This window comes from Nostoc sp. DedVER02 (assembly GCF_034530675.2).
Lineage (GTDB): Bacteria > Cyanobacteriota > Cyanobacteriia > Cyanobacteriales > Nostocaceae > Nostoc.
This window is the reverse complement of record NZ_JAVRCP020000044.1, coordinates 1-50,636: the sequence shown is the minus strand read 5'-3', so window position 1 is coordinate 50,636 and position 50,636 is coordinate 1. Positions and strand designations below refer to the sequence as shown.

The 50,636-nt window shown below is 40.6% G+C and carries 36 protein-coding genes and 1 tRNA gene; 19 read left to right on the top strand and 18 right to left on the bottom strand.

The genetic code is table 11. The annotated features are described in order from the left end of the window. Window positions 1-275 precede the first annotated feature (275 nt). From hemJ to pheS, 3 genes are all read right to left on the bottom strand, one after another. A complete protein-coding gene (gene hemJ, locus RMZ41_RS27820) occupies window positions 276-860 on the bottom strand; it encodes a protoporphyrinogen oxidase HemJ (RefSeq protein ID WP_322644113.1) in 585 nt (194 codons plus the stop codon). 269 nt (window positions 861-1,129) lie between these two features. Next, window positions 1,130-1,981, bottom strand: a complete 852-nt coding sequence (locus RMZ41_RS27815) for an alpha/beta fold hydrolase (protein ID WP_322644112.1) — start codon at window positions 1,979-1,981, stop codon at window positions 1,130-1,132. 306 nt (window positions 1,982-2,287) lie between these two features. Beyond that, entirely contained in the window at window positions 2,288-3,280 is a 993-nt protein-coding gene (gene pheS, locus RMZ41_RS27810) for a phenylalanine--tRNA ligase subunit alpha (RefSeq protein WP_322644111.1), read from the bottom strand. A gap of 208 nt (window positions 3,281-3,488) precedes the next feature. On the opposite strand from pheS, the gene surE reads away from it, so the two are divergent. The 6 genes from surE to secA all read left to right on the top strand — a co-directional run bounded on the left by surE (window position 3,489) and on the right by secA (window position 11,999). Next, window positions 3,489-4,286 (top strand): 5'/3'-nucleotidase SurE, encoded by a 798-nt coding sequence (gene surE / locus RMZ41_RS27805; protein ID WP_322644116.1) that lies wholly within the window; start codon window positions 3,489-3,491, stop codon window positions 4,284-4,286. Between the two features lie 287 nt (window positions 4,287-4,573). Beyond that, window positions 4,574-5,470 (top strand): MBL fold metallo-hydrolase, encoded by an 897-nt coding sequence (locus RMZ41_RS27800; RefSeq protein WP_322644110.1) that lies wholly within the window; start codon window positions 4,574-4,576, stop codon window positions 5,468-5,470. Between the two features lie 402 nt (window positions 5,471-5,872). Continuing rightward, window positions 5,873-6,949 carry a bifunctional riboflavin kinase/FAD synthetase gene (locus tag RMZ41_RS27795; RefSeq protein WP_322644109.1) on the top strand — a complete coding sequence of 359 codons (1,077 nt, stop codon included), beginning with the start codon at window positions 5,873-5,875 and terminating at the stop codon, window positions 6,947-6,949. Between the two features lie 122 nt (window positions 6,950-7,071). Beyond that, entirely contained in the window at window positions 7,072-7,980 is a 909-nt protein-coding gene (locus RMZ41_RS27790; RefSeq protein WP_322644108.1) for a MoxR family ATPase, read from the top strand. Between the two features lie 272 nt (window positions 7,981-8,252). Next, window positions 8,253-8,825 (top strand): cytochrome C, encoded by a 573-nt coding sequence (locus tag RMZ41_RS27785; protein WP_322644107.1) that lies wholly within the window; start codon window positions 8,253-8,255, stop codon window positions 8,823-8,825. A gap of 381 nt (window positions 8,826-9,206) precedes the next feature. Beyond that, a complete protein-coding gene (secA, locus tag RMZ41_RS27780) occupies window positions 9,207-11,999 on the top strand; it encodes a preprotein translocase subunit SecA (RefSeq protein ID WP_322644106.1) in 2,793 nt (930 codons plus the stop codon). Between the two features lie 261 nt (window positions 12,000-12,260). Here secA and RMZ41_RS27775 read toward each other — a convergent pair whose 3' ends face one another. The 4 genes from RMZ41_RS27775 to RMZ41_RS27760 all read right to left on the bottom strand — a co-directional run bounded on the left by RMZ41_RS27775 (window position 12,261) and on the right by RMZ41_RS27760 (window position 17,721). After that, window positions 12,261-13,841 (bottom strand): DHA2 family efflux MFS transporter permease subunit, encoded by a 1,581-nt coding sequence (locus tag RMZ41_RS27775; protein WP_322644105.1) that lies wholly within the window; start codon window positions 13,839-13,841, stop codon window positions 12,261-12,263. 135 nt (window positions 13,842-13,976) lie between these two features. Then, complete coding sequence (locus RMZ41_RS27770; protein WP_322644104.1) at window positions 13,977-15,236, bottom strand: MFS transporter; 1,260 nt, start codon at window positions 15,234-15,236, stop codon at window positions 13,977-13,979. Window positions 15,237-15,646: 410 nt separating this feature from the next. After that, window positions 15,647-17,095 carry an HlyD family secretion protein gene (locus tag RMZ41_RS27765; RefSeq protein WP_322644103.1) on the bottom strand — a complete coding sequence of 483 codons (1,449 nt, stop codon included), beginning with the start codon at window positions 17,093-17,095 and terminating at the stop codon, window positions 15,647-15,649. A gap of 158 nt (window positions 17,096-17,253) precedes the next feature. Further along, window positions 17,254-17,721: a MarR family transcriptional regulator gene (locus RMZ41_RS27760; protein ID WP_322644102.1), complete on the bottom strand. Its 468-nt coding sequence runs from the start codon at window positions 17,719-17,721 to the stop codon at window positions 17,254-17,256. A 443-nt stretch (window positions 17,722-18,164) separates the two neighbouring features. Between RMZ41_RS27760 and RMZ41_RS27755 the strand changes: the two genes are divergently transcribed. Next, on the top strand, window positions 18,165-19,895 hold the full coding sequence (locus RMZ41_RS27755; RefSeq protein WP_322644101.1) for a hypothetical protein: 1,731 nt from the start codon (window positions 18,165-18,167) through the stop codon (window positions 19,893-19,895). Window positions 19,896-19,974: 79 nt separating this feature from the next. On the opposite strand, the gene RMZ41_RS27750 is transcribed toward RMZ41_RS27755, so the two are convergent. After that, window positions 19,975-21,633 carry a glycosyltransferase family 39 protein gene (locus tag RMZ41_RS27750; RefSeq protein WP_322644100.1) on the bottom strand — a complete coding sequence of 553 codons (1,659 nt, stop codon included), beginning with the start codon at window positions 21,631-21,633 and terminating at the stop codon, window positions 19,975-19,977. 381 nt (window positions 21,634-22,014) lie between these two features. On the opposite strand from RMZ41_RS27750, the gene RMZ41_RS27745 reads away from it, so the two are divergent. After that, window positions 22,015-22,659: a class I SAM-dependent methyltransferase gene (locus RMZ41_RS27745; RefSeq protein ID WP_322644099.1), complete on the top strand. Its 645-nt coding sequence runs from the start codon at window positions 22,015-22,017 to the stop codon at window positions 22,657-22,659. 111 nt (window positions 22,660-22,770) lie between these two features. Next, the gene (locus tag RMZ41_RS27740; RefSeq protein ID WP_322644098.1) at window positions 22,771-23,226 is read left to right on the top strand and encodes an EVE domain-containing protein; all 456 of its coding nucleotides are present in this window, start codon (window positions 22,771-22,773) and stop codon (window positions 23,224-23,226) included. A 255-nt stretch (window positions 23,227-23,481) separates the two neighbouring features. On the opposite strand, the gene RMZ41_RS27735 is transcribed toward RMZ41_RS27740, so the two are convergent. Next, window positions 23,482-24,306 (bottom strand): M90 family metallopeptidase, encoded by an 825-nt coding sequence (locus RMZ41_RS27735; protein ID WP_322644097.1) that lies wholly within the window; start codon window positions 24,304-24,306, stop codon window positions 23,482-23,484. 449 nt (window positions 24,307-24,755) lie between these two features. Further along, entirely contained in the window at window positions 24,756-26,354 is a 1,599-nt protein-coding gene (locus RMZ41_RS27730; RefSeq protein WP_322644096.1) for an alkaline phosphatase, read from the bottom strand. A 381-nt stretch (window positions 26,355-26,735) separates the two neighbouring features. Here RMZ41_RS27730 and RMZ41_RS27725 point away from each other — a divergent pair, with 381 nt between their 5' ends. Next, window positions 26,736-27,182, top strand: a complete 447-nt coding sequence (locus RMZ41_RS27725; RefSeq protein ID WP_322644095.1) for a cyclic nucleotide-binding domain-containing protein — start codon at window positions 26,736-26,738, stop codon at window positions 27,180-27,182. A 52-nt stretch (window positions 27,183-27,234) separates the two neighbouring features. On the opposite strand, the gene RMZ41_RS27720 is transcribed toward RMZ41_RS27725, so the two are convergent. The 5 genes from RMZ41_RS27720 to fbp form a co-directional block, all read right to left on the bottom strand. After that, window positions 27,235-28,650 (bottom strand): cobyrinate a,c-diamide synthase, encoded by a 1,416-nt coding sequence (locus RMZ41_RS27720; RefSeq protein ID WP_322644115.1) that lies wholly within the window; start codon window positions 28,648-28,650, stop codon window positions 27,235-27,237. A gap of 136 nt (window positions 28,651-28,786) precedes the next feature. Further along, window positions 28,787-30,136 (bottom strand): glucose-6-phosphate dehydrogenase assembly protein OpcA, encoded by a 1,350-nt coding sequence (gene opcA, locus RMZ41_RS27715; RefSeq protein ID WP_322644094.1) that lies wholly within the window; start codon window positions 30,134-30,136, stop codon window positions 28,787-28,789. A gap of 181 nt (window positions 30,137-30,317) precedes the next feature. Beyond that, window positions 30,318-31,847: a glucose-6-phosphate dehydrogenase gene (gene zwf, locus RMZ41_RS27710; protein WP_322644093.1), complete on the bottom strand. Its 1,530-nt coding sequence runs from the start codon at window positions 31,845-31,847 to the stop codon at window positions 30,318-30,320. A gap of 132 nt (window positions 31,848-31,979) precedes the next feature. Next, on the bottom strand, window positions 31,980-33,125 hold the full coding sequence (gene tal, locus RMZ41_RS27705) for a transaldolase (protein ID WP_322644092.1): 1,146 nt from the start codon (window positions 33,123-33,125) through the stop codon (window positions 31,980-31,982). Window positions 33,126-33,407: 282 nt separating this feature from the next. Then, entirely contained in the window at window positions 33,408-34,457 is a 1,050-nt protein-coding gene (gene fbp, locus RMZ41_RS27700; protein ID WP_322644091.1) for a class 1 fructose-bisphosphatase, read from the bottom strand. Between the two features lie 465 nt (window positions 34,458-34,922). Here fbp and RMZ41_RS27695 point away from each other — a divergent pair, with 465 nt between their 5' ends. Continuing rightward, a complete protein-coding gene (locus RMZ41_RS27695; RefSeq protein ID WP_322644090.1) occupies window positions 34,923-35,627 on the top strand; it encodes a Uma2 family endonuclease in 705 nt (234 codons plus the stop codon). A 73-nt stretch (window positions 35,628-35,700) separates the two neighbouring features. After that, window positions 35,701-35,772: transfer RNA gene (locus RMZ41_RS27690), tRNA-Val, on the top strand. 1,012 nt (window positions 35,773-36,784) lie between these two features. Here RMZ41_RS27690 and RMZ41_RS27685 read toward each other — a convergent pair. Next, window positions 36,785-38,854, bottom strand: coding sequence for an ATP-binding protein (locus RMZ41_RS27685; protein WP_322644089.1), 2,070 nt, complete (start codon window positions 38,852-38,854; stop codon window positions 36,785-36,787). Between the two features lie 1,466 nt (window positions 38,855-40,320). On the opposite strand from RMZ41_RS27685, the gene RMZ41_RS27680 reads away from it, so the two are divergent. Beyond that, window positions 40,321-40,620, top strand: a complete 300-nt coding sequence (locus RMZ41_RS27680) for a hypothetical protein (protein ID WP_322644088.1) — start codon at window positions 40,321-40,323, stop codon at window positions 40,618-40,620. Window positions 40,621-41,831: 1,211 nt separating this feature from the next. Here the strand turns inward: RMZ41_RS27680 and RMZ41_RS27675 are convergent. Then, on the bottom strand, window positions 41,832-42,062 hold the full coding sequence (locus tag RMZ41_RS27675; protein ID WP_322734445.1) for a hypothetical protein: 231 nt from the start codon (window positions 42,060-42,062) through the stop codon (window positions 41,832-41,834). 260 nt (window positions 42,063-42,322) lie between these two features. Between RMZ41_RS27675 and RMZ41_RS27670 the strand changes: the two genes are divergently transcribed. The 6 genes from RMZ41_RS27670 (at window position 42,323) to RMZ41_RS27645 (ending at window position 49,676) form a co-directional block, all read left to right on the top strand. Further along, window positions 42,323-43,873, top strand: a complete 1,551-nt coding sequence (locus tag RMZ41_RS27670; protein WP_322644114.1) for a Cas10/Cmr2 second palm domain-containing protein — start codon at window positions 42,323-42,325, stop codon at window positions 43,871-43,873. A gap of 231 nt (window positions 43,874-44,104) precedes the next feature. After that, window positions 44,105-45,091 carry a CRISPR-associated protein gene (locus RMZ41_RS27665; protein ID WP_322644086.1) on the top strand — a complete coding sequence of 329 codons (987 nt, stop codon included), beginning with the start codon at window positions 44,105-44,107 and terminating at the stop codon, window positions 45,089-45,091. A 1-nt stretch (window position 45,092) separates the two neighbouring features. After that, a complete protein-coding gene (gene cmr4 / locus RMZ41_RS27660) occupies window positions 45,093-45,929 on the top strand; it encodes a type III-B CRISPR module RAMP protein Cmr4 (protein WP_322644085.1) in 837 nt (278 codons plus the stop codon). 182 nt (window positions 45,930-46,111) lie between these two features. After that, window positions 46,112-46,525, top strand: a complete 414-nt coding sequence (locus RMZ41_RS27655) for a hypothetical protein (protein WP_322644084.1) — start codon at window positions 46,112-46,114, stop codon at window positions 46,523-46,525. After that, window positions 46,515-48,125 (top strand): hypothetical protein, encoded by a 1,611-nt coding sequence (locus RMZ41_RS27650; RefSeq protein WP_322644083.1) that lies wholly within the window; start codon window positions 46,515-46,517, stop codon window positions 48,123-48,125. The genes RMZ41_RS27655 and RMZ41_RS27650 overlap by 11 nt, the downstream gene beginning before the upstream one ends. A gap of 3 nt (window positions 48,126-48,128) precedes the next feature. Then, window positions 48,129-49,676, top strand: coding sequence for a hypothetical protein (locus RMZ41_RS27645; RefSeq protein ID WP_322644082.1), 1,548 nt, complete (start codon window positions 48,129-48,131; stop codon window positions 49,674-49,676). A gap of 202 nt (window positions 49,677-49,878) precedes the next feature. Here RMZ41_RS27645 and RMZ41_RS27640 read toward each other — a convergent pair whose 3' ends face one another. Then, window positions 49,879-50,589, bottom strand: coding sequence for a response regulator (locus RMZ41_RS27640; RefSeq protein ID WP_322644081.1), 711 nt, complete (start codon window positions 50,587-50,589; stop codon window positions 49,879-49,881). Between the last annotated feature and the right edge of the window lie 47 nt (window positions 50,590-50,636).

Below are 50,636 nucleotides of genomic sequence, written 5' to 3'. Positions count from 1 at the left end.
GGATTTTCCACTCTCTCTTGCACCCTCAAATCCCTTCCCCTAGTAGTTTACTTCGACTTGTGTGTACACCGTAGCCCGAAAAGCGGGGAGGGGAGACAAAGCGTAGCTTTGGCGGGGTGGGGTTCTTCGGGTTTAATAAGTAATCAAGCGAACATGATATAAGTCGCTTATAAAAAGTTAAATCCCCGACTTATTTGAAAAGTCGGAGATGCTGCAAATCGTGAATTTCCAATAATTTTGCATCCATGCATAGCTTCTGTAGACAGCAATTTTGTCTAACTTTGTTCTTGTGGAACTTGCCCTATCTGTGCAGTCAGCTTTTCTTTATCCTGCCTACGTTTTTTGGCATAAAGTTGAATAGTGACTGCCATCAAAATAATCATGGCGAAAATAGCCCAGGCAGCGATATCTGTAGGTAAATTATTCTTAAATACAGCCAGCAATACGATCGCTACTAACATAACTGTAGGTGCTTCATTTAAAGCACGCAATTGCTGACTATTCCAGCCACATTCATCTACTGCTAACTTCTTCATAAGTCGAGCGCAGTAATGATGATAGCCAATTAAAATAGCAACAAACAGTAGTTTAAAATGTAACCAACCCTCTTTTAAAACATCCGGCTCAGTGGTTAATAAACCGATAGCCATTGCGATCGTCACAAACATTCCTGGGTTAGTGATGATGCGGTAGAGGCGCTTTTCCATAATTTGATACTGATTTTTCAGTATCGTTCTCGCTGGTTCCGGTTCTTCATTAGCTTCAACGTGATAGATGAAAAGGCGTACTAGGTAGAACAAACCAGCAAACCAAACTACAAATCCAATAATATGAAATGCTTTAAACCATGAATAAGCCATGAATACTAATTCCTTTACTTGTGGTTGTAAGCCATTTTTAATGGTAATAAAAAGTAGTCAGGAGCCAGAACTCAGAATTCTGAATATTCCACCCATTAAAGGATGGACTTTTAACAAGAAATAAATTTTAATTCTGCCACTCAGTCTTCTATTTAGTGGACTACAGTGATGATTTTGCACCATCTACTAATTGATTCTGATTCCTGAATTCTGACTCCTGAATTCTGACATTCATTTTTATAATATCGATTTTTGCCAAAAGTATATTGTCAATGAGTATCTTTACGACGCACAAAAGGTAAAAGGTCTTCCAAAATTGCTTCGTGGTAGTGTTCTTGAGGATAATGTCCGACGTTATTAAGTTTGATTAATTCAGAATTTGGTGTAGAATTCGTAAAATTTTGGGCGATGTCTACAGATAACCAGGGGTCAATCACTCCCCATTGAATCAGAATTGGCTGTTGCCATTCTTTAAAGCCAGATTCAATTTCTGTCATTGCTGAATCAAGCTGTAAATTACGAATACTTGATAAAAGGCTCCGCCCAGATGACGAAGTTTGCAAAAATGGTTTTCGATAAATGTCTAAATCCTTGTCTTCTATGCGATAACGGCTACCACCCTCTAGCGTCCGGTCAACTAATAGGGGGTCTTGGGTCATGACTTCACCTGCCAAAGGTAGACCCATTTGTTTAATTTTCCAAGGTAATTTGGCAGCAGTTGATATTGGTGTATTTAGAATAACTAAATTGGCAATCTGTTCTGGATGACGCAGGGCATATTGTAACCCTACAGACCCTAAAAAGCCTTGAACAACTAAAGAAAAATGTTCAAGTTCTAGTGCTTTGATAAATCCTTCTAAAGCTGTGATAAAAGCATCAGGTGTGTAAGCAAAATCTCGTTTTTCTGGTTTTGCAGAAAAGCCGTAACCAATCCAATCTGGAGCGATCGCTCTTGTCCCTTGATTTGCTAAAGCAGGTATAATATTACGCCAACTATAACTTTGTGAAACTAAGCCGTGTAGCAACAACACAGGCGCTAAATCAGTTCTGCCGATTGGTAAAGATTCTCGATAAAACCATTCCAGTGAATCTACACTGATTTTATGTTCTGTTATTGACACGCTATATTCCTATGGATTCGGCCATGGGGCATTGTTTATTGAGGAAACTTAAAGTCAAGACTTAGGCAAAAAATAGCCCAAATCTAGATTTTACGGTAGGGTCAATTTATGAATTGCCCCTTCCGCCTGTAGTTCTGCGTAAGTCCTAAAAGTAAAACTATTTTCAGACTTTTTTGATCTAGCAAAGATTAAGTTTTAATAATCTTTACAAATTACACCAAATGTTAACTAATTTGGCTCCTATTTATACTGAATTCTGGCTTCTGAATTCTGTTTTGAGCAAATTGATTTTTGCAAGAGATTTGATTAAAATTGCTGCAAAAACCGCAAATCACTAGCATACAACCGACGAATATCATCGATTTGATGTAACACCATTGCAAAGCGTTCTACACCAAAACCGGCAGCAAACCCAGTATAAATTTCTGGGTCATAACCCACAGACTTAAGTACATTCGGATCGACCATACCGCAGCCCATCACCTCTAGCCAGCGCCCATTCCACCGCAAATCCACCTCAGCCGATGGTTCGGTAAAGGGGAAATAACTAGCGCGGAAGCGAATAGGTAAATCACCAAATACTGCTTGTAAAAATACTTTAATTGTGCCCTTGAGGTCTGTAAAAGTTAGTCCTTCATCAATGGCTAAAAGTTCTATTTGATGGAAAACAGCCGAGTGAGTAGCATCTACATTATCTCGCCGATAAACTCGCCCTGGAGACACAATCCGAATAGGTGGTTCTTCTCTTTCCATGTAACGAATTTGCACTGATGAGGTTTGAGTGCGGAGAAGATTGCCATCTGGAAGGTAGAAGGTGTCCTGCATATCACGGGCGGGATGATCGGGTGGAGTATTGAGAGCTTCAAAATTATAATAATCTGTTTCCATCTCTGGCCCTTGAGCCACGGTATAGCCCATACCAACGAAGATATCCAGCGCCCGGTCAATAATTCCGTTGAGGGGATGAATGCGACCTTGGGGGCTATAAATTCCCGGCATAGTTACATCGAGAGTTTCCGCCTCTAGCTGTACCTGAATTTGCGCGGCTTCCAGGGCGGTGCGTTGCTGGTCTAGACTAGTTTGCAGAGATTCTTTGACTGTATTGGCGATCGCTCCAATTTTCGGCCGTTCCTCTGCACTCATTTGCCCCATACTTCGCAACAGTGCCCCCAGTTCCCCTTTCTTACCCAGATAATTAACTCTGAGTTCTTCTAAGCGTTCTAGGGTGTCGGCGGCTGCGATCGCTTTTTCTCCTTCCTGCCGCAGCGCTAAAAGTTGAGCTTCTAAATTGCTAGTCATTAGTTATTAGTCATTGGTCATTAGTCATTAGTCTATAGTCAAAAGCTGTGAACTGCTCGACAAATCAACTTACACATAAGGCGCAAACTTTCGCTGCACTGTACTAGCGAGTATAAATGTTTTTTTGCTGCTTGTGACCTCAGACATTGACAAATGGCTAATAACAAATAACTAATAACTAATGACAAATGACCAATGACCAATGACTATGAAATTACTAATTAGTAACGACGACGGCGTTTCTGCCTTGGGGATTCGCACCCTAGCCAACTACTTGGCAGAGGCAGGTCATGATGTTAGTGTAGTTTGCCCAGATCGAGAGCGATCGGCAACTGGACATGGATTAACTCTTCACCAACCCATTCGCGCTGAAATTGTCGAGTCAATTTTTCATCCTGCTATCAAAGCTTGGGCTTGCGATGGTACGCCTTCAGATTGCGTCAAATTGGCGCTGTGGGCTTTGCTAGATACTCCTCCTGATTTGGTTCTCTCTGGCATTAATCAAGGCGCAAATTTGGGGACTGAAATCTTGTATTCCGGCACTGTTTCGGCAGCAATGGAAGGTCTAATTGAAGGCATTCCCAGCGTCGCCTTAAGTCTTATGAGTCACACATCTAAAGATTTTCAACCTGCTGCTAAGTTTGCCAAAATTCTCGTAGACCAGTTAGCTCAAAAACCACTGCCAGATTTAATGTTGCTCAACGTCAATATTCCTGCTGTGAAGTGGGAAGAAATTGCCGGTGTTACTCTTACCCGCCAAGGAATACGGCGTTACATTGATGTGTTTGATAAACGAGTTGATCCTCGTGGAAAGACGTACTACTGGTTAACCGGAGAGGTAATTGAGGATGTGGAACCCCCAACTGGATTAAATCTGCCTCAAAATGTACCGACAGATGTACAAGTTGTACGTAAAAACCACATAAGTATTACACCGTTACAATACAATCTCACTTACGCAACTGGATTAGATAAATTATCTGAGTGGGAATTCAATTTTCAATGAATGATTTGATTTATCAGGACAAAATTGGGGTTATATAAATGCATCAGAGAAAAATGTAGGCTATAACGTAGGGGCAGTCTTGAAATAACCGATACACATCCACCCCAAAACCTCGAAAATTCTACCTGATAGTATTTCATTCACAATTACACAATTAGCCAGAAACAGGGTATGCTGTTTTACCAAGAAATCCTCCCTCTACCAATACCGGTGAGACAGCATAAACTTAGACAAAATAAGTAACATTTTTTCCAATTATCGCCCGCTCAGTCCAGCAAGCAACACCTATGTCTAGGATAGAGAACCAGTTTACCGTACAATTTTGGGGCGTTCGCGGCAGCATCCCCAGTCCAGGGCCACACACTGTTCGTTACGGCGGTAATACCCCTTGCATATCAATGCAAGCGGGCGATAAACGCTTAATTTTCGATGCTGGCACGGGACTACATGTTTTGGGCCAATCTTTGTTGCGCCAAATGCCGTTGGAAGCTCACATATTTTTTACCCACTCTCACTGGGATCACATGCAGGGTTTTCCCTTCTTTACCCCAGGATTTGTCAAGGGGAATGACTTTCATATCTACGGCGCGATCGCACCTGATGGTTCTACCATAGAACAGCGCCTCAACGATCAAATGTTACACCCGAATTTCCCCGTACCCTTGCAGATTATGCAAGCCAATTTAAATTTCTACGACATTCGACCGGGGCAACCAATAAACATTGATGAAGTTACTGTAGAAACAGCGCCTTTAAACCATCCAGGTGAAGCCATAGGATACCGTGTCAACTGGCGTGGTGGCGCTGCTGCTTATATCACCGATACCGAACATTTTCCCGACCGACTTGATGACAATGTGCTGTGGTTAGCTCGTAATGCCGATATCTTAATTTACGATTCTACCTACACAGACGAAGAATATCATTCGCCAAAATCCCCAAGAATTGGCTGGGGACATTCTACCTGGCAAGAAGCTGTGAAATTGGCACAAGCCGCTAATGTCAAAACTCTGGTGATTTATCACCATGACCCCGCACATGATGACGACTTTTTGGATCTTGTCGGGAAACAAGCAGCTGCAAAATTTCCAGGGGCAATTATGGCACGGGAAGGATTGATACTTCAGATTCCTACCTCAGTAGCCTTATCAGAATCTTTTCCTGTTAGTAAGTTTTCTACCTAAAGATTGCGATCGCAGGAATTGGAGATTTTAGATTAGATTGGTGATCAGAAGCTTTCAGCAGTCATTGGTCATTAGTCATTGGTCATTGGTCACTTGTACTGAGCGAACGCGAGTGCGTCTTGTAGAGAAGCCATAAAGCCTGCGGCATAGCAACTCTTGGAGACGCTACGCGAACGCTTGGGGCGCAGCCTCTCGTAGAGAAGTATTGGTCATTAGTCATTAGTCATTGCTTATTTACAAATGACATAGACGCTTCTGCGGCTTCCCGCAGGGTAGGACAAATGACAAAAGACAAATGGCAAAAGACAAGTTGGTACTAGAAAAGCTGTCCTTGTCAAGGCGGTTTACCATAAGGTAGCTTCCTGCTGATAGCTAAAATAAACCTAAAATCTCAGAATCCACGTGCTAAATTTGTCTCAAAATGGGTGTTCTGTGTGGGTTGCTTCTTCTAGCATTGGGCTACTAACGCCGACTGCTGTTGCCCTTGGCAAGTTTGATGGTGTTCATCTCGGCCATCAAAGGGTAATTCAACCAGTTTTGCACCGTGGCGATCGCTTGTCAGTAGCCAATAGTCCCCAGCCAAAGGAAAATCAACAACTGACAAATCAAGAAGAATACACTTATTCAACAGTTGTCACCTTTGACCCCCATCCACAGGAGTTTTTCACGGGGCAACCCCGGACTTTGTTAACACCACTTGATGAAAAAGTTCAACAATTGCGATCGCTTGGGGTAGAGCAACTGGTATTACTACCCTTTGACAAAGAATTATCTGCTTTGACCCCCGAAGAATTCGTCCAAAAAATTCTCGTGCAGCAACTGCGATGCCAGCAAATTAGCATTGGGCAGGATTTTTGTTTTGGTGAAAAGCGTAGTGGCACTGCCAAAGATTTGCAATTAATCGCCGCCAAACATAATATCCCTGTTACCATCGTTCCCTTACAAACTTATACAGGTGACTCGCCCACAGAAAGTAGCTGCGTCAGTACTACTCAAACTCAAGATGCCCGCATTAGCACTTCATTGATCCGTCAAACCCTTGAGCAAGGCGACATCGAAAACGCAAATCTACTACTAGGTCGCCCTTACAGCCTCCTTGGTGTTGTCGTTCAAGGTCAACAATTAGGCAGAACGATTGGCTTCCCCACCGCCAACCTTCAATTACCAAAAGAAAAGTTTTTGCCTCGCCAAGGAGTTTACGCCGTCCGTGTTTATACCTTCAGTGAAACATCAGATGCTACTTCCGGCGAAAGCTTAGGTGTAATGAACATAGGCAATCGCCCAACTGTAAATGGTACTTATTCATCTGCGGAAGTACATTTATTCGATTGGTCTGGTGATTTGTATGGCAAAAAACTGACCGTGGAACTAGTTAAATTTTTGCGCCCTGAACAAAAATTTCCTTCTCTAGAAGCCCTGAAAACACAAATTCAACTTGACTGCGTTGTTGCTAAAAAAGTTTTGAGTGTTGAGTGCTGAGTGCTGAGTGGGAACAATGTATTTAGGGAAATTGGGCATTGGGCATTGGGAATTGGTTATTTCCCCCTGCTCCCTGCTCCCTGCTCCTCTGCTTCTTCCCCATTCCCCATTCCCCGCGCTGCATGAGAGAAAAAATTGACGCTTTAACACAAAATCTGGCTCTTACCATCGTTGGCAAAACTGAGGCAATACGCTTAGTGCTAGTAGCCTTGCTAGGTGGTGGTCATGCCCTTTTAGAAGATGTCCCTGGTGTTGGTAAAACCCTGCTCGCTAAATCTTTAGCTCGTTCGCTGGATGGCAAGTTTCAACGGCTACAATGTACCCCCGATTTATTACCAACTGACATCACTGGTACTAATATCTGGAACCCAAAAAGCGGCGAATTTACTTTTCTTCCTGGGCCAGTCTTTGCCAATATCCTCCTAGCTGACGAAATTAATCGCGCTACACCCCGCACTCAATCAGCTTTGCTGGAAGTAATGGAAGAACATCAGGTAACAGTCGATGGTGTCTCTCGTCCAGTTCCCCAACCGTTTTTTGTCATTGCCACTCAAAACCCTATCGAGTATCAAGGTACTTTTCCTCTGCCAGAAGCGCAAATGGATCGGTTCATGTTGTCGCTGAGTTTGGGCTATCCTTCCGAGGTAGAAGAACTCCTTATGCTGCAAAATCTCCAAAATGGTGTAAAGGTTGCTGATTTGCAACCTTGTATTACCTTGGCAGAAGTACAGGAATTGCGTTACCTCTGTTCTCAAGTAAAAGTGGCAACTTCCTTGCAACAGTACATCCTCGAATTAGTACGAGTAACACGGCAAGATGAGGAAATCGCCCTTGGTGTCAGTCCGCGTGGCACATTAGCATTACAACGGGCTGCCCAAGCGTTAGCTTTTCTATTAGGGCGTGATTATGTCATTCCCGATGATGTGAAGTTTCTCGTTCCTCACGTTCTTTGCCATCGCCTTATTCCTAGAGGAGGACGCAACGCTAGAACTGTTGTTGAGCGATTATTGCGATCGGTTTCTATTCCTTGAGGTAAAAAAGGTAGATAAAGGTTGTTTTTCAATTTTGGTCTAATTGCTTTCTCTTGAAATGCTACTAACAGAATCTGAAATCCAATGCAACCCTGTACTCAAGTCAGGGATAAACTTAAATTCCCCGATCTTGCTTGGATTTTAGAGATACTTAGACACAGAGCGGCTTGCTATTACTAAAACTACTTACACAAAATTTGAAACACTGCCAATACTGCGTAAGTCTTATGATTAGCACAAGCGCCACTTCTAAATATCTGGGAATGTGAGGAATGTCAATTTTTGTTAAACGCAAAATCCGCGATCGCGATCGCCAAGCGTTACAGCAAAGTGCCGAACGCGAGTTCAAACGCCAATTTTTCGGTTTACTTCTGGTAATTGTAACGTGGAGCCTCGCTATGGGTTGGCTTCTAGCTTTGGCAACTAACGCCCACAGTGCCACCCCCCCCGTCGAAATTGGCACTGTTGACGTAGTGCCTGCACAGTATCAACTGGGGCAATACCTGTACTTAGAAAACTGCTCTACCTGCCACATTGCTTTACCACCAGCCGTTTTACCCACCCAAACTTGGAAAAATCTCCTGCAAGACTCGCAGCATTATGGCGCACAATTAAAGCCTTTAGTCGATCCGCAGCGCATCTTGGTGTGGAAATATCTTTTGACTTTTTCCCGTGTCCAGTTAGACGACGAGGAAACACCCTATCGCCTCAATAACTCGCGTTATTTCAAAGCTTTGCATCCAGGAGTTAAGTTACCACGTCCCGTCCAGCTTGGCAGCTGTGTCAGTTGTCATCCCAGCGCTAGCGATTACAATTTCCGTCGTCTGACAGCAGAATGGAAGTGAGAGTTGGGAATTGGGAATGGGGAATGGGGAATTGGGAATGGGGAACTTGTACTGAGCGATCGCCAACAGCGTCCCGTAGAGAAGTATTGGGAATTGGGAATTTAAAAATTCATAACTCCTAACTCCTAACTCCTAACTCATAACTCTATTCCTTCTCTGACCCTATCTGGGGGCAAAATGATACTATGAAGAAAGAGTAAATATAAGATAAGAGTTAAAACCAATTAGTTTACTAAATAATTGGCTAGTTTTTCTCCTGTTTTTGAGGTAATTCTCATTTGACACCCATCCACAACCAAGAGGGTTGGGCTGGGTTAAGTGTTTATAATCAATGCCGAACCTTTAATTGCCATCCCCTTTGATTCAGTTCTATAATCTGCCATGCTAAAACTTTTGTTGGGCGACCCCAACGCTCGTAAGCTTAAAAAATATCAGCCTTCTGTTACTGAAATTAACCTTTTAGAGGAAGAAATTAAGGTTCTTTCCGATGAGGAGCTAAAAGGTAAAACTGTCGAATTTAAACAAAGGCTTGCCAAAGGTGAAGCCTTGGATGACCTTTTGCCAGAAGCTTACGCTGTTGTTCGGGAAGCAGGACGGCGTGTGTTAGGCTTACGGCACTTTGATGTCCAACTACTTGGCGGTATCATTTTACACGTAGGGCAAATTGCCGAAATGAAAACTGGTGAGGGTAAAACGCTGGTAGCAACCTTACCGAGTTATTTGAATGCCCTGACTGGTAAAGGTGTACACGTGATCACCGTCAACGATTACCTGGCTCGTCGGGATGCTGAATGGATGGGACAGGTGCATCGCTTCTTAGGGCTGAGTGTAGGGTTAATCCAGTCAAGCATGACTCCTAGTGAACGCCAGAAAAACTACGATTGCGATATCACTTATGTCACCAACAGCGAAGTCGGCTTCGACTACCTGCGGGATAACATGGCGACATCTATGGCAGATGTAGTGCAACGCCCGTTCAATTATTGCGTAATTGATGAGGTAGATTCGATTTTAATTGATGAAGCGCGGACACCTCTGATTATTTCTGGGCAGGTGGAAAGACCTACAGAAAAGTATCTGCAAGCGGCTGAAATCGCATCCACGCTTAAAAAAGACGAGCATTATGATGTAGATGAAAAAGCTCGGAACGTGTTATTGACAGATGAAGGCTTTGCGGAAGCTGAGAATCTTTTGGGAGTCACAGATTTATTTGATCCGGAAGATCCTTGGGCGCATTTCATTTTCAATGCAATTAAAGCCAAAGAACTTTTCCTTAAGGATGTAAATTACATCGTCCGCAATGGGGAAGTGGTAATTGTGGATGAATTTACCGGTCGGGTGCTACCTGGACGGCGTTGGAGTGATGGACTACACCAGGCTATTGAAGCCAAAGAACACGAAGAGATTCAGCCAGAAACTCAAACTCTAGCGACAATTACTTATCAAAATCTGTTCTTGCTGTATCCAAAATTGGGCGGAATGACGGGAACAGCAAAAACAGAAGAACCAGAATTTGAAAAAATTTACAAACTGGAAGTTGCGGTAATTCCTACCAACCAAACCAGAAAACGCGAAGACTTATCTGATATGGTCTTTAAGACAGAATCAGGTAAGTGGGGTGCGATCGCTAGAGAATGTGCCGAAATGCACGAACTCGGCAGACCTGTATTAGTAGGAACCACTAGTGTAGAAAAATCTGAACTTCTCAGCCGACTGCTGAAGCAGCTAGAGGTTCCCCACGAATTACTCAACGCGCGGCCAGAGAACGTTGAGCGAGAGGCGGAAATCGTCGCCCAAGCCGGACGCAAAGGTGCTGTCACCATTGCTACTAACATGGCGGGTAGAGGTACAGACATCATCTTGGGTGGTAACTCCGAATACATGGCACGTTTGAAACTGCGGGAATACTTTATGCCCCGCATCGTCATGCCAGAAGATGAAGATAGCTTTGGGGTTCAAAAAGCAGCCGGATTGCCAACAGGACACGGTGGTGGTCAAGGCTTTGTCCCTGGCAAAAAAGTCAAAACTTGGCGGGCTTCACCAGAAATTTTCCCCACCCAGTTGACAAAAGAGACAGAGAAACTACTTAAAGATGCAGTAGAAATTGCAGTCCGTGAGTATGGCGATCGCAGTTTACCGGAACTCGAAGCAGAAGACAAGGTGGCTGTAGCCGCAGAAAAAGCTCCCATAGACGACCCAGTGATTCTGAAATTGCGGGAAGCTTACAAGCGGATTAAGCAAGAATACGAACAATTTACTACCCGCGAACATGATGAAGTGGTGGGAATTGGTGGTTTGCACGTAATTGGTACAGAACGCCACGAATCGCGGCGGATTGATAACCAGTTACGGGGACGTGCAGGAAGACAAGGCGACCCTGGAAGCACGAGATTCTTCCTCAGTTTAGAGGATAACCTACTGCGAATTTTTGGTGGCGATCGCGTTGCTGGGTTAATGCAAGCCTTCAACGTCGAAGAAGATATGCCTATCGAATCGGGGATGCTTACCCGCAGTTTGGAAGGCGCACAGAAAAAAGTTGAAACCTACTATTACGACATTCGGAAGCAGGTGTTTGAGTATGACGAGGTGATGAATAATCAACGTCGTGCTATTTACGCCGAACGCCGCCGGGTTTTAGAAGGTCAAGATTTGAAAGAACAGGTAATCAAGTACGCTGAAAAAACGATGGATGACATCGTTGACTACTATATCAACATAGACTTACCCTCCGAAGAGTGGGAGTTAGAAAAGTTGGTTGAGAAAGTCAAAGAATTCGTCTATCTGCTAGCAGACTTGCAGCCAAATCAATTAGAAGATATGACAGTCGGTGAGATTAAAGCCTTCCTCCACGAACAGGTGCGAATTGCTTATGACCTCAAAGAAGCCCAAATTGACCAAGTTCAACCCGGACTAATGCGCCAAGCTGAACGCTTCTTTATTTTGCAACGCATTGATACGTTGTGGCGAGAACACCTGCAACAAATGGATGCATTGCGCGAATCGGTAGGATTGCGTGGTTACGGTCAAAAAGACCCGTTGATTGAGTACAAGAGTGAGGGTTACGAACTCTTCTTGGATATGATGGTCAACATCCGCCGAGATGTAGTCTATTCGTTGTTTATGTTCCAACCGCAGCCACAGCAGATGATGCAAACATCATCTGAGATGGTGTAGGAAGTTAGAAAAATATTTCATACAAAGGCGCTAAGAGGCAAAGCTTTCTTAGCGCTTTCGCATTTTGATGTATCGTTAGAAAAACCACATCCGTCGTAGGGGCAATTCATGAATTGCCCCTACGCCGAGGGTTTATTTAACATCAATAAATGATTAATAAAAACCTGAAATTACGTATTTAACTTAATGTACAACATGATTTTTTGTACAGTGCATCAGTCCTAGCTTTATCAAAAATTCTAACCCATAGATAGAACAAATCTAATGAGCGACAGCGCCACCAGTTGCTTTCACCTTTTTGAAGAATAAAATAGCCAGACCACTGACTAATAAAGCAATGCCAATAAAATAGAAACAATCGTTAAAAGCCATTACATAAGCTTCCTGGCGGACTATGTTAGATATGGATGCGATCGCTTGATTTTGAGCAGTACTTAAATCTGCTCCTCGATTGACAAAATACTGCGTCATTTGGTCAATTCGCTGTTGAGTTTCTGGATTATATAAAGATACTGTATCACCTAATCTATTCGAGTGAAATTGCTCTCTATTACTTAATAAAGTTGCTAAAGATGCAATTCCTATAGAACCGCCCAGATTCCGCATCATATTAAATAAACCACTCGCCGATCCTGCTTCTTTTGGACTCAATCCAGCAGTGGCGATAGACGTTAACGGCACCATAATTAAGGGTTGTCCCATTGCACGCACAAATTGCGACCATCGTAACTGATCTAATCCAGTTTGATTAGTCATTCCAGAGTTCATAAATGCACTGATGGAAAACAAAGTTACACCAACAGCCACCATTAAACGCACATCAATGCGTTGCATTAATTTGGGGATGAGGGGAATAATAAACAGTTGGGGAATACCAGCCCAAATCAAGACTTCACCAATTTGTAGCGCATTATATTTTTGAATTTGGGTGAGATACAACGGTAAAATATAAATTGAACCATACAACCCTATCCCCAGCGACACATTGACAATACTCGCTAAACCAAAGTTACGCCGAGACACAAGTCGTAAATTAATAAATGGTTGCTTACGAGTTAATTCAATATAGAAAAATATTGCCAAAAAAATTACTGCAACCACACTTAAGCGGACAATCAATGCAGAACTAAACCAATCTTTACGGCTACCTTCTTCTAAAACAACTTGTAGAGAAGCTAATCCAATAGCCATTGTAATAATTCCCCACCAATCACCTTGTTTCAGTAAATTAATTTGGGGTTTTTCTTCCTTAATTCCGTACCAAACACCAGCTAGCATTAATGCCCCTGGAATTACATTTATATAAAAGTTGTATTCCCAACCAAAATTTTCTGTTAACCAACCTCCCAATGTCGGGCCAATTGAAGGTGCAAAAACTGCACTAAAGCCAAATGCAGCCAGTCCAATCGATTGCTTAGATTGGGGTAAAGTCGTTAATACAACTGTCATAGCGGTAGGAATTAATACTCCTCCACTAAAACCTTGTAAAGCACGAAATAAAATCATGGAATTGAGATCCCACGACCAAGCACAGCATATAGAAAAGAAAATAAATAGTGCAGTATTTACTATCAAATAACGCCGTAGAGAAAACACCCGTGATAACCATCCTGTGAGAGGAATTACCACAATTTCTGCTACGAGATACGCTGTAGAAATCCAAGAACCTTCTTCTAGGGTTGCTCCTAAACTTGCTTGAATATCTTGCAGTGAAGCATTAGTTATTTGAATATCTAATACTGCCATGAATGCACCAAGCATACTGGCTAATACACCAATCCAGGTTTTTAGCGGTACACGTTCTGGTGGTGCTTGCTGACGAATTACACCTGTATTAGCCATAGTGTTGTTCCAGTTTCAAGGTTAAGCAATAAAATTTTTATTGAACAGAATTCAGGAGTCAGGAGTCAGAATTCAGAATGGTTTTTGTGCGAAAATCTTCAATAAATTTGATACTTTCTGGTTACATTTTTTATTCTATGCTTTATTACTCATTAAAATGCCCTTTTTCTCATAAATTGGGCGCATTATTGTCCTTAAAGCAGGTAACTGTCTGCTAAATATGATAGAACCTAAAATGCAAATTATACCATCAAGAATTAAAGTGTTGGGTGCGCCAATACGACTGGCTAAGATACCTCCTAACAAATTGCCAACGGGAATCATCCCCAAAAATGACATTGTGTATAAGCTCATCAATCGCCCACGCTTGTCATCTTCAACTATTGTTTGTAAAAAGGTGTTGCTAGCAGCAATTTGAAGAATTGTACCTAAGCCAACAAATAACATTGTAAATAAAGAAAATGGTAAAAATCGAGATAAAGAAAAGGCAATTAGACCAGTTCCTAAAATTGCTGGAGCTAAGGCAATCAAGTTACCAATTCCTAAGATTGTTTGACGTGTAGCTAGATAAATACCACCAGTTAAAGCTCCAACTCCAGAAGCCGCCATCAAAAAACCTAAACTTTCTGCGCCACCTTTGAGAACTTCTTCTGCAATAACTGGTACTAAAATAGTATTTTGCAGTCCCATAAGACTAACTAAAGCTGATAGTAATAAGATGGCTCGAATGGGTGGAAAGCTAAAGGCATATACAAATCCCTCTTTTACTTTTTCTAAGGGATTCCCGTCTGTCACCACATTTTTCCAGGGTTTAACTTTCATTGCCAATAACGCAGCAATTACAGCAATGTAGCTTAAACCATCAAATAAGAAACAATAGGCAGTTCCAACCCTGGCAATTAATAAACCTCCGATCGCAGGGCCAATTAATCGCGCCCCGTTGATCATGGTAGAGTTAATGGCGATCGCATTGGCTAAATCTTCTCGGCGTTCAACCAATTCCGGCACAAATGCTTGACGGGCTGGGGCATCTAAGGCGTTAATAAATCCTTGGAACAAGCTTAAAGCGATGATGTGCCATACCTGAATCACGCCAGTCAGCGCCAGTGCTGCTAATGTTAACGATTGAATCATCGCCAAGACTTGCGTACTAATTAAGGTACGATAACGAGAGAACCGGTCTACAAATACTCCGCCAAAGGGAGCTAAAAAAAAGCTAGGAATTTGACTCGAAAATCCCACAACTCCAAGCATTAATGGGGAATTTGTCATGTCATAAACTAGCCAAACCGTCGCAAGTTGTGTCATCCATGTCCCAATTAGGGAAATACCTTGTCCGGCAAAAAATAGTTGATAATTTCTTGACCTTAAAGCAGGTAGTAACGGTTTTTTCATATTAGGTTTGTTTTATACCAATCTGCTTTCATAAATATCATTTCACCTCCTCTCTATACGCCTGTCTTTAGATGTAGGAAAATGTCATAAACAGAAAGAGGTTTTTCGTCTGTTTGCAGGCAATTTGCTATTTTTGGGTTTCTCGTTTGATTACTTATTAAATCTGGAGAACCCCACCCCGCCAAAGCTGTGCTTTCTCTCCCTGCCCCTAATCCCCAGAGGGGGCCCCGAGTTCCCCGCCTGCAAGGAGAGGTTGGGGGTGGGGTTCTTTGGTTATGGGTCAATACGCTTGGGTTAAGGGCTATTGGTCAAAAATTTTGGTTTTCGAGACGCGATAAATCGCCGTCTCTACAAGTGCTTTGGTCTTATCTGAACTGTATTGGGTTATGGGTAACTTGGTGGACATGATATTACTTGACTTCTACAGCAACTTCCGCAGACATCCCCGGAGTAATCCGCGATTCATACCCTTGAATGCTCTTTTGGTCAAAAACTACTTTGACTGGGATGCGTTGGACAACTTTGGTAAAGTTGCCTGTAGCGTTATCCGGTGGCAATAAGGCAAACTGAGCGCCGGAAGCTGGCGAAAGACTTTCAACCCGACCAACAAAGTTGTGATGAGGAAAGGCATCCAGCTTGATTTCTGCTGTCTCTCCTGGGCGCATCTTTTCTAATTGGGTTTCCTTGAAGTTCGCAATTACCCAATACTCGTTATCAACGATCGCCATTAATGGTGTTCCGGCTGCAACTCGGTTGCCAACTTCCACGTTTTTCCTACCGATCCGTCCGGCACTGGGAGCGGTAACGTTGACGTAGGATAGTTGTAATTGCGCGTCTTTTAGCGATGCTTCCGATTGGGCGATCGCAGCTTTTGCCGCTTCGTATTGACTACGTTTTACTGCTGTATCTTGTCCGCCTGCTGTCGCTTGTTGCAATCCTCCCCTGGATGCTGCCAATTTAGCTTGGGCGTTGGTGACATTTTCTTGCGCCTGTGCTAACTGAGACTGGGCTTTGGCGACACCAACATTGGCGGAGGCTAATCTAGCTCGGGCTTGTTCTACTCCCTGAACGGCGGCGTTTCTTTGGGCTGTAGCCACGTTAAAAGCTGCCCTCGCTGTGTCTAATTGTTGACGAGCGATCGCGCCGTTTTGATACAACTGGTTGTAGCGATTGTAATCTGCTTGGGCATTTTCCAAATTCGCATTTGCTTGCGCTACCTGGGCTTGGGCGGCAGGAATCCCTGCTTGGGCTAGTCTGACTTCAGCTTGCGCTGCTGGTATCCCAGCTTGGGCTTCTTGTACTGCTGCTTGGGCTGTAGAAATTGCTGCTACCGCACTGCTAACATCTCCCTGCGCTTGAGTTGTCTTACCAGTGGTGGTTTGTGAAGTCAAAGCAATATTTGCTTGAGCGGCTTGTGCCTGTCCACGAGCATTTTCTAAGGCTGCTGATGCTTGCTGTACCTTACTTTCATAGTCTCGTGGATCTAATTTCACTAATAACTGTCCTGGTTGCACTAGTTGGTTATCATTCACAAGCACCTGACTTACAGTTCCGGGAATCCGGCTACTAACTTGGTGAATGTTTCCTGCAACGGTGGCGTTGTCTGTTTCTTGGTGGGTAGAGGCGTATTGCCAATAGTGATAACCAAAAGTACCTGCGGCGATCGCACCTACGCCTAATCCTGCCAAAATCAAACCAGTCGGTTTTTTCCGCTTTGCTGGAACTTCTTTCTCGATCTCAGGAGTTACAACAGGTGCTTCTGTGGTTACAGCTTCTAAAGTCTCTGAATTAGGAATCAATTCTTTCTCTATAACTATGGTTTTGTTTTGGTTGCGTCCGTTAAAAGTGTTAGCTTTCATGATCCTTAACTCGCTCGTTCAATAATTTTGATTGATAGTCGTTTATTTAGAATGCGTAATATTTCCTGAAAAAAATCTTATTTCCTTAGTATGCGTAATATTATCTCAAAACAAATCTCGATGTCACTTCCCCCGGTCGGGTGATTGTAGGACTATCTTTAGGAGAGGTTAGCGATCGCCCGATTCAAGATTTGGGAAAACACTTCGCGATCGGCAAAAGAAACGCCATCCATCGCTTCATCACGGACTGCGGCGGCGATCGGCGGTAAGATAGTTTCTAGTTCCTTACCTGCATCTGTTAGCCAGATTCGCCAAATGCGGCGATCGTGAGTGTCGCGTTCTCGACGCACTAAACCGCGTTCTTCCATGCGATCTAGTACACCTGTTAAAGTCCCTCCCACTTGTTTGAGTTTGTCTCCAATGCTAGAAGTCGGTAAACCATCTTCTTCCCACAAACAGCACAACACCAGCCAATGGAATGGCGTAAGTCCAAAGGGTTCTAGCCTTTCAGTAAACTTGCGACTGAGCAGTTGTGAGACTAATTTGATTCTGTAGCCCAAATTGTATGGTGCCAGATTTTGCTGCCACGAATCTAAAGCTGGGGAATTACTAGATGTAGAAACCATTTAGCATAATACTTAGCGTACGTACTATTATCATAACTAACTTAATCTTTTTTAGCAATAGTTTCTTTGCATCTGTCTTAGGGAAGAAATTGAATTGAGAATTTTTGACAGTGCCGAGAATTTGGTAACAGTAAGCACTAATAATCAATCAGCTATAGTAATCCGCTTTAATTTACGAATTTCTTGGCGTAAATAGGTAACAGGAAATAAAGCTTATTGAATTATACCTAGTTTTGCAAAAATAAAAAATAGGATTACTATTTTGTGTTTGAAAAAACTTAATTAAATATAAGATCAAACCTCACCCTCAATCCCTCTCCGATACTTTGGAGAGGGAAGCCGCAGGCAGGGTGAGGTTTGATATTTAATTTGACCCACTTACTTATATGATAAACTGCAAGGTTAAATTTTCTCATTAATTTATTCAGGACTAAATCTGCCCAATGCTAATTCCACAATTACAAAAACTTTTAACAACACCTATTACTCAAACAAACAGACGGAAGCAATCTAGATTGAGTGTCATATTTTGGTACAGTCTAAGTCTAACTTTTGCTGTTGGTTATATTCTTCTGGGGCTACGAAAAGCTTTCAGCAGTCAATATATCGTCAGCGACGATGCACGAGAATATATTTCTTGGATGTATCGTTACATTAACCCAGATTTATTTCCAGGGGATTTAATTGCAGATTATTTCCAGTCGGTAACACCAATTGGATATGGAATTTTTTATAAAATAATTGCGGCTTTAAATATCGATTTAATTTTATTCAGCAAAATTTTTCCAATAGTACTGGGACTAATTACAACTAGCTATTGCTTTGTAGTCTGTATGGAACTATTGCCAGTACCAATGGTGGGGTTTATCGCCTCTTTACTTTTAAATCAAAGTCTTTGCCTACAGGATGATTTATTTTCTGCGACCCCTAGAGATTTTATTTATCCTATATTTTTAGCTTTTTTATATTATTTAATCCGGTCTTCTGTGTTTGGTATATTAATTGTCCTTGCGCTCCAAGCTTTAATATACCCTTTAATAGCTTTTATCGAATTATTAATTTTATTTATGAGATTATTTAGTTGGCAGAATGGGCAGATAAATATTTCTCATAACCGAAAAGATTTTATTTTATTCGCAGCTAGCATAATGATTACTGGGATTATAATTTCAATTTATGCTATTCAATCATCACAATTTGGCCCAACAATTACTGCTGCTGTTGCGAGAACTATGCCAGAGTACTGGGATGGAGGAAGGTTTAGATATTTTAGTCATAATATTATTAATTATTGGTTTGATGGTAGAGATAGCGGTTTTTTTGCTTTAATTTCGCCTCCGCAATTATTACTTGGTTTATTATTACCAATTATTCTGAAATTCCAGTCTCCTTTTCCCCTAATAAAACAATTAAATAATGAAATAAAATTATTATTACAGGTAACGATAGCTAGCTTAATAATGTTTATTGCTGCCCATGCTTTAGCTTTTAAATTGCACTGGCCTAGCCGTTATACTCATCATACTTTTAAGATGGTACTTGCTCTTACAGCAGCGATTTCTATTACTTTGATTTTAGATGCTATATTACGAAATTCAAGACAAAATGAGAGACAAATTTTTACCTTGGCTACTATTGTTATCTTTAGTGCAGGACTAGTTTTTTACCCTAGTAGCTTAAAAGTTTTTCCCAAAACCCCTTATGTAGTAGGTCAAGTCCCAGCATTATATGATTTTTTGAAAAAGCAACCGCAAAATATTGTCATAGCGTCTACTTCCAAAGAAGCAGATAACATACCTATCTTTGCTCAAAGAACAATTTTGGTGGGTAAAGAATATGCCTTACCAATCCATACAAAATATTATGCCCAATTTAGTAAGCGGATGCTTGACCTTATTAATGCCCAATATAGTGAAGATATTAACCAGATTAAAGACTTTATCCAAAAATACCACGTAAGTTTTTGGTTATTAGAACGTTCTGCATTCACTCCAGAATATATAACTAAAAACACTTGGCTACAACAATATCAGCCAGCAGCAAAACAAGCGAACGTTAAGTTACAGAATTCTCTACCTGTTATAGCGACATTAATTAATTCTTGTACAGTTTTTGAAACTGATAATTTAGTCCTTCTCAAAACAGAATGTATAAAACTTGCAAATAAGGCTTGAACACAATGTCTAATTACAGCAGTTTTTTTGTATGAACTGCAAAGGTGATTGTTTTGAGGCAAAAAGTAGAAACTCTTTATTAGGAAAGGATTTGAATAAACAAATACTCTTTGACTGTAGCGATAATCCGGTAAGGTCGAGATAATGTAGAGGATTGGTCAGCATAGATTAAAGCATAGCTCAAAGGTGATAACTGGGAGATAGAAGCTACCTGGTGGGGGCGGGTGAAAAGATAGAAATTAAGCAGTACCTTGGTTTTAGCGTCTATTTCTACAAAGTAAACAGGATTAGTTTGGATAATTGAAGCGATCGTAGGTTGTTGTAAAAAAGTTCTCAAAACAGGATTATAATCGCTCAACAGACCTATACTACCCATCGCCGCTAAAGCTAGCCAACAGGAAATTAACCAACCTGCAATCCAGTAACGAGTTGTAAGAAACTTTTTGCCAAAGTGGTAACGGCCAATCCACACCACAGGCAAAATTAACCAACCTAAACCCATAGCCAAGCCAATAGTTGCATACTTGCGGATGTCAGAACCACCCCAACTCAGAACGACAATACTTGCTATTACAAGTAAAACGCCTAATCCCCCAAAACTATAGCTCAAATTCCGAGGAAGATTCTCCTTGGCAAAAATATTTAATAGATTTATTTTATCCTTTTTAAGAGGTAATTGTAAGTGCGTTTGGGTTTGATAAATATTGCTTAACCAGTTCAAACCTACAGATGCAAAAAAAGCTATGAATGGGTAAAGACAAAGACTGTAGTGAGATAAACGAGTAGTAAAAAAACTAAGTTCTACAAATAAGACAACTGGAAAGCCAACTAATATCAAATGGTAACGCTCAATAGGACGCTGAACAGTCAAAAATAAACCTAAAATTCCGAAGAAAGCCCAAGGAAATGCTTTTAAAATAATATTCCATACATAGAAAAACGGCCCATTATCATAATGGTCATTAGAACCTTGCTGCACAACAAACTTTAACAACTCCTCAAAACTTTGATTTCCATAGTGCAACCAGCTTAACCACAGCCAAATACAGGTAGGTATTAAACCTACAAAAAAACCTAAATACAAAAATGGGTTAGTAAGATGACGATGACGGCGATGTTCCCAAATTAAATAAGGTAATAAAGCTATAGTTGGCAAAAAAATCATAAAGCTTCTGATTAAAAAGCCTAAACCTAAACTTAAACCAGCTATAAAACTCCAAAAATAGTTATATTTAGGATGTAGTTCCGTTTTTATCAAAGACCAAATAGCTAAAAGAATTAAGAAAACCATCGGGACATCAGGCGTGCTTAAGCGGCAATATTGTAACCAGAGAAATTCCAAACTTAAAATTACAGTAGCTAGCCAAGCTAATTTTTTGTCTAGCATAATTTTGCCGATTTCATATACAAGCAATAAGCTAAAAATGCCAGCAATCATACTAGGAAGACGTGCGGTAACATCACTGATACCAAAAAGCTTGTAGAAACTGGCAATTAACCAATAGGGGCCGGGGGTTTTATGATGTGCTTTGTCCCAAGGTGCTATCCAATTGCCAGAATCAAACATCAGACGTGCGCGTGATGCGTAAAGCCCTTCATCATGTGCTATCAAACTATTGTGCCCAGAAGTAAATAATAATAAGGGCAGTATCAAAACTAACAAACTCAAATAGGGTAATAATCCGACTAGGCGGATTTGTCGCCAAATATGCTGCAATAAGCTTAATTTATAGAACATTTACTAATTCGTAATTCGTAATGACGTGGTGTTGAACTTATTTATCTACAGAAGTACGCGAACTGGTTAACGGGATGAAAAAGTTAGTAAGAATAAAAAACCTCTCTTTATAATTCGCTCCATTATGGATAGAGATTTAGATCCTCATGCATAATATAATTACGAATTACAAATTGTTAAGTAAGTGGATCAAATTAAATATAAAACCTCACCCTACCTCCGGCTTCCCTCTCCTTACTAAGGAGAGGGATTGAGGGTGAGGTTTAATCTTATATTTCTAGTTATGTGTCTTATTGTTATTAAAATATCTTACATAGGGATTGTTGAAAAATATCTACAATTGCCGTATTTTTCCGAAGAAGTTCTCCAAAACAGAGATTTATGCAGTTAAGACCGAATCAACGCCTGAAGTTAGATGACAAAGACGATAAGCTATTTTACGCCTATCCCCGCTTTGTTACCCATGTCGATGAAGGATTTATTCAACAGCTAACGGATTTATATAGCGATCGCCTCAAACCCAACACCCGCATTTTTGATATGATGAGCAGTTGGGTGTCCCATCTTCCACAAGAGATGCAATTTGAGCATGTGGAAGGACACGGACTCAACGCTGAGGAATTGGCACGAAATCCCCGCCTAAATCATTACTTTGTGCAAAACCTCAACGAAAATCCGCAGCTACCTTTACCAGATGAAGATTTTGATGCTGTTCTCAATTGCGTATCTGTGCAATATGTGCAATATCCAGAAGCAATATTTTCTGAAATTTACCGCATTTTGAAACCCGGTGGTGTCGCAATTATCAGCTTTTCTAACCGCATGTTTTTTGAAAAAGCAATTCAAGCTTGGCGGGAAGCTTCTGAAGCACAGCGAGTCGAATTAGTCAAAGCTTACTTTGCCTCAGTTCCAGGATTTACAACTCCAGAAGTTATAGTTCATAAGTCAACATTACCCAATTTATTACAGTGGTTAGGTGCAGCTGGAGGAGATCCATTTTATGCCGTTATAGCTTACCGCAGTTAAACCAAATAGTCACTATTACAACTTGACACAAATCCAGCTATTATTTCAGACAAGGGGCTTAATACCCTTGTTTGAAACCCATTGTTATTTGTATATTCATAACGTGTATAGATGAATTATTGGCTAATGAAATCAGAACCAGAAGCTTATAGTATTGCTGACCTTCAACAGCAAAATCAGACTATCTGGGATGGTGTTCGCAATTATCAAGCTCGCAATTTTTTACGTCAAATGCATGAAGGAGATTTAGTTTTTTTCTATCATTCAAATACCAATTCACCGGGCATTGCTGGATTAATGCGTGTGGTGAAAAAAGATATTGCCGATCCGACACAGTTTGAGCCAGAAAGTAAATACTACGATCCAAAATCCACTTTTGAATCTCCTCGATGGCAAACAGTTGTAGTAGAATTTGTTGAAACTTTTTCTAACCCAATATTGCTATCAATACTCAAGGAAAAGTTTAGCGCTGAAGAGTTAATGTTAGTAAGGCAAGGAAATCGGTTATCAGTAATGCCTGTCTCTGAAGCAGTGGCTTTGAAGATTTTGGCGATGAAAACCTCCTAAATAAGTAAGCGTGAATCATTCAAAGTTTATATAGGATTACTCTTGATTTTTGAACGAAATTAGGTATTATAGAGTGTATTAGAACGGAGTTATTAACGCACTATTATTAAGGTTTGATGCGTTACGCTGTCGCTAACACATCCTACGTATATTTTCTTCAAATCAAACTGGATTCCTATAGTAAAGGCTTTAGTCGTTAAAATAGAACTAAATGCTTTAATAAAAACCAGTTTAATCTTGCTTTCTTACTTAAATTCACAACCATTGCACAGGATCTAATTGATAATAACGTTGCAGTTGCTCATAAAGTGCTGGATGTTTGGACAATAATTGCTGCGGTTTCTCAAAGAATGTTTCAGTCGCTACAGCAAAAAATTCTGCGGGATTTGTTGCACCATAACTATCCATTACCGTTTTTGCATCTTGTAGAACATCATTACAAAGTTGCTGATATGCTTCTGTCATCACCTTTGCCCAAATAGGATAATCTGAGTTATGTTGCAGTATAGGAACCCCCTCAGCTTTACCATCTTCTTGATCTAATTGATGGGCAAATTCATGAAGCACAACATTACGCCCATCTCTCCAATTAGTAGTGTCTTGTTTCACCTGTTCCCAAGACACTACTAATTGGTCAGTTGTCCATGATTCACCCAGTCTTGCCACGCGCTTTTCTTCAACAACATAATTTCCGATGGCAGTCGTTTCTTTAACAAAATAAGTGTTCGGATAAACCAGAATTGAACGAAGTTTGGGAAAGTACTGTCCACGTTCATTTAGCAGGAGTAAACAGGCGACAGCAGCCAGAGTAATTTTCATTTCCTCTGTTACCTGTAATCCTCTACAGCCAATAAATTGTTTTTCTGCTAAGAATACTTGAATATGTCCCTTAAGTCGTCTGATTTCATCGGGAGAAAGACAAGTATAAATGGGAAGATTATTCTCAATAATTGCATTCCAAAGTGGGTGAAAAGGACGATGTTTGAGACGGTTTCTTCGCCTTTTGACTAAAATGGGATTGAATAAAATCCCAGCGATAATCAGCCCAATAATAAGAAAAGCAATTATTGTTTTAATCATTGACGTTTACTTAAAATACTTACTATTAAAAATGGTTAATAGTCAGGATTTTATTTTTGAAATATACGTAGGGTATGTTAGCAATAGTGTAACGTAATATTCCAAACTTGTGCAGCGTTACCGAAAAGGGGTAAAGGGTAAAGGGTAAAGGGAAAGGGGTAAAGGAAAAAAAGAGTAAAACTTTTCCCACACCGTATAGGGCAAGTATTTTTAAACATGGAAAATCTTAAAAGAAGATTTTTAAGACACGTAGTGCAATAAAAATCAGTGCAGATCCGGAGCCTCTCCGCCTCCGCTCCATATTTGAAACCCCTGCTTTTAAATATGGGGTTCCCTTTCCCCTTTCCCCTTTCCCCCTTTCCCTTTCTTCATGGTTTGCCAAGATACCCTACAATACTACTGAAATTTTTTCAAAAGCAATTTACAACTTGAGGCTCAAGTATTATTGCTCATTTTTCTGGCGGTAAATCTACACTATAAATAGTTTCCCCAGCCAAGTTACGCAGTGTTACTGTCATCACTTTTGTATTTTTATCAATTTTAACTCCTCCAAAGAATTGCAAGCCTTCACTTGGAGGCCGATTTGCTTTCGTACCTGGAGGAAGACTTTGAAATATCAATTGTGGCCCAAAAGTGTTTTCCAATTGGTTTGGCCCAAATGTGCCAGAATTTAGAGGGCCAGCGACAAACTCCCAAAAAGGCTTAAAGTCTTTAAATTGTGCTTTAGCGGGGTCATAATAGTGGCCTGCGGCATAATGCACATCAGCAGTTAACCAAACGACATTCTGGATATTCTTATTTTTGATAAATCGGAGTAAATCTGCAAGTTCTAGTTCTCTTCCTAAAGCTGGGCCATCTCCGTTAGCCCATGCTTCAAAGTCTGTGCTACCATCTCTAACTATCAGTCCTAGAGGCATATCACTAGCAATCACTTTCCATGTTGCTTTTGATGATAGTAATTGCCTTTTTAACCATTGTATTTGTGTTCTGCCTGCAAATTCTGTTTCTTTATTTGGTACTGGCTGATTATTAGGGCTATTTGGCCCCCGATAGGTGCGTTCATCCAGCATGAAAATATCTAATAATGGGCCATGATTAAAGGAGCGATAAATTCTCGTTTTGTCTGGTTGATTATTTGTATAACCAATAGGCAGATATTCTAAAAATGCTTGCCTTGCTCTTTGTGCTAGCAAGTTAACATCCTTGACTGTGTAGCGGTCATCGTTGAGAATAGTTTGTCCAGGATACCAATTGTTCCTTGTCTCGTGGTCGTCCCACTGTGCCAAGATGGGAACTTCAGCATTGAAACGCTTAATGTTTTCATCCAGTAAATTGTAAATATAGTTGCCACGAAATTCTGTAAGAGTTTCTGCTACTTTTGATTTTTCTAGTGTGGTGATGTTTTTCCAGATTGTGCCATCGTCTAACTTAACTTCTGATTGAATTGGCCCATCTGCATAAATATTATCGCCGGAGTGGATGAAAAAATCGGGGTTAAGTTTACGCATAGTTTCGTAGATTTTCATGCCACCAAAATCAGGATTAATACCCCATCCTTGCCCAGCAGTATCGCCACCCCAAACAAAGAATATATCTCGCCCAAATTTGGGAGGAGTTCGGAAAGTACCATTTACAGGAGCGCTGTTATTTTTATAATCTAAATCTTGAAAAATTACCCGATAAAATATTTGTTGGTCTGGTGGTAGATTATTCAAATAAAGTCGTGCTGTAAAGTCGCTATTTTTAAGAGCATTGGGGCCTACAAATCGCTGCACATTCCGAAAAGACTCGCTGGTAGAATATTCTACAATCATTTTGGCGGGGCGATCGCTACGGCTCCAAATAATAACGCTATCGTTGCAGATATCTCCGCTAGCTACGCCATAAGGTATAGCAGGACGCATTTTATCAGAGGTGATAATGCCAGGTGCTTGAGCAAAAACTTGTGATTTAGAGACAAGGTTTGTGGCTATAATTCCGCCTGCTGTGATACTTGAACGGAGCAAAAACTGACGGCGGTTTAGCTTCAATGAGTGATTAGATTCCATAATAAGTAACTTGCAAGCTGAAGACGTATTACAGGATAAGTGTTTAGCACATCATGTTATGGCAACGAGTAAAGCTTGAGTTATCTAATGGTTAATAAAATATCTCTAACTAATTATTATCGAAACAGGATTCAGAATTCAGAAGTCAGAATTCAGAATAAATTCTATAGGACTGAAGGATGGGGACACGAGAAAGTACTTACATCTTTCGCAATCCTTTTTCAAATTGGGATTACTATATATGGAATGTTTTATTTTTTGGAAGCCCCTGATGTCGTCAAAGTCTGCGATCTTCTTTGCATCTAGCGATCGTCATCGGTTAATATGACTAATTGCACTCTGGCTTCAGTTTCAGTAATATTTGACTTGTAAGTTGTAATTATGCTAACCAGTGTTGACCGTTTATTATTTGTCCGGCGAGTCCCAATTTTTAAGGAATTGCGGGATGATTTTATTGTGCGGCTCACTTCAGTAATGAACGAATTGTCATTTCCAGCTAATTACACGATCTTTCGCCAGGGGGAAGAGGGGCGATCGCTGTATATTGTAGTATCAGGTAGGGTTAAAGTTCACATCGGCAATAAACAACTTGCAGAGGTGGAACAAGGTAAGTACTTTGGTGAGATGGCAGTATTTGATACTCAACCTCGTTCTGCTAGTGCAACGACCTTGGAACCTTGCGAATTTTTGGAACTGACCCAAGAGCAATTATATGACGCGATCGAAGAAACCCCTGAAATTGCGGTAAATATCATTCGGGAGTTATCCCGTCTGATTCGCAAGTTGAATGACGATATGAATATAAGTGCATCAGGTCGTAATTCGTAGTTCGTAATTCGTAATTCGTAATTCGTAATTCGTAATTCGTAATTCATAAATTTTAATTATTAAACTTAAGACATTTATAGATAAACTGTTGGGGAATTTCTTTACTTTTTCCCCAGTGCAGATGCACATAAGAGGCGTGAACATTTGCAGGTAAACCCCATCCCTCGCATCCCATATTTTCGTCACAATCGTAGCGAGAAGTTTCAAATAGGGGCTGAGTAGGAGTTAAGGTTAAATGGGAACGATGAAACTCGTGTCCGTAAACGGTTGTTCCTGCCTTCACTAACAGATTGTCTTGCAAAGCGACTGCACGACGATAGCCCAAAGTTAAACGTCCGCCCATGACAGCAGATGTTGGTAAAACTCCTGCCATTGACCAAGATTTACCCTCAAAATCGATAATTTGCTCGCATAAATACATTAATCCACCGCATTCAGCGATCGCAGGCATACCTTTCAAAATGGCTGTTTTCACTCCATCCCGAACGCTGGTATTTTCTGCTAGTTGCTGGGCAAAAACTTCTGGGAAACCTCCGCCAAAATACATTCCCTGTACATCTTTTGGTATTGCAGCATCTTCTAAGGGACTCCAGAAAACCAGTTCTGCACCAAGCTGTTGCAGCAAATCGAGATTGTCTTGGTAGTAAAAATTAAAAGCGCGATCGCGGGCTACTGCAATTCTAATGGAGGAAGGGGGATGAGGGGGATAAGATGGATGCGGGAAAGATTCTGATTTTAACAGAGGTAATAAATGTTGCCAATCGAAGCAGTTATCTCCTAAATCGGCGAGGCGATCGATTAAAGCGTTGAGTTCGGGGAGTTCTGCTGTGGGAACTAAACCCAAATGGCGATCGGGAATTGTGATGTTATCTTGACGGCGCAGTACGCCGAGAATCGGTAATTGTAAGGGTTCTAGGGAATCTTTGAGGAGAGAAAGATGGCGATCGCTTCCCACACGATTTAATACTACCCCAGCTATTTTAATTCTTGGATCAAAAGATTGGTAGCCGTGAGCGATCGCAGCCACAGAACCAGACAAGCGACTGCAATCAATTACCAACACCACTGGTAAATCTAAAAGCCGCGCGATATGTGCTGTACTGGCAAAATCAGTCATTTGTCTTTTGTCATTTGTCCTTTGTCCTTTGTCTTTTGCAAATGACAAATGACTAATGACTAATGACGAAATTCCATCAAATAATCCCATTACCCCTTCTACTAGGGCATATTCACTTAGTTGACTATGACGGGCAAAACATTGCTGAATGTAGGCTTCAGAAGTTAGTACTGGATCTAAATTGCGACAAGGAAGACCAGTTACGTGTTGATGAAACATCGGATCGATGTAGTCTGGGCCTACCTTGAAAGATTGTACCGAGCGATCGCGACGACGTAAAGATGCTAAAAGGGTGAGCGTGACTGTTGTCTTGCCCACCCCACTACGTTCTCCAGCAATGATTACAGACATAAAAAAGTTAGGAGTTAAGAGTGAGAAGTTATGAATTATAACTCCTAACTCCTGTACAGACGCGATGAATCGCGTCTCTACTCCCACTTTTGTACAGACGCGATTCATCGCGTCTCTCTTATTCATCGCATCTCTGTTAATTCGCCAATTTGAAGATATTCGCTGTCACTCCCAGACTTTCTTCAAACAGTGACTCACGACCCCAGCGTTGTACCTGCTGACTTAGCAATGCTTCCGCCTTTTGTTCTGAAAGTGAAGTCACCTGTTGAAACAAACCGGCAGATTGGGCACCACCATGTGTTTCCATCCGCATACAACCACCAGTTTCTGAACAAATCACTGTACCACAGTCTGCTTGGGGATTGGTCGAACTGAGGCGCAAGGCAATCAAGTCGCCCATAATATCGCCCACATCAGCAACCGGAACTCCTGCTAATTCGGCTTCTACTTGTCGCTGATCTTGAGCAATAAAATGGATGCGAGTGATGTCATAATCACCGCTTTCCTTTTGATAAGAAACTGGTTGCCATTGCAGGCGACTTGCCAGCCAACCCAAAAACAGCAAAGCTTGGGCAGGATTACCTTTTTCGTAATCAATCGTAACGCGGTCAACTTCTTTGAGGGCAGCGCGACGGTTAGGTGAATCATAAGCTTCAGCTGTCAATTCCTGCCATGATGCGAGGCGACGCCAGTTCAAATCAGCTAAAGGTACACCCGTTTCTACTAACTCTTCTAAGTGGAGTAAATCACCTTCAGGGTCGTTAAAGTTGCAAGAATCTACAATCACATTATTGCAGACTGCTGCTAGGCGCTTGAATAGACCGTTGTTAGGGTCTGGGGTTGCCTTCCACCAGAGAAACTTCGGTAAGCCACCAATCAACAATGCTGGAATCATACCACCGATGCGTTCTAAGGCAGCAGCAGTTCCACTGAGAGTAATGTATTCGCAGCAAATAAGTGTGCTTGACGATTGCTTTTGGATGGGGCAATAGGCAGAAACTTGAGCCTTAACTCCTTCATCTTCGCCAGCAATGGGAAACAGCGCAATAATGCGGCAGGGGTTGCGGAGAGCGATTTCATCGGCAATTCTGGGGCTACCACCACTTAACCCAGTAGAATGTTCTCCGCCTCGCTGACCTTTAGCGAATTCTTCTCGTAATACAGTTAGAGTTTCTGGTGTTGCTGTTCCGGTTTCTGGCAGACCATGTTTCTTTTGCACTTCCCGCAATGCTGCTGTCATCTGTGGCCCTAAAATTCCATCAATTGGGCCGTTGTAAAATCCTAAAGCAGCCAACAAATATTGAGTTTCTTCTGGTTCGTAGACCACTAAAGTAAATGTTGTGGCCCTAGTAGCGCTAGGAAGCCCACCGTCCTCGCCAGTTATGCCGTAGCTTTGCCAAATTTGATTGAGTTCGGCATCTATTTCGTTAAGCGAAATATCTTTCGGTGCCTGGAGTGAAAAAATTGTAGAAGTTTGGGGAGCCATAATACTTTTGAGTTGTCAGCTTTGTTTGTTGAATAATTTAAAAGTTAGGAGTTAGGAGTTAGGAATTAAAAGTTAGGAGTTAGGAGTTAAGAGTTAGAAGAACTGAAATTATTAACTCAAAAACTCATAATTTATAACCCATTACTCAATTTATCCCTGATAACTCATCACTCCTAACTTTCTACAGTCTGCGCCAGCGACGGCCATCTTGGTTAATTAAGAGTTCTGCTTGTTCTGGTTCCCAAGTACCGGCTTCGTACTGGGGAATAGTATTTGGATCGGTGGGTGCATCCCAAACGGAAAGGGCTGGTGTTACTACCTGCCAAGCTGCTTCTACTTCGTCTGCCCGTGTGAATAATGTTTGATCGCCCATCATACAATCAAGGAATAAGCGATCGTAGGCATCGGATGTTGCTTGGATGCCAAAGGAACCATAACTAAAGTCCATATCAACGGAACGGGTGCGGAATTCTGCTCCTGGCATTTTGACATCAAAACGCAGGGAAATACCTTCATTTGGTTGAATCCGCATCGTTAAAATATTGGCGTTTGTCTGTTGGGCAGCAGATTGGAACATCCGAGATGGAACTTCGCGGAAGTGAATGGCAATCTCACTGACTTTTTTCGGCATCCGCTTTCCGGTACGCAAGTAGAAAGGAACACCTTTCCAGCGCCAGTTATCCACCAAAAACTTCATCGCTACATAAGTGGGTGTGGTGGAGTTGGGGTTAACACCTGGTTCTGTCCGATACCCTGGCACTGCTTCACCCTTCATCCAGCCGGCACTGTATTGACCACGCACTGCTGACCGCGACAGATTGTGAACATCAGCTAAACGAGTAGCTCTGAGTATCTTCACTTTTTCTGTACGGATGCTGTCGGCATCCATTGCGTTTGGCGCTTCCATCGCCGTTAAGCAGTAAAGTTGCATGAGGTGATTTTGCAACATATCCCGCAGTGCGCCAGCGCTTTCATAGTAACCAGCCCGGTCTTCTACGCCTACGGTTTCTGCTACGGTAATTTGCACGTGGTCAACAAATTGACGATTCCACAAGGGTTCAAAAATCGCATTGGCAAAGCGAAACACCAACAAATTTTGGACTGTTTCTTTACCCAAGTAATGGTCAATCCGGTATACTTGGTTTTCTTTGCAATATTTCTGTACTACTTGGTTAAGACTTTGAGCAGAAGCCAAGTCCCGACCAAAGGGTTTTTCAATTACTAGACGATGTTTGTAGGGATCTTCTAGCATCCCGCCGCTTCCTAGCTGCTTAATTGCTTCGGGAAAGAATGAGGGGGCAACGGAGAGGTAGAACATGCGATTCCCTCGCGTGCCCCGTTTTTCGTCTAATTCACTCAGTAAGGTTTTTAGTTTCTGATAACCTTCGGGGTTGTCTATATCTCCAGGGCTGTAAAACAGACCTTGAGAGAAGTCTTGCCATAGTTCCCCTAAATCCACATCAGGATGTGCCTCTGCCATGCCCTTCTGCATTTGTTCGCGGAAGTATTCATGGCTCCATTCTCTTCTTGCTACGCCAACAATGGTAGTTTCTGGGGGAATGCGCCGTTCTCGCCGCAATTTATAAAGGGCTGGCACTAATTTGCGCCAGGTGAGATCGCCAGAAGCGCCAAAGATAACTATAATTTGGGGTTCAGCCATCCCTTGTTGTTGCAGGCCAACGCGCAAGGGATTTTCTAGCAGACTAACCATAACAATTTTGGGTTTTGGATTTTAGATTGGGTACTAGGATTGGGGAAAGGGAAAGGGGGAAAGGGGAAGGGGGAAAGGGGAAGAACTATATCTTTACCCTTTACCCTTTAACCTTTTCCCCTTTTCTGTTCCCTACACTGGTGACAATACCTTGATCTTGTCTTCTAAAGAGTTCATCAAGGACTGGAAGGGCTGGATGAACTTGTCGATACCTTCATCTAATAGTTCATCCATGACGGCATCAAGTTCGATGTTGATGTCGGGATCTTTGAGGTTTTCGATCAGAGTGTAAGCTTTATCTACATCTGTTTCTAAGCGATCGCTCACGTTACAATGATCGGCACAAGCTTTAATGGTCGCTGGTGGTACGGTGTTAACGGTATCTTGGCCAACTAACTCTTCGATATACATCACGTCGTTGTAGTTGGGGTCTTTGGTGCTGGTACTAGCCCAAAGTAGCCGTTGTACTGTGGCTCCTTTTGCTGCCAACTCTTGCCAACGCTCACTTCTAATGATTTTCTTGTATTCTTGGTAAGCTATCTTAGCGTTAGCGATCGCTACTTTCCCTTTCACAGCTTTTAGCTTTGCTTCCACTGAAATATCATCAACGCCTTTTTTCAACTTAGCATCTATTTTGGCATCAATGTTGCTATCGATCCGGCTGAGGAAGAAGCTAGCGACTGAAGCAATTCGACTGATGTCTTTACCTTCAGCTAACCGTTTTTCTAAGCCCCGAACATAAGCCCATGCTGTGTTTACGTAGCTTTCTACAGAAAATAGCAAGGTAATATTAACATTCATCCCTTCGGATATTACCTGCTCTACTGCTGGTAAACCAGGTTCTGTACCGGGAATTTTAATCATCAGATTTTCCCGACCAATTTCTTGGAAATAGCGCCGAGCTTCGGTTATTGTTGCTTCAGTATCATGGGCGATAGTTGGCGGTACTTCAATACTCACATAACCATCTAGTCTATTCGAGGCTTCATAAACTGGGCGTAAAATATCACAAGCATTACGGATATCTGCAAAAACTAGGGATTCGTAAATTTTATCTATCGGTAAGCCAGCACGAACTCCGGCTTCTATATCGGCATCATAAATGACATTACCTGCGATCGCTTTTTCAAAGATAGCTGGGTTAGAAGTAATCCCAGATATACCTTGATTTTCAACCATCTCTTTGAGTTCACCTGATTGAATAATGTCACGGGTCAAATTATCCATCCAGATACTTTGACCGTATTGCTTAATTTCTAGTAGATGATTGGTAGACATAGGTAGTTTTTTCACTCCTGTATAGTGATGTTTCTAAGTAAAGTTGGCAAAACGCATTTATGCTTACTTTTGAATTGTGGCGTTGCCAATCACTTATTGCATCGGCCAGCTGAGATAATCCTTAATTGATCTTCAAAAAGCGCTATTTTGCATCCCCAATCCTAAATCACCATGATTAACGTTTAATTAATGGCAGATGAGAGTACAGCACCACAGAAATAAAACGTCTAAAACCCTTATGTAACAGTAATTACGAATTACGAATTACGAATTACGAATTATCTAGTGTCCGTTCTGAATAAAAGACTCCACCTTTGCTACATCTTCTTTGCTACCAATAATTAAAGGTGTGCGCTGATGCAGTTTTTTCGGCACTACATCTAAGATATTTACCAATCCTGTAGTAGCACGGCCGCCTGCTTGCTCAATCAAAAAGGCGAGAGGAGCGGTTTCATAAAGCAAACGCAATTTACCTTCAGGGTTTTGAATTGTACCTGGGTAGAGAAATACACCGCCTTGAACCAAAATTCGATGGATATCGCTCACCATTGCGCCGCTATAACGAGCGCTGTAGCCTTCTGTGCGATGAACGTAGCGGATGTATTCTCGAATCGATTCTTCCCACTGCCAGAAGTTACCCTCATTTACGCTATAAACGGAACCGTGGTTAGGAATCCGAATATTTTCTTCTGTGAGAATAAATTCTCCTAAGCTGGGATCGAGGACAAAGGAATGAACGCCCTTACCTATAGTATAAACCAGCATTGTGCTAGGCCCATACAAGATGTATCCGGCAGCGAGTTGCTTCCGTCCATTGGTGAGAAGATCGGTTGCTTTGCCATCGCTATCATTTCCTTCTTGTTGGCGAATGGCGAAAATGGAACCCAAACTGAGATTATTATCTGTGTTGGATGAGCCATCAATTGGGTCATACAGCAAGGTATAGCGACCAATGGGGCAATTTTCGGGGATATAATAAGGATTTTCCATTTCCTCAGAAGCGAGGCGACAAACTAAGCCGCTTTGCTTAAACACTGAGATAAATACCTCATTGGCGTAGACATCCATCTTTTTGACGGATTCTCCTTGGACATTAACTTCGCCAGTAAAACCGAGAACGCCTTCCATTAAACCAGCGCGACTCATGCGGCGTGCAACTAGTTTACCTGCCAAGGCGATGCGATTCATCAGCGCACTTAAATCTTGTGCATCTGCGGAAAAACTCTGAAGTTGCTGTAAAACGTGACGGGATAAGGTTGTACAATCACGATCTAAAGCTCTATCTGTAATTTCATTCGTAGACGAGTTTAAGGATTCTGGCGCTTTAGTCATTTTTATCTTCTCCGCAGCCACTAGCTGTAAATTGGGTTTTAATCGTGTATGGCAATTTATGGTTGCTGCTTCTATCTTAGAAAGGTAATTTGAGAACTTAGATGCGACTTTAGATAAACTAAAGAAATGGATTTTCAGTGACTCCTGCACTCATAGTCTAGATACGTAGCAAGTTGTCTAAGATATTACCAATATTGAATCAGTGAGTTATTTAAGTCAAGGAATTACAGAAAGTAATAAAGGTAACTAAGTCACTGGCTATGATGTGCAGCCAGAGATACACTGAAGTCATACGGAAAAAAGGTCTTAGTAGCTAGGCGTAAATAAATTAAAGTTTGTAGTAAGGACTTTAGTCCTGATCAACCTTGCTATAAGCGATGAATCGCTGACTACAAACTAGGATTTTATTGTATATTTCATTATGTCTAAGTACTTAAATTTATCAATTGGGATTGAGAACTGCTTATGTTCAACTACAACCCATTAGAGTGCTTACCTTCATCAGCAGAATTGCCAGATTCTGATGAAATTCCTGTGGATAACGAATTGCAAATATTAATTCCCAACTTGTTGTTAGCAATATTAGCTGCTATTTGGCAAGCTCGTGATGATTGGTTTTTTGGGATAAACATGGGAATTTATTATACAGCCAATAAACCTGCGATTGTCCCCGATGGGTTTTTAAGTTTGGGTGTAGAACGTTTTGTTGGAGAAAATGGGCGTTCTAGTTATGTACTTTGGGAAGAAGATGGTATTTCCCCAATCTTATCGTTAGAAATTGTTTCCCAAACTTACAATTTTGAATACGAACAAAAGAAAGTAGATTATGCCCAATTAGGCATTTTGTATTATGTGATTTATGCACCAACTCGCTTACGTCGTAAGCGTCAGCGTTTAGAAGTTTATCGTTTAGTTAATGGTGAATATATTTTACAATCAGGCGATAAAGTCTGGATGCCGGAAATTGGTTTAGGTATTGGACGTGAGCGGGGAACTTACCAAAGAATCACACGAGAATGGTTGTATTGGTATGACGAAAGTGGTAATAGATATTCAACGCCAGAAGAAGTAACAGTTAAGCAACAGCAAGAACTAGAGCAAACACAACAACAGCTTCAGGAACTTTTAGCTAGATTACAACAGAAGGGAATTAACCCGAATAATTTATGAATAATTGAGGCTGGCAGAAAATGTATTTTTGTAAGCGTAAATCTAGGTTAGTTATGATAATATAAACAATCTTGGGCGATTAGCACAGTGGTAGCGCACATCCTTCACACGGATGGGGTCACTGGTTCAAATCCAGTATCGCCCATTTAACTTATAGATATAAGACTTATACTAATTTAATGTGAAGCTGCACTAAATGAGTAACTCTCTATTCTTGGCGTACTTGGCGGTTCGTTTAATATTCTGTGCATCTTCATAAAGAATTGGTATTACGCAAAACTACATCCGAATTCAACCGTAAGTTTGTAGCAACAGCAACATTATGGGTTGAAGCTAGGGTTTTTATATGAATGACGAATTTTTAATGCTTTTTTACTTTCTCTGCGGCGGGGTTGGCAAAAGTTGTAAATGCTTATTCTCTCGTATACCCCGCCGATGTCTTTATGCTTAAAGGTTTCAGGGTTTTCATGGGTATGTATTTTGATTGAATTTTGCTGTAACTGTATACCCCGTCGCAAATGGCATCTGGACATTAAGCTGGGTAAGGGTTTAAATAAGAGGGGTCGCTTCTCTTCGGAGAAGTGGAATTAATGGAAACTTTAGACTTATAGCGTTCTGTCCAAACACTCGCCCAATATGTCGCTTCTCTTCGGAGAAGTGGAATTAATGGAAACAATTAAAACTCAGATATTCCTCGATAACGGTAAACTGTCGCTTCTCTTCAGAGAAGCGGAATTAATGGAAACATTTTGATAGTTTTTACAGTGGCTTTTGGAATATCAAGAGTTGTCGCTTCTTTTTGGTGGAATTAATGGAAACTGTGCAGCAAGGGATTTCTAAGGGATAATATTATTCCAAAAAACGAACCACAGAGACGCAGAGAACAAAGAAAGAGGAGAGATTACAGCTATTTACTTGAAAACTGCTGTAAGAGGATTTTTGCGTCAGTTTTGGAATATTTTTTTTATTTGGAAGTCCCCAAGAAAGCCTACCCCAGTGGCAGTACTCTGTAGGTTTTGCTCAAAAAGCTTAAATTTCGTAGGTTGGGTTAAGGAACGAAACCCAACATCTCCGAGGCTTTGTTGGGTTTCGTTCCTTAACCCAACCTACAAATGTTCAAAACCTACTAAAATATTGGAATTTTGTAATTGTTATTACTACTCATAAACCCGAACGATCGCATCACCAATTCCCTTAACCTTAACCATCAAGGCTTCTGGTTGCGCTACCTTCACATTACCACCAAAGCCAACAATCCACCGCAGAAACTCTACATCACCTAAAGACCATTTAGGCAATATCACCCGAAAACGATTTGGAAAGTCTTTATCTGTGGTCTTCTTTAAGCAGAAAATTGACTTGGGTAACATTAGCCTTCCGCCTTTCACAGGTGCAGACATCTTCATTTGTCTGGCAGAAAACCTTTTAGTTCCTTCACTAATAAATCGGAAGATAAAATCATTAAACCACAATTCTACTGTCACACAAGCTTGTGAATGCTCTTGCTTATCGCGGCTGAGAAACTGACGCTGGTCAATCGCACTATAACCTAAAAAAATCCCCGCACTAGCAGATGAGAGTTTTTGTAATTTCTGTAATGACTTTTCTTGTTCTACCAGAGAACGGAATCTGGTTTGGGGTTTACCAATAAATAATCTATCTAAACGTTCAAACCGGAAGAGTCCCGCATACTTTCCACCTTCGCACTCAAAACCTAAATACCATGCTTGGTTACAAAAAACGATTTGCAAAGGAAATGCCAAAAAAAACCCTTCCTCATCGAGTGCAAATTTACCGCCGCCAGCAAAGCGGTTTAATTCCAGTAATTGTCCTTTAGCGATCGCTTCTTCTAATTGCTGTAAATTCTTAGAAAGAGCATCACTCGGTAAAAACTCTGAATCTATCATACTGCGATTAGCAATGCTCCTTACCGGATACACATTACTTACCCCCAACTTACTTTTTGCCATTCGGGTAGCAAATGTTTCATAAATCTCCAACGCTACGGGGTCATCAAGACTTTTCGCCTGAGACTGGAGAACATCAAACACTTTGGTTAACTCTAAAGCTGACAAAATCGCTGTCCCCGCAAAGTAGCCATCTCTGAGGGGAAATTCTGGCAATATTTTATAAGGCTTGAGAACCTTTTCTATATCCTTGCGGACTGTATTTAGTCCATCGCCATCAATAATCCCATTTTCTCTGAGTGCAGACATCAGAGTTTGTAAACTTCCCTTTCCTGTATCTTGCAAAAATGGGTGATGGAGAATCAACCGAATGATTTCTATCAATCTCTCAAAGCAGTCAAAGTCAGAATAAGCATGAGTTACAAAATCCGATTGTAAAAACAATGATTCATCCCCTTGTAGAGACGGCGATTCATCGCGTCTCCTCCTACCATTAATAGTATTAACCCCAATCAGAGAATTTTGTTGTAACCAGTTTAAATCAGAAGCGATCGCATTTTCATTGGCGTAAATTTGACCGCACAATTTACCCATGAAAGCGGTAATTTCTTCTAAGCTATTGGCAAACTCAGGAATGTTACCAAAAATGCTTTCTACCAAACTCCCATGAGTAGTTTGCAAATTACCAATTCCCGGATAACGAACAATTAGAGAAATTAAATACATCAGCCGTTCAAAATCCAACAACTGACTGTAAGAATGTATTGTAATGTGGCGATTGCGGTTAGCGCGGTTGGTAAGGGTACGCGAAAGCTGTTGAATTTGGGTTGCAATTTGTTGAAAGTCGAACTTCGGCGAGGTGACATCGATTTTTGTGACAGTTGCAAATCCCTCCGCAGCTATTGGCGGAAAGTCTTGGAGAGATTTGTGCATATTTTCAATTACAAAATCTGGAACTTGACGAACCCGTTCTTGGTTCCATAATTTGCAAATTGCAACGGGAGTTTGCAAATACCACGCCATCCACAGAGGAAAAACAGCCAGAGAAGATTTCAGCTTACTGAGTAAATCCATCCGCCATCCCCGCTTGGCGTTAGTTGCATCATAAATGATGGAATCACCTTGAGTTAAGGCATTCACAATTTCCGAGATAACTTTTTCTTCAACCTGATTCCACTCACCTTGAATATTTGCATCGCCGTAGAGTTGCTGGCGAATTGCGTCTGTAGAGACGATGCGATAATTCCCCAGTTTGGCGAGTTCTGCGGCGAAGGTAGATTTCCCGCTACCGGGGATACCGATGAGGAAGTGACAAATCATCAGCAGTTACAGGTTAAAGTTTTTTCTACTTTAACTTTTAGCTGTTTTTTGTTTGTTGTCTAGAGTTTTTAAGCGAATGACGAAATAATTCGTCATTCGTAATTCAAGGTTGCTTTGGTAAGTGTAACTGGAATTTTGTTTTTTGTTTCCACTAATTCCGATTTAGAGCGATCGGTAAAGGCATCGATGGAAGCAATTTACCCCGGCTTAAAAGCGTTTCCATTAATTCCGATTTAGAGCAATCGGTAAAGGTGTGGCTGCAAATTTTTGTAGCCAAAGAACAGAAAAAGTTTCCATTAATTCCGATTTAGAGCAATCGGTAAAGGCGATTATCGCCTCAAAAATGTCCGTAAAAATCTAATGCGGTTTCCATTCATTCCGATTTAGAGCAATCGGTAAAGAAAACGCTGGTGGTCAATGAAACAGAGGGCTATACGGTTCAGGTTTCCATTCATTCCGATTTAGAGCAATCGGTAAAGTCAAAAAAGACAACTAATAGTCTTTATCTTAATGTTTCCATTCATTCCGATTTAGAGCAATCGGTAAAGAGTTCGTCCAGGAGGCTTTGCCCCGTAAGGCTTTCAGTCGCCAAATCGACACACCTCTGAATAATATTATATATCTTGTGCGAAATTAAGTAAAACACATTACTCAAACCCTTGTCCTGTAAGGCATCGACACACCTCAACGAAAAATATAGGGTTTCAGCGATTCGGCGAGGTGTGTCGATGAACATCTAAAACTCCTCATCCTCTTTACGTCTGTGTGCCTGTGCGTGACATAAATCTCATACATAAAAAGGTATTTATCTCTTTAAATTTTCCGAGAAGATATAAAAGTCACTGCCCAGGCAGGTTTAGCTATTGTAACCGCAATTTGCGTAGGCGTAGCCCGTCGTAGACATCGCCACAACTTTGTCTATGTAACCGCAATTTGCGTAGGCGTAGCCCGTCGTAGACATCGCCAAACCTAAATCAGTTTATTGAATCTACCGAAATCAAAAAGCCAAATGCCATTTTGAGAAAGCAAAAGCAGCTTTGGAGAAAGTCAAAACTTGTTTTACTTGCGGAAAACACCAAAATGAGAAAGCAAAAGCAGCTTTTGAGTAAGTAAAAGCTTTTTTTACTTGCGGAAAACACCAAAATGAGAAAGCAAAAGCAGCTTTTGAGTAAGTAAAAGCTTATTTTACTTGCGGAAAACACCAAAATGAGAAAGTCAAAGCTGCTTTTGAGAAAGTCAAAGCTGCTTTGCAATAAGTAATTGCGGATTTTGCTGATTAAATTTAACCAAAATATGAAGTTTCGATAAAATTATTGAAAAAATTACTAATAAATGCTTATAACTTTCATCAAAGTACTTTACAAGTATAATTTTATACTTTAGTATAGGAATAAGAAAGGCGATCGCCCTCTGCCAAGAATCTGCGATCGCCTTTCCCTAAACCCCCATTCTGGGAGATAATTACAATGATGACACAACTCGAAAAGTTTGTACAAAATCAAGATTTCACCCAATCCGAACTGCAACAGTACTTGGATGGCGAAAACTTAAATATACCTGCCTTTAATCAACCTGCTCAAAATCCATTACCCAAAAGAGAACCGATTAAACATCTATTAATTGGTTCTTCAAAAGCGGTTAGCAGCACAATTCACTATCTGCAAGTCATTGGCTACGCTAGCATCGGCGATTGGAGTCCATTATTACCAACCGGCAATCCTGACGAAGTGATGAGTATTTTAATCCGTCAGATTCTAATGCAATAAACGGTTGAGAAAAATAAAATCCCCGGCTTTCTAGAAAAGTCGGGGATTTTTTTGGTGCAATGCTCTATAAAGTTTCCGTTAATTCCGATTCAGAGCGATCGGTAAAGGGGGCAATAGTCCACATCCCAAACTGGGTAGCCACGTTTCCATTAATTCCGATTTAGAGCAATCGGTAAAGTACGTAAACATGTGTACAGAAACTACGGTGTACAATTCGTTTCCATTAATTCCGATTTAGAGAAATCGGTAAAGGTATCGCTATAACTGTCCAAACTTATGTAAATGGATGGAATAGTTTCCATTAATTCCGATTTAGAGCAATCGGTAAAGCCCATCTGCACAGTCAGACGGGAACATCAACAAAGTTTCCATTAATTCCGATTTAGAGCAATCGGTAAAGACGACTTATACCTACGTCAACCTAAAATCTCGGGATGGTAGGTTTCCATTAATTCCGATTTAAAGCAATCGGTAAAGTTAAAGAATTTCGTGCTGGTCTACGAGTAACACAAGGGTTTCCATTAATTCCGATTTAAAGCAATCGGTAAAGGGTAGAAGATACTGCTACTAAGAAAATAGTAGTAATGTGTTTCCATTAATTCCGATTTAAAGCAATCGGTAAAGCATCGGGTGCTTCTTCTCTCTGCTGCAACCACTGTTAAGTTTCCATTAATTCCGATTTAAAGCAATCGGTAAAGTTCTAAAGTTTTGGTAATCGGCGGTGCTTCTTTTGTGTTTCCATTAATTCCGATTTAAAGCAATCGGTAAAGACAAAAAAAGGCGATGAAAGATATGCATCTGAAGTTTCCATTAATTCCGATTTAAAGCAATCGGTAAAGAGTTCGTCCAGGAGGCTCTGCCCCGTAAGGCTTTCAGCCACCAAATCGACACACCTCTGAAAAAGATTGTATATCTTGTACGAAATTAAGTAAAACACACACCTCAAACCCTTGTCCTGTAAGGCATCGACACACATCAACGAAAAATATAGGGTTTCAGCGATTCGGCGAGGTGTGTCGATGAACATCTAAAACTCCTTATCCTCTCTGCGTCTCCGTGCCTGTGCGTGACAAAAATCATCTTACATGAAAAGGTATTTATCTCCTCAAATTTTCCGAGAAGATATAAAAGTCTACTGCCCAGGCAGGTTTAGCCATCGTAACTGCAATTTGCGTAGGCGTAGCCCGTCGTAGACATCGCTAAGGCTTTGTCTATATAACCACGAAATGCGATCGCAGTGCTTTGTCTATGTAACCACGAATTGCGATCGCTAAAGCTTTGTCTATGTAACCACGAATTGCGATCGCTAAAGCTTTGTCTATGTAACCACGAATTGCGATCGCTAAGGCTTTGTCTATGTAACCACGAAATGCGATCGCTAAGGCTTTGTCTATGTAACCACGAAATGCGATCGCCTTTTTAAATAACTTAAATTTCGTCATTCGCATGAAAAGGTATTTACATCATCAAATTTTCCGAGAAGATGTATAGCAGGTCAAATTAAATACCTCACTCTGCCTCCGGCTTCCCTCTCCTTACTAAGGAGAGGGATTGAGGGTGAGGTTTGATCTTACTACGCCTACCTATTTAACTGGGAAGTGCGATCGCAGAATCAAAAATTATTACAAAGTATAACTACTGAATAAAAACTCAAATTTTTACAGTAATTTAAGCAAGACTGCAACCAGTGACACAAGCAAACGTGACCAAATATACAGCCATAACCTTTGCTCCCGTCCAAGGATTTATCGAGAAATCCCGTAAACTCCGAGACTTGTATGGTGCATCTCTGATTCTCTCCTACCTCAGCCAGCAGCTAGTACAAGAAGCAGAAAAAACTACAACAGTCATTTCCCCAGCCCGCGCCAACCTGCAAAAAGGAATGCCAAATCGCATCCTGATAAAAGGAGAATTTTCCAAACCACAGGTAGAAAAAACTCTATTATCAGCATGGAAAGAAATGTTACATCAATGTCGCACATGGATAGAGTGGAAACTACCAAACTATACCTATTACTGGGAAAGAGAATGGACAAACTGGGGAAACCACGCCTGGGAGATATTTTGGGGAGAAGGTGACAGCATACAAGCAGCAATGGAAGACTTAGAAACGCGCAAACTCTCCCGTGGATGGACAGCAGTCAACTGGATTGGAGAGAGTTCGAGTTTAACAGGAACCGATGGAATAGCCTTCCCCGGATTAGGTGGAGAAGCGAGAAATCCTAAAAATCGCCAGTGGACAATAGAAAAAGATGAAATCAAAACCTTCTATAAACGCCTCGCTTGCGTATTAGAAAATCGTTCCCCAGATGGAGAACCAGAGGGAAAATTTTTTGCACTCAATGAAAAATTAAGCATACCAGAATTAGTCAAACGTTTAGTCACCCTACCAGAAATTGCCAACCAATTAGGCATGTCTAAACTAGAAAGCTTCAGTGAAATTTATCGAGGCCCCGAAGCCAAAAATGAGCAAGGTAAAGGACGCTGGACAGGTTGGTTTATGGGAGATGGCGACAAAGTAGGAGAACACCTAAAGGAATTAGCCAAATTAAAAAACGGAGATGAAGAACTTCAAAACTTTAGCCAAGCCATGCGTAACTGGGGTAAAGACTTTACCAGAGACTTCCCTCAAGAAATGGGTCGAATAGTTTATGCAGGTGGAGACGATTTTTTAGGCGTAATTTATCGAGAAAAAGACCAAGAACCGATTACAGCAAAGCAAGCTTTTGCATGGTTAATTACCCTACCCCAAACCTGGGAAAAACACGCTCAAAAAATAGGCTTAAGCGTTGGATTTGTTTGGGCAGGTACAAGCGTTCCCCAAAGGGATATATTACAACATTGTCGTGAAGCAGAAAAGCTAGCTAAATCATCAGGGCGTGGACGAGTCACCATTAGAATTGTTTTTAACAGTGGTCAATATGTGCAATGGACTTGTCCTTGGGATTATTTAAACATCTTGACCAAATATCAAGACAGAGAGAAAAAATCAAACTGGAGTCATATCTATCAAGATTTAGCACAACTAGAATCACGACGTGCATTTAATCTTGACAAAAAGACCTTTGTCGAAAAATTCGCCATTCAATTCTTCGATATTTACTTTCCCGGTGAAGGACAACAACTACTAAATTATGACCGTGCTAAACATCTCGTAGGTTTTAGTGAAGAAGATGATAATTACGAAAGAAGCAAAGCCACAATTGACTGGATAAGTAACTTAATCAAAGTAGGCTGGCATTTAAGTAATTAAATAATAAAAAATCCAATAAAAATAAAAATGTATAAATTAGATATCAAAAACCTCAACCAAACCTACTAATATTCTTATTTCTCCGTGCCCTCTGCGTCGTCTGCGGTTCGATTTTCTTCTAAAAAAAACCCTCAACGTAGGATGCGTTAGCGACAGCGTAACGCATCCAACCCTCAATAATGGCACGTTACCAAATAACCCACCCTAAAAAACCTAATCGCCACTCCACTTATGTTTAAATACTTAATCACCATCAACCCATTAGGATTAATGTATGGAAGCGCAGGTGCATTTCTCTCACCAGAAAACTTAGTTGGTCGTTCCGGCGCTAAATTCCCTCCAGAAGCCGCAACCCTATCAGGCTTAATGTTTAGCATCAACAAAATTACCGAAAAGTTTCCTAAAAATGAATTGAGTGCTAACCTATTTGTAGCCGGCCCCTTTTGGGCAAAACTCAAAGACAAGCAAAACTTTTATATTCCCATACCCTGGAATAAAATCATTGCCAAAAAAGCAGTAGATGAATGGGCATTAAAAGATAATCAATGGCACTTAGAAAATAAAACTGAAAAACTAGAACCAGATTATCGTTGGCAATCGATAAACTCATGGGGAATTGCACCCCAAACCTTGAAATCTAATCAATCTGTTGCTGATAATCCTTGGAAATATATATCCTTTCTCCATCCCAAAATTAAAACAACAGAACGTAGTGTAGAAAACTCCGATGGACTATTTCTAGAAAACTCCGTCCAAATGTCAGACGATAGTTGTTTAGTTTATCTCTCAACCTATCCTATAGAAAACGGCTGGTATCGCTTCGGCGGTGAAAATCACCTTGTGGAAATAGAATGTGAAGAAATCACAAATCCAATATTTTTAAACCTATTAAATCAGCCAATCAAACGCACCTTCGCCTTAATTACACCAGCAACCTGGGGTTCAAATCGCTTATCTTACCGCCATCCTCAACACGAAACCTTTCCTGAAACCCTAGAAATGCTAACAGATAAACCAATACCCTACCGTTACCGCGCCAAAGGTAACTTAGGAAGGGGACGTTATGCAGTTCCGGCTGGTAGTGTTTATGTACTTGCAGAACCTTTAAACAAACCTTGGTGCGAATGGGATGAAGCATGGTTTCCCAAAGAAGGTTACAGCCTAAAACATGTAGGATGCGGTCTATGTTTGCCAACAGAAATAAAAGGAGTCGCCTAAAATGTACAAAAAAGCTTATGGAATCATTGAAACCTTAGCACCTTTGCACGTTGGTGCTACAGCCGGAGAAGAAAGCGGTAACTTAAACCTCATCTTTCGTGACCAATTTACCCAAACAGGTATTCTTCCCGGTAGTTCAATTCGCGGTCGCCTGCGTTCAGAAATGCGCTTGATAGATGGAGAACAAGCAGCAAATTATTGGTATGGTAACGAAGCAGGTTCAGAACAATCAGAAATTAATAACGAGTCAATCATCAAATTTGAATACGCTTCAATTCTTTGGCTACCAGTCTTTTGTCCCGGTCAACCAATCGTCTGGGTAACTAGTCGGCGCTTACTCCAACGCTACCAAAGAATAGCCGGCGACACTATCAAAATTAACGGTAAATCTCTCAAAGAAATAGAAATACCAGACCCTTACACAGGTTCCAAAAATTTAAAAGCGCGAGAATCGCAAGGTAAAAAAACCTTATTTTTCAACTTAGGTTTTTTAACCATCACTAAAACCATAGACTTATCCCCTTGGTTCCCATCTGGAAAAGAAAAACCAGCAGTCATAGTAGACGATAGTGATATTTCCATGATTCATGACATGGCATTATATCGTCAAAGTCGCGTGCGCTTAAAACCCGACCAAAAAGTAGTAGATGGTGGCGGCTTCTTCAACACCGAAGCCTTACCCGAAGGAACAATTTTAGTCTTTCCCATCGCCATCAAAGATGATAAATCAGGTAAACAATGGAAACCCTTAAATGATACACAAAACACAGATATTTACCTTGGTGGCTTAGAATCAATCGGCTTCGGTCACTGTAGTTTAACCCTAAATGGAGTCTAAATCTAATACAAAAATCGTAGTAGCGCAGCAAGCTTAATTTGTTGGGTTGAATCATCAGAGAATATTTTTTTATTGGTGGATTTTCTAGATTGTTGGAACCCAATATTTTAGGCTTGCTGCGCTACTACAAATCTTCTCTTCAATTACGAATTACGAATTACGAACTACGAATTAGTAAACTTATGACTTGGAAATCATACGACTTAGACCAAGAAGCACAACGTTTAATCCTCAAACACCGCGACCAAAAAGGTGTCATTGGTCAATCTCACAAAATGCGGATAACCGTAGCTTATGGCTTAGAGAGATTTTGGGGAGAACAATTAAGACTTTTAGACAAAGAACCACCCAAAGGCCAATATTGGCGCGATACCTGGAAAAGCTTTACCAAAATCATGCAACAGGCAGGAATTAAGCTACCCGAAGAAGACGTTAGCAGTAAAGAAACTTCAAAAATTCAAGAAATCGCTGCCAAATTATGGCAACTTCCCATTGAAGACCAACGAATTTGTTTAGCTGTTCTCACTCAATTCTGTGACAGCTTAGTTTGGTGGACTCAGCGTTATAAAAAAGCAGGAGTTGGCGATGACGAATAGTAATGAAGTCCCGTTAATGTTTCAAGCACAAATCTCAGGACGCGGCCAAATTCAATATATCGGAAATCCCAAACAATCTGAGAGATGGGTTGATGAATGGGTAGAAGGTGCTGCAATAGACCCTCCCAAATTTAACACCAATGTTAAAACAAAAGAATATAAAATAACTTGGCGCTTTGTTTCTAATAGCGGACAAGACGAAGATATAACTCGACCAGTCATCGCCGCAAAAGGATTTCCATTTTACCCAGGCGCAAGCATGAAAGGCGCTTTTTTACGTGCTTGTACTTCAGAACAAGCTGCCAGATATTGCGGCGGAAAACTAACTAGTAACGATACCATACCGGGAATTCTTCGCTTTCATGGCGGTTATCCCAAAGATGAAACTTGGGCTGAAGAACAATTAATTGATGTAGTCCATCCCCAACAAGATTGGCAAATTAAAAATCACGGTAGCCACTCAGCATTTATTCAAATATCTCTGTATCAACCTACCTTAATATTCGGCATTTCCAGCACTGCAAAAATTGAACTTAGTGAATGGGAGACTATCTGGAGTATTTGGGATAAAGCCATAGAACGAGGTATTGGTTCTAGAGTTAGTGCAGGTTACGGACAACCGATAAATCACCTAGAAACCAAATTAGTCAGCGTTAATCTGCGTGGAAAAGGATTAGCCTCACAATTAATTGATAAAACTGGCGAATTTCGTCCCAATATTTTTAAAGCTGCTTTACGCGGTCATACCCTGCGGTTATTCAGTGGCGTTACCGATGAAATCACAGCCGAAGAATTAACAAGAGAACTCTGGGGAGGATTTGCAGGGAAAAATGGTGCTGTTGTCGGCCAGTTAGGAATTGCTTTTAATCCTATTGATTTAGAGATGGATTTATATCGGTATGGAAATGTAACCATGCCTATTTATGAATTAAATGCGGGAACTTTAAATATTCTCAGCATGGGTGATATCTCAAAAGAATATAAAAAAGAATTAAAAACCTTAGCAACCCAAATTTTAAGATTTGCGATGCTACTTGGTGGCTTTGGTAAATCGTGGCGACGCATTAACCATGATATATTTTTTCCAGACTATTTAAATGGTAAACCTATGATAGGCTGCCATTGGGAATTCCCCAAGCAATCAAATCAATACTACTTCCCTGTAAATAGCCTCAGTCACATCACTAATATCCTGAATGATATTCATAAAACTGTAAATAACTGGTTGAAATTAAAAGAAAAAACTCCAACTAATAAATTAACTTCTTGGCGTGAATCATTCCATCCGCAAAAAGTCCAAGTCTGGGGACGCATTGCCCAAGATGAAGATGATAGTTTAGCTGTGAGATGGTTTCACGGGAATTACCAAGGAAGCAAATCAATTAAAGGCTCAAGCCTCACAGGTAAAATGAGTCAAATTGGGAGAATTTGGCATCGAATGTACCCGCGCTATATCAAAAATAAAGAAGGAGAGATGAAACGCAAAGGAAGAGAGTTTGTAGAGTTACTCACTATTTTCCCTGATAAAAAAGATGAGAAAACACAAGAATTTTTAACTTTCTTAGCAACCAGCGACTTTACCAAACTTTGGGGAGAGTAAATTATGACTATTTGGATTGTCACAACAGGGAATAGTGATGTAATTCTCAAACATGATAAAAACTGGGGAAGTTTATATAGTGAAGTTAGATACGATTTGGAATGTACAGAATTTGCTTCACTTACTCAGAAAGATCCTTATAATAAAGAGGCTGGGTATACATTACCTGCTAGAGTTTTAGGTTTAGTCTATGCTAATAAACTAGATAAATATGGTTCAGATTTAGAATTTCCACTTTTTGATACTTATTCTCAATCTTTTTTAGATAACAATATCAAGCCGGAAAGAATTATAATCTTGCTGACAGACCAAAGCGAAATATTTAATCAAGACCAAATTCTTTACGAAAAATGTCCTTATTGGCAAGACACTTGTACGCTTAGACCTTTATTAGAGTGGTATCTCAAAGAAAAGTTTGACTGTCAATTAGAATTTTTACATCTCACACCAAAAAATGCCGATAAAGGTATAGATAATTGGAATGAAACCCTCTATTTAGTAGAGGAAGCATTCTGTAAGTTAGACTTTAATCCACTAAAACCTGTTTATATTAGCCATCAAGCTGGAACTCCTGCTATATCTTCAGCTGTACAATTTGTTAGCTTAGGTAGATTTCCGAAAGTTAAGTTTTTAGTTAGTAATGAATATTTTGATGAAAACTATCAGCAGAAATCTAAATCAGAAGCTATTGAAAGCTCTAATTATCGGCGCGGGATGCAGATTCAAAAAGCAAAGCAGCTAATTATCGGAGGCTTGCCTGGTGCTGCACTCAAAATATTAGAAGACATAGAAAGAATAGACAAAACTGCTATAGCTAACTTAGAGAAGATTGTTGATTTTTTTAATCTTCATAGTCCTTTAACAGATAGCAGCCAAGATTTTGCCATTCCCCAAGCTACCCAGCGCATTGTTGATACTCTTGACCTTATTAGCTTTTTCTTCAATCAAAGAAATTATCTCCAAGGGATTACTCTTCTGGCGGCTGCTCAAGAAACATTTTTAAAGGTGGCTATTTTATCACAAGTTGCAATGATTAATGAAACTGTGATTGTAAACGGTAGCGCTCAAAAAGTTTCTGATTTATTAGAATGGATTCCCCGTGGTTTATTTTTAAAGCAATCGCTTAGTTATCAAAGTATTGATGAGAAAAAATTGATTTTACAAAAATTAAAGTTTCCGGTTGATAGATTTAGATTTAATACAGATAAAGATTTTGATATTAGCAATAAAAACTTTGCTCTAATTGCCTGGTTAAACAATATAGATAAAAGTTTTGTCAAGTGGCCGTTATTATTATGGTATTGTGACTCTTATAGAAATACAGAAGATGACCTGCGTAATCAATTAATGCATAACTTATGTGGTGTTGAAGATCGGGAAGTAATTGATTATTTATTGGGATATAAAAATCATCAATATAATGATGTTATGTCAGCTTATATTAATGATGTTAAGCAACCATTCCTGAATGCAATTAATTATTTTCAGCTTGATTATAAAAGGGAGAAGTTGAAGAAAAAACTTCAGGAAATAGCTGACTCTCTTATTTAAGGGGTAAAGATACAGCAGTTTGTAAGTAAATGAGGTACAAAATGTAGGGCTAAATTTTCAGATATAAATCGATACGGTTCAGTTAATACCAATTCTGTATGAAGATACGCTTATAGTGTAAAAAATAAAGGACGAACTGCCAAGAGCGCCAAGTACGCCAAGATATAATAAATTAAGAAATTTAGCGCAGGTTTAGGAAAAGCTATAAGGTTGGATTTACAAGTTCGGCAATAACTTTTACTAACTGGGCAATGTCTACTGGCTTGGATAAGTGTGCTTGAAATCCTGCTGAGATTGCTTGTTGCTTATCCAATTTTCCGGCATAAGCTGTCAATGCGATCGCTGGAATTTGTTCTCCTTGTGGTGACAAACTTCTAATTTGTTCCAGCAGCATGTAGCCATCTATATTGGGCATTCCAATATCTAACACTAATACATCCGGCTGAAAATCTATCAAAGTTGAAATAGCTTCAAACGGCGAACCTACAGCTATTACTTCTGCGCCATACTCTTGAAGTATAAAATCAGCTAATTCTTTAGAATCAACATCATCATCTACTACTAAGACTCGGATACCACTTAAATTTAGCTGATTATCAAGCTGTTTAATGTTTGTATTTGTTTCAGTCTGCATTGTCATTAATGGTAGTTTGACAGTAAAGGTACTACCTTGTCCTTCACCAGGGCTTTCTGCCCAAACTTGACCACCATGCAACTCTACCAGATGTTTGACAATTGCTAGCCCCATGCCCAATCCACCAAATTTTCTAGTAGTCTTGCTATCTGCTTGACGGAATTTATCAAACACATAAGGTAAAAAATCGTGGCTAATTCCTTGACCGGTGTCGGTGACTTGGATCTCGGCTTCTGTATCAAGTTGCTCTAATACCAATTCTGTATGAAGATGCGCCAAACTACGTCAAACTTATAGATGGGTGCATTTAGTAATTTTGTTATGAG

Coding starts and splice junctions, on each gene's coding strand:
- RMZ41_RS27665 (WP_322644086.1), top strand. CDS start 44,105: ATGTTTAAATACTTAATCACCATCAACCCATTAGGATTAATGTATGGA.
- zwf (WP_322644093.1), bottom strand. CDS start 31,847: ATGGTTAGTCTGCTAGAAAATCCCTTGCGCGTTGGCCTGCAACAACAA.
- RMZ41_RS27755 (WP_322644101.1), top strand. CDS start 18,165: ATGCTAATTCCACAATTACAAAAACTTTTAACAACACCTATTACTCAA.
- RMZ41_RS27745 (WP_322644099.1), top strand. CDS start 22,015: ATGCAGTTAAGACCGAATCAACGCCTGAAGTTAGATGACAAAGACGAT.
- surE (WP_322644116.1), top strand. CDS start 3,489: ATGAAATTACTAATTAGTAACGACGACGGCGTTTCTGCCTTGGGGATT.
- RMZ41_RS27765 (WP_322644103.1), bottom strand. CDS start 17,095: ATGAAAGCTAACACTTTTAACGGACGCAACCAAAACAAAACCATAGTT.
- RMZ41_RS27800 (WP_322644110.1), top strand. CDS start 4,574: ATGTCTAGGATAGAGAACCAGTTTACCGTACAATTTTGGGGCGTTCGC.
- RMZ41_RS27695 (WP_322644090.1), top strand. CDS start 34,923: ATGTTCAACTACAACCCATTAGAGTGCTTACCTTCATCAGCAGAATTG.
- RMZ41_RS27770 (WP_322644104.1), bottom strand. CDS start 15,236: ATGAAAAAACCGTTACTACCTGCTTTAAGGTCAAGAAATTATCAACTA.
- RMZ41_RS27685 (WP_322644089.1), bottom strand. CDS start 38,854: ATGATTTGTCACTTCCTCATCGGTATCCCCGGTAGCGGGAAATCTACC.
- RMZ41_RS27645 (WP_322644082.1), top strand. CDS start 48,129: ATGACTATTTGGATTGTCACAACAGGGAATAGTGATGTAATTCTCAAA.
- pheS (WP_322644111.1), bottom strand. CDS start 3,280: ATGACTAGCAATTTAGAAGCTCAACTTTTAGCGCTGCGGCAGGAAGGA.
- RMZ41_RS27760 (WP_322644102.1), bottom strand. CDS start 17,721: ATGGTTTCTACATCTAGTAATTCCCCAGCTTTAGATTCGTGGCAGCAA.
- RMZ41_RS27655 (WP_322644084.1), top strand. CDS start 46,112: ATGACTTGGAAATCATACGACTTAGACCAAGAAGCACAACGTTTAATC.
- RMZ41_RS27725 (WP_322644095.1), top strand. CDS start 26,736: ATGCTAACCAGTGTTGACCGTTTATTATTTGTCCGGCGAGTCCCAATT.
- hemJ (WP_322644113.1), bottom strand. CDS start 860: ATGGCTTATTCATGGTTTAAAGCATTTCATATTATTGGATTTGTAGTT.
- secA (WP_322644106.1), top strand. CDS start 9,207: ATGCTAAAACTTTTGTTGGGCGACCCCAACGCTCGTAAGCTTAAAAAA.
- RMZ41_RS27650 (WP_322644083.1), top strand. CDS start 46,515: ATGACGAATAGTAATGAAGTCCCGTTAATGTTTCAAGCACAAATCTCA.
- cmr4 (WP_322644085.1), top strand. CDS start 45,093: ATGTACAAAAAAGCTTATGGAATCATTGAAACCTTAGCACCTTTGCAC.
- RMZ41_RS27675 (WP_322734445.1), bottom strand. CDS start 42,062: ATGACGAAATTTAAGTTATTTAAAAAGGCGATCGCATTTCGTGGTTAC.
- RMZ41_RS27680 (WP_322644088.1), top strand. CDS start 40,321: ATGATGACACAACTCGAAAAGTTTGTACAAAATCAAGATTTCACCCAA.
- tal (WP_322644092.1), bottom strand. CDS start 33,125: ATGTCTACCAATCATCTACTAGAAATTAAGCAATACGGTCAAAGTATC.
- opcA (WP_322644094.1), bottom strand. CDS start 30,136: ATGGCTCCCCAAACTTCTACAATTTTTTCACTCCAGGCACCGAAAGAT.
- RMZ41_RS27720 (WP_322644115.1), bottom strand. CDS start 28,650: ATGTCTGTAATCATTGCTGGAGAACGTAGTGGGGTGGGCAAGACAACA.
- RMZ41_RS27740 (WP_322644098.1), top strand. CDS start 22,771: ATGAATTATTGGCTAATGAAATCAGAACCAGAAGCTTATAGTATTGCT.
- RMZ41_RS27790 (WP_322644108.1), top strand. CDS start 7,072: ATGAGAGAAAAAATTGACGCTTTAACACAAAATCTGGCTCTTACCATC.
- RMZ41_RS27730 (WP_322644096.1), bottom strand. CDS start 26,354: ATGGAATCTAATCACTCATTGAAGCTAAACCGCCGTCAGTTTTTGCTC.
- RMZ41_RS27785 (WP_322644107.1), top strand. CDS start 8,253: ATGTCAATTTTTGTTAAACGCAAAATCCGCGATCGCGATCGCCAAGCG.
- RMZ41_RS27775 (WP_322644105.1), bottom strand. CDS start 13,841: ATGGCTAATACAGGTGTAATTCGTCAGCAAGCACCACCAGAACGTGTA.
- RMZ41_RS27750 (WP_322644100.1), bottom strand. CDS start 21,633: ATGTTCTATAAATTAAGCTTATTGCAGCATATTTGGCGACAAATCCGC.
- RMZ41_RS27735 (WP_322644097.1), bottom strand. CDS start 24,306: ATGATTAAAACAATAATTGCTTTTCTTATTATTGGGCTGATTATCGCT.
- fbp (WP_322644091.1), bottom strand. CDS start 34,457: ATGACTAAAGCGCCAGAATCCTTAAACTCGTCTACGAATGAAATTACA.